At 72.3% G+C, this 55341-nt stretch carries 54 protein-coding genes and 3 tRNA genes (2 of these 57 cut by a window edge); 33 read left to right on the top strand and 24 right to left on the bottom strand.

Annotated elements, in window-relative coordinates; translation table 11 throughout:
- Together JOD51_RS16255 and JOD51_RS16250 are read right to left on the bottom strand one after the other, a co-directional pair.
- Positions 1-753, bottom strand: the 5' portion of a protein-coding gene (locus tag JOD51_RS16255) for an MDR family oxidoreductase (protein ID WP_204610386.1). It extends 225 nt beyond the left edge of the window; only the first 753 of its 978 coding nucleotides appear in the window; it begins with the start codon at positions 751-753; the stop codon falls past the left edge of the window.
- 70 nt (positions 754-823) lie between these two features.
- Entirely contained in the window at positions 824-1852 is a 1029-nt protein-coding gene (locus tag JOD51_RS16250) for a 6-phosphofructokinase (RefSeq protein WP_111075393.1), read from the bottom strand.
- A gap of 192 nt (positions 1853-2044) precedes the next feature.
- Between JOD51_RS16250 and JOD51_RS16245 the strand changes: the two genes are divergently transcribed.
- The 4 genes from JOD51_RS16245 to JOD51_RS16230 all read left to right on the top strand — a co-directional run bounded on the left by JOD51_RS16245 (position 2045) and on the right by JOD51_RS16230 (position 4628).
- Entirely contained in the window at positions 2045-2587 is a 543-nt protein-coding gene (locus tag JOD51_RS16245) for a hypothetical protein (RefSeq protein WP_204610384.1), read from the top strand.
- Between the two features lie 3 nt (positions 2588-2590).
- The gene (locus tag JOD51_RS16240; RefSeq protein ID WP_204610382.1) at positions 2591-2800 is read left to right on the top strand and encodes a hypothetical protein; all 210 of its coding nucleotides are present in this window, start codon (positions 2591-2593) and stop codon (positions 2798-2800) included.
- Between the two features lie 52 nt (positions 2801-2852).
- Positions 2853-3818 carry a DNA-3-methyladenine glycosylase family protein gene (locus JOD51_RS16235; protein WP_204610381.1) on the top strand — a complete coding sequence of 322 codons (966 nt, stop codon included), beginning with the start codon at positions 2853-2855 and terminating at the stop codon, positions 3816-3818.
- A gap of 252 nt (positions 3819-4070) precedes the next feature.
- Positions 4071-4628: a hypothetical protein gene (locus JOD51_RS16230; protein WP_239539902.1), complete on the top strand. Its 558-nt coding sequence runs from the start codon at positions 4071-4073 to the stop codon at positions 4626-4628.
- 39 nt (positions 4629-4667) lie between these two features.
- On the opposite strand, the gene JOD51_RS16225 is transcribed toward JOD51_RS16230, so the two are convergent.
- From JOD51_RS16225 to JOD51_RS16195, 7 genes are all read right to left on the bottom strand, one after another.
- Positions 4668-5531 (bottom strand): NAD-dependent epimerase/dehydratase family protein, encoded by an 864-nt coding sequence (locus JOD51_RS16225; protein ID WP_204610377.1) that lies wholly within the window; start codon positions 5529-5531, stop codon positions 4668-4670.
- A 24-nt stretch (positions 5532-5555) separates the two neighbouring features.
- The gene (locus JOD51_RS16220; protein ID WP_204610375.1) at positions 5556-6302 is read right to left on the bottom strand and encodes an SDR family NAD(P)-dependent oxidoreductase; all 747 of its coding nucleotides are present in this window, start codon (positions 6300-6302) and stop codon (positions 5556-5558) included.
- Positions 6302-7099 carry an SDR family NAD(P)-dependent oxidoreductase gene (locus JOD51_RS16215; protein WP_239539901.1) on the bottom strand — a complete coding sequence of 266 codons (798 nt, stop codon included), beginning with the start codon at positions 7097-7099 and terminating at the stop codon, positions 6302-6304. Before JOD51_RS16215 ends, JOD51_RS16220 begins: the two co-directional genes overlap by 1 nt.
- Entirely contained in the window at positions 7096-8445 is a 1350-nt protein-coding gene (locus tag JOD51_RS16210) for an MFS transporter (protein WP_204610373.1), read from the bottom strand. The genes JOD51_RS16215 and JOD51_RS16210 overlap by 4 nt, the downstream gene beginning before the upstream one ends.
- A gap of 91 nt (positions 8446-8536) precedes the next feature.
- Entirely contained in the window at positions 8537-9544 is a 1008-nt protein-coding gene (locus JOD51_RS16205) for an asparaginase (protein WP_204610371.1), read from the bottom strand.
- A gap of 20 nt (positions 9545-9564) precedes the next feature.
- A complete protein-coding gene (locus JOD51_RS16200) occupies positions 9565-9939 on the bottom strand; it encodes a hypothetical protein (RefSeq protein ID WP_204610369.1) in 375 nt (124 codons plus the stop codon).
- Positions 9939-10841, bottom strand: coding sequence for a polysaccharide deacetylase family protein (locus JOD51_RS16195; protein ID WP_204610367.1), 903 nt, complete (start codon positions 10839-10841; stop codon positions 9939-9941). The genes JOD51_RS16200 and JOD51_RS16195 overlap by 1 nt, the downstream gene beginning before the upstream one ends.
- Positions 10842-11035: 194 nt before the next feature.
- Between JOD51_RS16195 and JOD51_RS16190 the strand changes: the two genes are divergently transcribed.
- The 3 genes from JOD51_RS16190 (at position 11036) to JOD51_RS16180 (ending at position 13569) form a co-directional block, all read left to right on the top strand.
- Positions 11036-12085 (top strand): LacI family DNA-binding transcriptional regulator, encoded by a 1050-nt coding sequence (locus JOD51_RS16190; RefSeq protein WP_204610365.1) that lies wholly within the window; start codon positions 11036-11038, stop codon positions 12083-12085.
- 145 nt (positions 12086-12230) lie between these two features.
- On the top strand, positions 12231-13217 hold the full coding sequence (locus JOD51_RS17630) for a helix-turn-helix transcriptional regulator (protein WP_204610363.1): 987 nt from the start codon (positions 12231-12233) through the stop codon (positions 13215-13217).
- 136 nt (positions 13218-13353) lie between these two features.
- Positions 13354-13569: a hypothetical protein gene (locus tag JOD51_RS16180; RefSeq protein ID WP_204610361.1), complete on the top strand. Its 216-nt coding sequence runs from the start codon at positions 13354-13356 to the stop codon at positions 13567-13569.
- Here JOD51_RS16180 and JOD51_RS16175 read toward each other — a convergent pair.
- Entirely contained in the window at positions 13566-14231 is a 666-nt protein-coding gene (locus JOD51_RS16175) for a TetR family transcriptional regulator (RefSeq protein ID WP_204610359.1), read from the bottom strand. The two genes, JOD51_RS16180 and JOD51_RS16175, sit on opposite strands and share 4 nt — an antisense overlap.
- A 214-nt stretch (positions 14232-14445) precedes the next feature.
- Here JOD51_RS16175 and JOD51_RS17625 point away from each other — a divergent pair, with 214 nt between their 5' ends.
- The 5 genes from JOD51_RS17625 (at position 14446) to JOD51_RS16150 (ending at position 19066) form a co-directional block, all read left to right on the top strand.
- Entirely contained in the window at positions 14446-16104 is a 1659-nt protein-coding gene (locus tag JOD51_RS17625; protein WP_204610357.1) for a glycoside hydrolase domain-containing protein, read from the top strand.
- Positions 16105-16111: 7 nt separating this feature from the next.
- Positions 16112-16363, top strand: coding sequence for a hypothetical protein (locus JOD51_RS16165; RefSeq protein WP_204610355.1), 252 nt, complete (start codon positions 16112-16114; stop codon positions 16361-16363).
- Positions 16360-17013 carry a gamma subclass chorismate mutase AroQ gene (gene aroQ / locus JOD51_RS16160; RefSeq protein ID WP_204610353.1) on the top strand — a complete coding sequence of 218 codons (654 nt, stop codon included), beginning with the start codon at positions 16360-16362 and terminating at the stop codon, positions 17011-17013. Before JOD51_RS16165 ends, aroQ begins: the two co-directional genes overlap by 4 nt.
- A gap of 225 nt (positions 17014-17238) precedes the next feature.
- Positions 17239-18177, top strand: coding sequence for a helix-turn-helix transcriptional regulator (locus tag JOD51_RS16155; protein ID WP_204610346.1), 939 nt, complete (start codon positions 17239-17241; stop codon positions 18175-18177).
- Between the two features lie 415 nt (positions 18178-18592).
- Positions 18593-19066: a hypothetical protein gene (locus tag JOD51_RS16150; protein ID WP_204610344.1), complete on the top strand. Its 474-nt coding sequence runs from the start codon at positions 18593-18595 to the stop codon at positions 19064-19066.
- Between the two features lie 102 nt (positions 19067-19168).
- Here the strand turns inward: JOD51_RS16150 and JOD51_RS16145 are convergent, their stop codons facing one another.
- Positions 19169-20044, bottom strand: coding sequence for a DUF808 domain-containing protein (locus tag JOD51_RS16145; protein WP_204610342.1), 876 nt, complete (start codon positions 20042-20044; stop codon positions 19169-19171).
- Between the two features lie 151 nt (positions 20045-20195).
- Between JOD51_RS16145 and JOD51_RS16140 the strand changes: the two genes are divergently transcribed.
- The 5 genes from JOD51_RS16140 (at position 20196) to JOD51_RS16120 (ending at position 28620) form a co-directional block, all read left to right on the top strand.
- Positions 20196-20879 (top strand): YceI family protein, encoded by a 684-nt coding sequence (locus JOD51_RS16140; RefSeq protein ID WP_204610340.1) that lies wholly within the window; start codon positions 20196-20198, stop codon positions 20877-20879.
- A 2-nt stretch (positions 20880-20881) separates the two neighbouring features.
- Positions 20882-21391, top strand: a complete 510-nt coding sequence (locus JOD51_RS16135) for a sigma-70 family RNA polymerase sigma factor (protein WP_204610338.1) — start codon at positions 20882-20884, stop codon at positions 21389-21391.
- Positions 21388-22098: an anti-sigma factor family protein gene (locus tag JOD51_RS16130; protein WP_204610336.1), complete on the top strand. Its 711-nt coding sequence runs from the start codon at positions 21388-21390 to the stop codon at positions 22096-22098. Before JOD51_RS16135 ends, JOD51_RS16130 begins: the two co-directional genes overlap by 4 nt.
- A 34-nt stretch (positions 22099-22132) precedes the next feature.
- Positions 22133-23008 (top strand): serine hydrolase domain-containing protein, encoded by an 876-nt coding sequence (locus tag JOD51_RS16125; RefSeq protein WP_204610334.1) that lies wholly within the window; start codon positions 22133-22135, stop codon positions 23006-23008.
- Between the two features lie 110 nt (positions 23009-23118).
- Complete coding sequence (locus JOD51_RS16120) at positions 23119-28620, top strand: discoidin domain-containing protein (protein ID WP_204610333.1); 5502 nt, start codon at positions 23119-23121, stop codon at positions 28618-28620.
- A gap of 239 nt (positions 28621-28859) precedes the next feature.
- Here JOD51_RS16120 and JOD51_RS16115 read toward each other — a convergent pair whose 3' ends face one another.
- Both JOD51_RS16115 and JOD51_RS16110 read right to left on the bottom strand, forming a co-directional pair.
- Positions 28860-30023: a PP2C family protein-serine/threonine phosphatase gene (locus JOD51_RS16115; protein ID WP_204610331.1), complete on the bottom strand. Its 1164-nt coding sequence runs from the start codon at positions 30021-30023 to the stop codon at positions 28860-28862.
- Positions 30024-30085: 62 nt separating this feature from the next.
- The gene (locus tag JOD51_RS16110; RefSeq protein ID WP_204610329.1) at positions 30086-30571 is read right to left on the bottom strand and encodes a MarR family winged helix-turn-helix transcriptional regulator; all 486 of its coding nucleotides are present in this window, start codon (positions 30569-30571) and stop codon (positions 30086-30088) included.
- Positions 30572-30690: 119 nt separating this feature from the next.
- On the opposite strand from JOD51_RS16110, the gene JOD51_RS16105 reads away from it, so the two are divergent.
- Together JOD51_RS16105 and JOD51_RS16100 are read left to right on the top strand one after the other, a co-directional pair.
- Entirely contained in the window at positions 30691-34242 is a 3552-nt protein-coding gene (locus tag JOD51_RS16105; protein WP_204610327.1) for a proline dehydrogenase family protein, read from the top strand.
- A gap of 138 nt (positions 34243-34380) precedes the next feature.
- Complete coding sequence (locus JOD51_RS16100; protein WP_204610325.1) at positions 34381-34593, top strand: hypothetical protein; 213 nt, start codon at positions 34381-34383, stop codon at positions 34591-34593.
- A gap of 64 nt (positions 34594-34657) precedes the next feature.
- On the opposite strand, the gene JOD51_RS16095 is transcribed toward JOD51_RS16100, so the two are convergent.
- The 4 genes from JOD51_RS16095 to JOD51_RS16080 all read right to left on the bottom strand — a co-directional run bounded on the left by JOD51_RS16095 (position 34658) and on the right by JOD51_RS16080 (position 37642).
- Entirely contained in the window at positions 34658-35017 is a 360-nt protein-coding gene (locus JOD51_RS16095; protein WP_204610323.1) for a hypothetical protein, read from the bottom strand.
- Entirely contained in the window at positions 35014-36012 is a 999-nt protein-coding gene (locus JOD51_RS16090; RefSeq protein ID WP_204610321.1) for an SDR family oxidoreductase, read from the bottom strand. The genes JOD51_RS16095 and JOD51_RS16090 overlap by 4 nt, the downstream gene beginning before the upstream one ends.
- A 250-nt stretch (positions 36013-36262) precedes the next feature.
- Positions 36263-37048 (bottom strand): YqjF family protein, encoded by a 786-nt coding sequence (locus JOD51_RS16085; RefSeq protein WP_239539900.1) that lies wholly within the window; start codon positions 37046-37048, stop codon positions 36263-36265.
- 156 nt (positions 37049-37204) lie between these two features.
- On the bottom strand, positions 37205-37642 hold the full coding sequence (locus JOD51_RS16080; protein ID WP_111076413.1) for an Lrp/AsnC family transcriptional regulator: 438 nt from the start codon (positions 37640-37642) through the stop codon (positions 37205-37207).
- Between the two features lie 266 nt (positions 37643-37908).
- On the opposite strand from JOD51_RS16080, the gene ddaH reads away from it, so the two are divergent.
- Both ddaH and rocD read left to right on the top strand, forming a co-directional pair.
- Positions 37909-38799, top strand: coding sequence for a dimethylargininase (gene ddaH, locus JOD51_RS16075; RefSeq protein WP_343892394.1), 891 nt, complete (start codon positions 37909-37911; stop codon positions 38797-38799).
- Positions 38799-40022: an ornithine--oxo-acid transaminase gene (gene rocD, locus JOD51_RS16070; protein ID WP_204610319.1), complete on the top strand. Its 1224-nt coding sequence runs from the start codon at positions 38799-38801 to the stop codon at positions 40020-40022. Before ddaH ends, rocD begins: the two co-directional genes overlap by 1 nt.
- Before the next feature lie 216 nt (positions 40023-40238).
- On the opposite strand, the gene JOD51_RS16065 is transcribed toward rocD, so the two are convergent.
- The 3 genes from JOD51_RS16065 to JOD51_RS16055 are packed head-to-tail and all read right to left on the bottom strand — an operon-like array spanning position 40239 to position 41759.
- Positions 40239-41240 (bottom strand): SDR family oxidoreductase, encoded by a 1002-nt coding sequence (locus tag JOD51_RS16065; protein WP_204610317.1) that lies wholly within the window; start codon positions 41238-41240, stop codon positions 40239-40241.
- A gap of 59 nt (positions 41241-41299) precedes the next feature.
- Entirely contained in the window at positions 41300-41623 is a 324-nt protein-coding gene (locus JOD51_RS16060; RefSeq protein WP_204610315.1) for a hypothetical protein, read from the bottom strand.
- On the bottom strand, positions 41616-41759 hold the full coding sequence (locus JOD51_RS16055; protein WP_204610313.1) for a hypothetical protein: 144 nt from the start codon (positions 41757-41759) through the stop codon (positions 41616-41618). The genes JOD51_RS16060 and JOD51_RS16055 overlap by 8 nt, the downstream gene beginning before the upstream one ends.
- Before the next feature lie 298 nt (positions 41760-42057).
- Here JOD51_RS16055 and JOD51_RS16050 point away from each other — a divergent pair, with 298 nt between their 5' ends.
- Entirely contained in the window at positions 42058-43068 is a 1011-nt protein-coding gene (locus JOD51_RS16050) for an aldo/keto reductase family protein (RefSeq protein WP_204610311.1), read from the top strand.
- A gap of 180 nt (positions 43069-43248) precedes the next feature.
- Here the strand turns inward: JOD51_RS16050 and JOD51_RS16045 are convergent.
- The 3 genes from JOD51_RS16045 to JOD51_RS16035 form a co-directional block, all read right to left on the bottom strand.
- Positions 43249-43321 (bottom strand) — tRNA-Phe (locus JOD51_RS16045).
- 1 nt (position 43322) lies between these two features.
- Positions 43323-43399 (bottom strand) — tRNA-Asp (locus tag JOD51_RS16040).
- Between the two features lie 72 nt (positions 43400-43471).
- A tRNA-Glu gene (locus tag JOD51_RS16035) sits at positions 43472-43544 on the bottom strand.
- A gap of 281 nt (positions 43545-43825) precedes the next feature.
- Here JOD51_RS16035 and JOD51_RS16030 point away from each other — a divergent pair.
- Positions 43826-45154, top strand: coding sequence for a M23 family metallopeptidase (locus tag JOD51_RS16030; RefSeq protein ID WP_204610309.1), 1329 nt, complete (start codon positions 43826-43828; stop codon positions 45152-45154).
- A 31-nt stretch (positions 45155-45185) separates the two neighbouring features.
- Positions 45186-46631 carry a C40 family peptidase gene (locus JOD51_RS16025; RefSeq protein WP_204610307.1) on the top strand — a complete coding sequence of 482 codons (1446 nt, stop codon included), beginning with the start codon at positions 45186-45188 and terminating at the stop codon, positions 46629-46631.
- A 74-nt stretch (positions 46632-46705) separates the two neighbouring features.
- Here JOD51_RS16025 and JOD51_RS16020 read toward each other — a convergent pair whose 3' ends face one another.
- Positions 46706-47197 (bottom strand): inorganic diphosphatase, encoded by a 492-nt coding sequence (locus JOD51_RS16020; protein ID WP_204610305.1) that lies wholly within the window; start codon positions 47195-47197, stop codon positions 46706-46708.
- A 129-nt stretch (positions 47198-47326) separates the two neighbouring features.
- On the opposite strand from JOD51_RS16020, the gene tilS reads away from it, so the two are divergent.
- From tilS to JOD51_RS15975, 9 genes are all read left to right on the top strand, one after another.
- Positions 47327-48304 (top strand): tRNA lysidine(34) synthetase TilS, encoded by a 978-nt coding sequence (gene tilS / locus JOD51_RS16015; RefSeq protein WP_239540665.1) that lies wholly within the window; start codon positions 47327-47329, stop codon positions 48302-48304.
- 9 nt (positions 48305-48313) lie between these two features.
- Positions 48314-48865 (top strand): hypoxanthine phosphoribosyltransferase, encoded by a 552-nt coding sequence (gene hpt, locus JOD51_RS16010; protein WP_204610295.1) that lies wholly within the window; start codon positions 48314-48316, stop codon positions 48863-48865.
- A gap of 180 nt (positions 48866-49045) precedes the next feature.
- Positions 49046-51034, top strand: a complete 1989-nt coding sequence (gene ftsH, locus JOD51_RS16005) for an ATP-dependent zinc metalloprotease FtsH (protein ID WP_204610293.1) — start codon at positions 49046-49048, stop codon at positions 51032-51034.
- A 6-nt stretch (positions 51035-51040) separates the two neighbouring features.
- Positions 51041-52003: a dihydropteroate synthase gene (folP, locus tag JOD51_RS16000; protein WP_204610286.1), complete on the top strand. Its 963-nt coding sequence runs from the start codon at positions 51041-51043 to the stop codon at positions 52001-52003.
- The gene (folB, locus tag JOD51_RS15995; RefSeq protein WP_239539899.1) at positions 52000-52428 is read left to right on the top strand and encodes a dihydroneopterin aldolase; all 429 of its coding nucleotides are present in this window, start codon (positions 52000-52002) and stop codon (positions 52426-52428) included. Before folP ends, folB begins: the two co-directional genes overlap by 4 nt.
- Positions 52425-52955 (top strand): 2-amino-4-hydroxy-6-hydroxymethyldihydropteridine diphosphokinase, encoded by a 531-nt coding sequence (folK, locus tag JOD51_RS15990; protein ID WP_204610284.1) that lies wholly within the window; start codon positions 52425-52427, stop codon positions 52953-52955. Before folB ends, folK begins: the two co-directional genes overlap by 4 nt.
- Complete coding sequence (locus JOD51_RS15985) at positions 52952-53431, top strand: DUF3180 domain-containing protein (protein ID WP_204610282.1); 480 nt, start codon at positions 52952-52954, stop codon at positions 53429-53431. Before folK ends, JOD51_RS15985 begins: the two co-directional genes overlap by 4 nt.
- 67 nt (positions 53432-53498) lie before the next feature.
- Positions 53499-54077 carry a PH domain-containing protein gene (locus tag JOD51_RS15980; protein WP_204610280.1) on the top strand — a complete coding sequence of 193 codons (579 nt, stop codon included), beginning with the start codon at positions 53499-53501 and terminating at the stop codon, positions 54075-54077.
- A gap of 7 nt (positions 54078-54084) precedes the next feature.
- Positions 54085-55341, top strand: the 5' portion of a protein-coding gene (locus tag JOD51_RS15975; protein ID WP_204610271.1) for a PH domain-containing protein. It continues 540 nt past the right edge of the window; 1257 of the gene's 1797 nt are visible here — the first part of the coding sequence; the start codon lies at positions 54085-54087; the stop codon falls past the right edge of the window.

Raw genomic sequence — 55341 nt, 5'->3', positions numbered from 1 at the left:
CGTCGTCGACAGCGCGGTGTCCTGCGCGAGCCCGCACGCCGTGACCGCCCCGCCGTACCGGGTCGCCGCCAGGACGTTCGCCAGGGTGGTGCCCCCGACGCTGTCCACCGCGCCCGCCCAGACCGCCCGCTGCATCGGCTTGCCCGGCTCGGCGAACTGCGCCCGGTCGACGACGTCCGTCGCGCCGAGGGCCCGGAGCGAGTCGCCGTTCTCCGGCCGACCCGTCGAGGCCGTCACGCGGTACCCACGGGCCGCCAGCAGGGCGATCGCCACCGTGCCGACCCCGCCCGACGCACCGGTCACCAGGACCGGGCCGTCCTCCGGGGCGACCACGCGCTCGAGTGCCAGGACGCTGAGCATCGCGGTGAAGCCCGCCGTGCCGATCGCCGCCGCGAGGTCGTCGTCGAGGCCCTCCGGCAGGGTGACGAGCGCGTCCACCGGGACCACGCACTGCTCGGCCCACCCGCCGTGTCGGGACTCACCCGCGCCCGCGCCGGTGAGGACCACGCGCTCGCCGACGGCCACGTCCGGCACGTCCGGCCCGACCGCGGCGACGGTGCCGACCACGTCGATGCCGGGGACCAGCGGGTCGGTCCGCGCGACACCGGGGTCACCGGCGACGGCCAGGCCGTCCTTGTAGTTGACGCTCGACCGCGTGACGGCGACCAGGGCCTCCCGGGCACCGGGAGCGGGTAGGTCGACGTCGGTGACGGCGGGGGCGGTGGAACGGGACACGAGGACGGCGCGGGTCATGCGCGCGACGCTACCCCGGGCCTCCCGGCCGGGACGGCCCACCGGAAACGCGCCCACGCGCCCGCCGGTGTCAGCCGAACATGATGGCGGCCTCGTCGTACCGGTCCTGCGGCACGGTCTTCAGCTCGCCGAGCGCGTCCGCGAACGAGACGTGCACGATCTCGGTGCCCTTCAGCGCGACCATCCGGCCCCAGCGCTCCTCGACCACGGCGTCGATCGCCGCCAGCCCGAGCCGGGTCGACAGCACCCGGTCGTACGCCGTCGGCGTGCCACCCCGCTGGATGTGCCCGAGCGTCGTGGCGCGGGTCTCGATGCCGGTCATCTCCTCGATGAGCGGGGCGAGGCGCTCGCCGATCCCACCCAGCCGAGGGCGACCGAACGCGTCCAGACCGCGCTCCGTGTGGGCGGTGTCCTCGTGGTCGGGGACGAAGCCCTCGGCGACCACGACCAGCGGTGCGCGTCCGCGGTCGTAGGCGGCCTGCACCCACTCGCCGATCTGCGCCAGCGACGTCTTCTGCTCGGGGATGAGGATCGCGTGCGCACCCGCCGCCATGCCCGAGTGCAGGGCGATCCAGCCGACGTGGCGACCCATGACTTCGGCGACCATGCAGCGGGAGTGGGACTCGCCGGTGGTGCGCAGGCGGTCCATCGCCTCGGTCGCGATCGCCACCGCGGTGTCGAACCCGAACGTGTAGTCGGTGGCGCCCAGGTCGTTGTCGACCGTCTTCGGCACGCCGACGATCTGCAGGCCGGCATCGGTGAGGCGCTTCGCGGCCGCCAGGGTGCCCTCGCCACCGATCGCGACGACGGCGTCGATGCCGTGCCGCTCCAGCGTCTTCGTGATGTTCTCGACGCCGCCGTTCGGGCCCTCGAAGGGGTTCGTGCGGCTCGTGCCGAGGATCGTCCCGCCCTGCTTCGCGATGCCCTGGATGTCCTTCCGGCCGAGCGGCACGATGTCGCCCTCGACCACACCCCGCCAGCCGTCCCGGAAGCCGACGAACTCGTGGCCGTGGATGGCGATGCCCTTGAGCACGATGGCGCGGATGACCGCGTTGAGACCGGGGCAGTCGCCGCCGGAGGTGAGGATGCCGATGCGCATGGTGACTCCCGTGGTCGGGTCCGAAGGGACGTGCCCATCATCATGGCCGATGCAGGCCCGGTGTGGCCGTGCGTGACGGGATCGGCCCTGCGTTCGCCGCACTGTCGCATCGGCACGGTGCGGTCACTGAAATGTGTAGTCTTACCGGACGGTGGCCGCAACGACGCGGCCACTCGAGATCGGAGGACCACCATGACGTCGACACGAAGTGCGCTCCCGGGGCTCACCCTGACAGTGGCGCTGCTCGCCAGCGGGTTGGTAGGGGCTGCTCCGGCGGCCGCAGAACCGCTCGACCGTCCAGCCGCGCTGCCGCCCGGCGAGGCGCTGCCCGCGATCTCGCAGCACACGCTCGGCCGCGCCATCGACGAGGCCTACGCCGCGGGCGCGGTGACCGACGACGACATCGACGAGTCGGGTCGCCGCACCGTCACCGCTGATCTTGGTGACGGTCTAACGATCGTCCTCGCAGACGGCGTCCCGACCGAGCGGCTCGCGTTCGGGAGCGACGGACGCGGTGCCTACATCGCCTTCAACTCCTGGGACCAGAACGTCATCCTGGGTGGGACGGGAGCGATCCTCGTCACCGCGATCTGTGGACTCGGGCCGGCTGCCTGCATCATCGCGAACACGGCGGTCGTCCTGGGCGCTTCTTGGCTTGCCACCCACTCCAAGTGTCCGAGCCCCAAGAGTGTCCGTGTGTACCCGGTCACGAAGAAGCCCGGGCGGTGTGTCTGACGCATGAACAAGATCGGGAAGGTCTTCCGGAGTGTTCCGTTCGCGTCGGCGCTCGCGCTCGCCCTCGTCCTGATCGGCGCCACCGTCGCCACTGCGACGGCAGGAACGCCGAACCAGATCGTGGGAGCCGTGGTCCTGGGCCTGACCTCGGCCGGTGCCGGTAGCGCCCTCGGCGCGGTGATCCGTGCTCGACGCCGGCGGCCCCGGCGCTGAACCGACTGCTCCTCGGTCGGTGAGTGTCCGTGCCGGCACTTACCATCCCTGCATGCCCTCCGTCCGTCCCGTCGCCTCACCGGCGGGCCCTCCGGACGAGGCTGCAGTTCGCGTCGACACCGTGTACCGGCCGGGAGGCCCGGTGGACGTGGTCGCGACACTGCGGCCCCTGTCGCGCGGCTCCGGCGACCCGGCCCACCGGGTGGTCGGGTCCGACGTGTGGCTCGCGCTCCGCACCCCGGAGGGGCCGGCGTCGGTGCTCGTCCGACCCGTCGGCGACACCGTGGCGATCAGCGCGTGGGGCGACGGTGCGTCCTGGGCCGTGGCGCACGGGCCGGACCTGGTCGGACGCGGGGACGACTGGTCGGAGCTCGACGTGTCCGCGCATGCCCTCCTGGCGCACGCGCGACACCGCCAGCCGGGGTTACGGCTGCTCCGGACGAACACGGTCGTGGCGATGCTCGTCCCGGCGATCATGGAGCAGAAGGTGACCTCCCGACAGGCCTGGCGTGCGTGGCGGTACCTCGTGCAGCGCTTCGGCACGCCGGCTCCCGGGCCGGCTCCGGCGGGCATGGTCGTTCCGCCGGCCGCCGACACCTGGGCGCGGATCCCGAGTTGGGAGTGGCACAGGGCCGGCATCGAACCCGGACGCTCGGCGACGGTGATGCGGGTCGTGCAGGTCGCGCCCGCACTCGAACGGACGCTGGCCCTGGGCCGCGGCGGCGAACTGGTCGCCAGCCGACTGCAGTCGATCCCGGGCGTCGGACCGTGGACCGCCGCCGAGACGGCGCAGCGGGCCCACGGGGACCCGGACTCGCCGAGCGTCGGGGACTACCACGTGCCCGCACTCGTCGGGTGGGCGCTCACCGGCGGCCCGGTCGACGACGACGGGATGCTCGAGCTCCTCGAACCGTGGCGGGGGCACCGGGAGCGGGTCGTGCGGTTGATCGCGGGCTCGGGCTTCCGGAAGCCGACGTTCGGGCCGCGGATGACGATCCAGGACCACCGGGGGCACTGAGCTTCCGTCGGCGTTGCACGTCGGTTCGGGCCCGGGGTAACATTTCACCCGTAAGCCCCGTGTGGACCGCTGGTTTCGACCATGTCGCCGGGGCTCTGCTTTTTGTCTCGTGAAGGTGGGGATGTGTCGGACGTCTGGGTGGACGAGTGGCTCGGTACCGCGCGGTTCGCTCGGTACGTGGATGCGTGCTCTGGTGACCGGGCCAGGGCGCTGCAGTTGTACGAGTGGAACGTCCAAGCCGGCCAAGCACTCATGCACGACATCGCCCACTTCGAAGTCGCTCTCCGGAACGCGTACGACGCTGCCATCTCAGCGCGGTGGCGATCACGCACGCACTGGCTGCTCGACGCGGAGTCGCCGGCTGTCGTGCCGATCTGGCGCACGAAGACCGTGAAGGGCATGAAGCGTGGGGCTGACGTCAACACGCTCACCCGGAAGTCGGTCGACAGCGCGATCGCGCGCTGCGGCTCCGCGAAGGCGACGTCCGGCAAGGTGATCGCCGAGATGACCCTGGGTTTCTGGCGGCAGTTGACGACGAACGCGATGGAGAAGACGGTGTGGGTGCCGTACCTGCACCGAGCGTTCCCCCCGGGGACGCAACGGTCCGAGGTCGACCGTGCGATCGAGCGGGTCAACGCGCTCCGGAATCGCATCGCGCACCACGAGCCGATCTCGACACAGTCCGGGTCGGTGGATGCGGAGCAGGTCCACCGCGAGATGCTCGCCCTCCTCCGGGGCATCGCACCGCAAGTGCACGAGCACCTCACTGCCACGTCGACGGTCGCGATCGTCTTCGCTCGGCGTCCGTAGTCGCCGCTCCGTCGCGATCCGGAGCAGACGGCTCATCGGTCAGCGGTGGGACGCGCCCTCGCCGGCCAGCACTGCGCGGTAGCCCTCGCGGAACGTCGGGTACCGGAACGTGAAGCCCGTGGAGCGGAGCAGCGCGTTCGACAGCCGCTTGTCGCCGCCCGCCTGTCGGTCCGACGCCGGGCCGTGCTCCGGCGTCGGGACACCGAGCTCGTCCGCGAGGAACCGCAGCACGTCGTCGAGACGGACCGGCTCGTCGTCGGTGCCGAGGTACGTCGGCGCCGGGTCGTCCAGCGTCGCGAGGTGCACGATCGCGGAGGAGGCGTCGTCGCGGTGGATGCGGTTCGTGTGCGGCGACGACGCGTCGGCCGGAGCGAGTCGGGCGCTGCCGGAGCGCACCTGGTCGATCAGCCGTTCGCGTCCGGGGCCGTAGATGCCCGACAGCCGGAGCAGCACGGCGCCGGGAGCCCGTTCCCGGAGCAGCGCTTCGGCCTCGACCAGGACCCTCGCCGTCGGGGTGCCGCCGGCCGCCGGGGTGTCCTCGGTGACCTCGCTGCCGTCGGACACGTCGTAGACGGCGGTCGAGGACACCACGACGATCCGCGGGCGGGCCTCCGACCGGTCGATCCCGTCCAGCACGTTCCGCAGGCCGTCGACGTAGGTCGCGCGGTACTCGTCCGGGTCGCGGCTGCCCGCGGCCAGGGCGACGACGACGACCGCGGTGTCGGCGTCGATCTCGGGGACGTCGTGCCGGAGGTCGGTGCTCCGGCCCTCGATCGGCGCGGGCAGGAGTTCGGCGCGGCGCCGGAGCCCGACGACGCGGTACCCGAGGTCAGCGAAGCGGAGGGCGGCCTCGGTGCCGAGGTCGCCGCAGCCGGCGATGACGGCGGTCTGGTGTGCGGACATGTGTCGACCCTCCCACGGATGCGGTCACGGCATGACATCGCCGGAGTTCGGACCGAGCGTCTGCCCGGTGTAGAGGTCACCCGCCGGCGAGGACGCGAGCAGCAGCGCGGTCGGGGCGACCTCGGACGGCACGCCGAACCGCCCGATCGGCAGTTCGGCTGCCTTCTCGGCCCGCCACTCCGGCGTCATCCGGTCGGTCATAGGCGACACGATCGGACCGGGTGCGATCGCGTTGACGAGCACACCCCGCCCGCTCCACTCGATGGCGGCGCTCTTGGTCAGCGCGATGACGCCGGCCTTCGCCGCTGCGTAGTGCGCGACCTCCGACCCGCCCTTGATCGCCAGCTGCGAGGCGAGGTTGATGATGCGCCCGCCGCCGTCGCGGAGCATCCGGCGACCGACCGCGCGCATCATCAGGAACACCCCGGTGAGGTCGACGGCGACGATGCGGGTCCAGTCCGCCGTGGACAGGTCCTCGAGCGGGGACTGGGAGAGGACCCCGGCGGCGTTGACCAGGACGTCGATGCCGTCGAACTCCGCGTCGACCGTCGAGACCACCACCTCGACGTCCGCCTCGTCCGTGACGTCGAGGACGACGGTCCGGACGTCCAGCCGCCGGGCGACCGCCTCCAGACCGCCGAGGTCGCGGTCCGCGACGACGACCCGTGCACCCGCTGCGACGAAGGCCTCGACGATCGCGAGACCGATCCCGCTGGCACCGCCGGTGACGAGTGCGGTGGCTCCGGTGAGGTCGAACACGTCGCCCCGCATCAGTCGGCCATGAGGATGGTCAGCCCGCCGTCGACGACGAGTTCCTGTCCGGTGACGTAGCGCGCCTCGCGGCTGAGGAGGAAGCGGATCACCGCCGCCGCTTCGTCCGCGGACCCGACGCGACCCCACGGGATGCGTGCCCCGGCCGCCTGGAGGCCCGCCGCGCCGAGCGAGTTCTCCGCGTCCGTCGACTGCGGGGTCTCGATCAGGCCGGGGATGACGGTGTTCACCCGGATCCCCCGCGGTGCCAGCTCGGCCGCGGCGCTCCGGGCGAGCCCGATCACGGCCGCCTTGCACGCGGCGTAGTGGCTGTGTGCGACCCAGCCGTAGACGCCGCCCGCGATCGAGGAGACGGCCACCATCGACCCGCCGGGGCCGAGGTGGCGGGCACCCGCTCGGAGCGTGCGCATCACGCCGTTCAGGTCGACCTGCACCATGTCGTCCCAGGCGTCGTCGGTCATGGTGTGCAGCGGCTGCCGTCGGAGCACACCGGCACCGGCGACGACGTGGTCGACGCGGCCCCACCGGTCGAGCGCCGTCTGGAACACGGCGTCGACGTCCTCGGTGCGACGGACGTCGGCGGGGACCGTCAGTGCGCGACCCCCGGCGGCCTCGACGGCCGCGACGACGTGCGCGGGGTCGTGCGGGTCACCGGCGAACACCGGGATGACGATGTCGGCCCCGTGCTCGGCGAGCTGCACCGCGAGTGCTGCGCCGATGCCGCTCGCGGCTCCCGTGATGACGGCGACGCTCCCGGCGAACTCGGAGTACACGGCCTCCGACGTGGGCGCGCTCAATGCTCGATCACCGCCACGCGCTTGGTCGCCAGCATGATCAGCCCGGAGAGGACCATGCCGCCGGCACCGACGATGACCGCCGCCGGCCCGAGACCGACGTTGCCGGCGACGAGTGCGGTCAGCACGGCCGAACCGATGATCGATCCCGGCTGGCCCATGGCGGTGACGAACGCCGAACCGGTGGCGCGGCAGCTCGAGTCGAAGCACTCCGCCTGCAGGAACAGCAGGGAGGCGTAGGGGCCGAGCAGGAAGAACAGCGTCAGCATGTACGTGACCAGGACGTACCCGAAGTCGTCCGGGCCGAGGACGAACAGGGTCCAGCACACACCGGCGAGCAGCCAGCCGCCGACGATGGTGGTCTTGCGGCCGATGACGTCGCCGAGCCAACCGTGGAACAGGTACCCGGCTGCGCCGACGACGTTGGAGAGCACGATGATCAGCAGCGACATGCTCGTGTCGACGCCCTTCACGTCCTCGAGCATCGTGGTGCCGAGCACGCTCGTCGTGGTGATGCCGAAGTAGTTCACGATCCACGCGATCGAGAGCACGACGGTGTTGCGTGCGTAGCGCTTACCGAAGATCGCCCGCAGCGACGGCCGCTCGTCCTCGACGACCCCGAAGCGGGCCGCGATCCCGGCGGCCTCCTCGGTGCGACCGGACTTCCGCAGCTGCCGCAGGTAGGTGTTCAGGCGGTGCTGCGGGGTCTCCTTGATGCCCTTGCGCAGGAACAGCACGAACAGCGCGGGGACGGTGGCGACGAGGAACGCGATCCGCCACGAGTCCGGTCCGAACAGCCCGTTGATGCCGGCGATGAACGCGGCGGCGAGGAGGGCGCCGATCGGCCACCCGGTCTGGACGAGACTGTAGAAGAAGCCGCGGCGCTTCCGGATGCCCTCGATCTCGGTGAGCGCGAAGACCTCGTTGAGGTAGGTGGAGTTGACCGACTGCTCCGCCATGCCGAACCCGCTCAGCGCGCGGAAACCGACGAGCGAGGCGACTCCGGTCGACGCCGCCGTCAGCAGTGACGACAGTGCCGCGCCTCCGATCGTGATCATCATGCCGCGTCGACGGCCGAGCCGGTCGACGAACAGTCCGACCAGGATGACGACGACGAAGACCCCGACGCTGACGAGGGTGTTCGCCAGCAGCGCGGTCTGCTGGTTCCACCCGAAGTCCTCGGCGATCCGTGGCAGGAGCGTGCCGAACATGATGAAGTCGTAGACGGCGAGGGTCCAGGCGAAGAAGGCCAGGGTGGCGCCGCGCTTGGTCTCGGCGGCGCCGATGGCCGGGAACGTCCCGGTGTCGAGCTGGACGTCCTCCGGCTCGCGGATGGTCGTGGTGGACATGGTCTTCCTCTCGATGCTGCGGTGCTGGCGGATCGGGTGGGCCGTGCGTGGTGGAGCGTCGGTGGATGCGTCGGCGGATCAGGAACGCGGATCAGGGACGGCGCTGCGGGGAGGAGCTCCGGCCGCGTGCGAGGAACTCCGCGTGCACCCGGTCCGGCGGGGCGTCGACGGCGAGCAGGACGGCGAGCAGGAGGCGCGACTTGAGCCCGTCGAGGCGCCCGGCGGGGACGAGCCCCGCGTCGAGCAGGTCGATCTCGCCGCCGGGGAAGCCGTAGGTCGCCGCGAGCGTCGACCCGGCGCCGGTCCGTGACGCCATGACGACGGGCATCCGCCGGGCGAGCCGGTGGACGGCGTCGAGGGTGCGTTCGGCCACGTGCCCGCCGCCGAACCCCTCGACGACGGCGCCGCGGTAGCCGAGGTCCCCGAGCGCGTCGAGGACACGTCCGTCGTCGTCGAGGCTGACGCGGTGCAGGGCGACCGGTGGCAGCGGTGCGACGTGGTCGGTGAGGGCGGGCACCCGGTGTGCGGGCGCGTGGAAGACGGGCAGCCCCTCCGTGACCCAGCCGAGCGGCCCGGTGCCGGGGGAGGTGAACGCCCCGGTCGAGGACGTGTGCGTCTTGCGGACCGTGGCGGCGGCGTGGACCTCGTCGTCGAGCACGACGAGCACCCCGCGCCCCCGTGCGCCCGGGTCGACGGCCACGCGCACCGCTGCCAGCAGGTTGGCCGGGCCGTCCGCGCCGGGAGCGGAAGCGTGGCGCATGGCGCCGGTGACCACGAGCGGTTCCGGGCGGTCCCAGCCCAGGTCGAGCAGGTACGCGGTCTCCTCGATCGTGTCGGTGCCCTGCGAGACGACGACGCCGGACGCGCCGGCCTCGACCGCTCGCCGTGCGGCTCCGAGTGCGCCCTGGACGTCGTCGAAGCCGAGGGACGGCGAGGGGACGAGGTCGAGCTGGTGGGCATCGACGTGTGCGGTCTCCGCGATCGCGGGCACGCCGGTGAGCAGGTCGTGCGCGTCGAGTCGTGGGACCGCACCGGACCGGTGTGCGGGGTCCGTCGTGGCGACGCTCGCGATGGTCCCGCCGAGAGCGAGGTAGGTCACGGTCGGGAGGGTCGTCACGGTCACTGCGCCGGCTCCCGCCGTCGTGCCACCGCGGACGCGAGGCTCCGGTACGCCCAGTCCGGGTCGCCGCCGGGCCGGGAGGCGCGGAGCCGGTCCGCCACGACGGTCCAGTCGGGCGTCCGCGCGCCGACCCGGTCGACCGCGTCGAGGACGCCGTCGGCGCCCTGCGCGAGGACACCCTGACCGGTCGGACCGACGACGAGGACCCGGACGGTCCCGGGCGCCTCGCGGACCCGGATGTGGTCCGGCGCGAACAGGCGTGATCCCCAGGAGACCAGCGCCAGTTGCGCTCGCTTGCGTGCTGCCGGAGAGTCCTCGACCTCGCGGGCGTCCGCGTCGCGCGTGCCGCCGGCGCTGCCGCATGCGCCGCACATCAGTACTCGCGCGGACGTTCGGGCCGGCCGAAGGGGAACCGGACGCGGAAGTCGTCGGCGATCTCGTTCATGGTGACGAAGCGCACGCCCTCGTGTCCGCCGATGTACTCGATGAGTCGTTCGATCATGAGCAGCACCTGGGGCCGCCCGGACACGTCGGGGTGGATCGTGATCGGGAACACGGCGTAGTCGAGCTCGCGGTACACCCAGTCGAACTGGTCCTTCCACATCTGCTCGACGTCGCGGGGGTTGACGAAGCCGTGGCTGTTCGGGCTCGACTTGATGAACATCATCGGCGGGAGGTCGTCGACGTACCAGTTCGCGGCGATCTCGACGAGGTCGATCTCGTGTCCGTGCACGAGCGGCGTCATCCAGGTGTGCGGGTCCTGGGCGTAGTCGATCGGCGTCCACGAGTCGCCGACGATTGAGTAGTAGGGGACGAAGTCCTTGTGCTGCTGGCTGTGGTCGTAGCTGAACCCGAACTTCGCCAGCAGGGTCGGCGTGTAGGCGCTCAGCTCCCACCAGGGGGCGACGTAGCCGGTCGGTTGTGTGCCGGTGAGCCGGGTGATGAGCTCCACCGAGCGCTCCATGACGGCGTCCTCCTGCGCCTCCGACATCGCGACCGGGTTCTCGTGGCTGTACCCGTGGGCGCCGATCTCGTGGCCGGCGTCGAACAGGGCCTGGCACTGCTCGGGGAAGGTCTCGAGCGAGTGGCCGGGGATGAACCAGGTCGCCTTGATGTCGGCGCGGTCGAACACGCGCTGGAGCCGTGGCACGCCGGTCCGGCCGGCGTAGATCCCACGCTGGATGTCCGAGGGTGAGTCGGCCCCGCCGTAGGAACCGAGCCAGCCGGCGACGGCGTCGATGTCGACACCGAAGGACACGAAGATCTCTTTCACCATGGGGCACCGTCTCTCGTCTGCTCTGCAAGATGTGCAATCGATTGCAACTTCTGAGAGCGTGCCACCCGACTGTTTCGCTCACCGTCTGTCGATGTAACGAACGTGTTTCGCCCGATCGGCGATCGGGACGGTCAGCACCCGTGCAACCGTTCGCTGCCCCTCGGGCCCGACGATGTGTCACGTAGGCTGAGCGGATGGGCAGCGCGGACGACCAGGGCGGGCAGGAGCCCCCGGGGCGTCGCGGCGAGGTCAACCTCCAGGCGATCGCCGGGCGCGCAGGGGTGCACGTCTCGACCGCGTCACGAGTGCTGCGGCAGACGGAGCCGGCCCGGGGGTGGAGTGCTCCGGCCCAGCGGGTGATCGCCGCCGCAGCGGAGCTGGGGTACCGACCCAACCGGCTCGCCTCGTCACTGCGCACCCGGCGGTCGAACACCATCGGCGTCGTCATGCCGCGGCTCGGCGACACCGTCATCGCGTCGATCTGTCAGGCCGTGGAGTCCGCCGCCCGTGCCGCCGGCTACCAGCTGCTGCTCACGACACCGCCGGACGAGATGGGCGCGCAACTCGAAGCCGTCGACTTCCTGCTCTCCCGCCGGGTCGACGGTCTCATCGTCAGCTCACTGCACCTGTCGTCGCAGATCCCGCGGCTGACGAACCTGTCCGTGCCGATCATCGCGACGAACCGGCACCCCGGCGACTGGCTGCCGGCGGTGGTCGCCGACGACGTCGAGGGCGGCCGTCTCGCGACCGAGCACCTGCTCGCGCTGGGACACCGCCGCATCGGCGTGGTGGCGGGCCCCCGGCACGCCAGCACCGCGGTGGAACGGGTGGCCGGCTTCCGTCTGGCGCACGAGCAGCGTGACCTCCCGGTCGACGAGGCACTCGTCGTCCACACCGACTTCGAGGTCGAGGGCGGCGTGGTCGGTGCACACACCCTGCTCTCGCTCGCCGACCCTCCCACCGCCGTCTTCGCGGTCAACGACACGGCGGCCATCGGCGTGATGGGTGCCGCTCGCCAGCGCGGCATGCGCGTCCCCGACGACCTGTCGATCGTCGGGTACAACGACATCGCCGTGGTCGCGCAGCTGCCCACGCCGCTCACGACCGTGCACTCCCCGCGGGCGACGATGGGTGCCGTGGCGGTGGAACGGCTGCTCGCCGCGATCGGGGGCGGGGAACCGGACGGTGCGGTGCTCCCGGTGTCGCTCGTGGTGCGTTCCTCGACGGCGGCCCCGCTGCGCTGAGAACGACGTATGCTCACGATGAGGCTGCACTGATCGTCGACGCGGCCCCGGTCCGGAACGTGCCACGCAGTCGAACATCGATGCACGCCTGAGGGGCATGATGGCCACCGTCGACGACGGACCTCTGCACCAACCGACGATCGGGGTGCAGCCTGCGTGGCGCGAGGTCCGGATCGAGGCAGCCGGTTCGACTCCCGACGCCGCGGTGGCCGAACTGAGCGGCTTGTACTCCGGACACGACTGGGCAGCCACGACCACCGATCGGGCGTTCACGTACCGCTACAGCGCGGTGGGGGACAGCGACGTGACGCTGCGACGGGCGCAGCTCTCCGGCGCGGTCACGGGTGCGGTCCCGCCGACGGACGAATACATCGTGCAGTGGTTGACCGCCGGGGAGGGCATCCCCGACGTGCTGCAGGACCGTGTCCCGATGGTCCTGGACATCCCGATGCTGCTCCCGACGGCCCGCGAGTTCGTCTTCGAGTACGCCGACCACGACCAGCGCCTCGTGCACATGTCCCGTCGTCTGGTGCACGAGGTCGCGGACGAGCTCTTCCACACCGGCCCGGTCAGCGATCTCGGCATCAACCACCTCCACCCGCTCGACCCCGCAGCGGTCACGCGGTGGCGCAGCAGTCTGCACCAGCTCTCCCGCGAGCTCCGGGACGGTCCCAGCGGGGGCGGCGACGGAGACGGCGACGGACGTGGCGGCCTGGTCAGGTCCGCCCTGTCGCGGGCGGTCGTCGTCGCGTTCCTGCGGATGTACCCGCCGCATGCGGTCGCGTTGCCCGCCTCGGTGTTCCTGCCCCGGCGCGAGCGGCTCCGTGCCGCGGTCGAGTACATCCACGAGCACATCACCGAACCGCTGCGGGTCGCCGACATCGCAGCCGCAGCCGGCTTCAGCGTGCGCGCCACCCAGGAGGCCTTCCAGCTCTCGATCGGTCGGTCACCGCTCCACTACCTGCAACACGTCCGCCTGCAGCGGGTCCGACAGGACCTCCAGCACGCCGACCCGGACACCTCGAGCGTCCGTGAGGTCGCCCAGCGCTGGGGGTTCGACCACCTCGGACGGTTCTCGGCCGCCTACCGCGTGGCGTTCGGCGAGTACCCACGCACCACGCTCCGACGGTGACGAGCCGCGGACCGGGCAGGATCCCGCCCGCCGGGTGACCGCACGCACGTCCGGTTGTCCGGGCACACATGTAGCGGGCCTACCGTCAGGGTCGGTTGTCGGTCCCGGTGAGCGGCGCAACAGGAAGTCGGCGCTCGTGGACCGTATGCAGGCCATCACATGGCGGAACGACGCGGGTGGGCACTGGACCGCCCGCCGCGACGGAGTCGTCGTCGGCACGATCGACCAGGGCCAGGGGTACGAGTTGCACTCCACGGACGGAACGGTCCGCGGATCCCACAACTCGCTCGGCAACGCCCAGGCACAGCTCGACGCCTGGGCCGCGTGGGGGACCGGGCCGCAGGGCTCCTAGGGGACGATCTGCGCCGATCCGAGTGCCGGGTCCACCGGATCCGCCACCGTGATCGGCACGACGCGGCGCACGACCTCGGCCGCGTCGGCGATCCCGAGCCCGGTGAAGAGCGCCGACCAGAGGTCCCGGAGCTGCTGCTCGGTGGCTTCCACGGTGCGGGAGTTCGCCCGGGTCCGCAGGACGCCGAACGTCGACGAGACGACCAGGTCGGCGGCGCGGGCGGCTTCCGGGTCGTCGACCTCCAGTCCTCGCGCGATCGCGAAGTGCTCCAGCGTGTAGCCCCGCCAGGTGAAGGCCCGAGGGAGCGGCTGCCCGGCCTCGCCGAGCTCCTGGCTGATCCGGATCGCCCCGGCGGCGACCGGGCAGCGGAGCGCGTCGAGGCACGCCGACAGCAGCATCGTCACCAGGTTCGCGAGGCCGGGGGGCTCGGTGGTCCGGGCCTCCATCTCGAGCCAGCGTGCCTGCTGCTGCTCGACGACGGCGGCGGCGAGGTCGAGCTTCGACGGGAACAGGTGGTACCCGACGGCCGACTTCGGGCGGTTCATCGCCGCGGCGACGCTCGCGAACGAGGTGCCGTCGTAGCCGTGCTCGGCGAACTCGGAGGCGGCTGCCTCGACGATCTGCTGGCGTGTGCGGGCCTTCGCGGCCTGGCGCTGGTTCATGCTGCTCCTCGCCCGACGATCCCGGGTGGTCCGTGCCGCTCGATACTACGAGCCCGGTACCACTGTCGCAGGTCAGGGCCGACTGAGCAGTTCATCAGACGATCGTCTGGTGGAACTCGGCACTTTCCCGTCTTCGGACGCCAGGTTGTCACCCACCTCAGTTGCAGCGTCGCGCCCGCGCGCCCTGCGGCTCCGTCGACCTGGAAGGCACACCGTGCAGATCTCCCGCCGCACTGCGCTCCTCGGCCTCGCCGCCTCCGTCCCGATCGCCTCGGCCGTCATGGCCGCCCCCGCCGAAGCGGCCACGACCGCAGCCACGACCGCGACGTCGGGGGCGACCACCCCGGCCGATCCCGGCGTCCTCGCCGTCCAGAAGTGGCTCAACAAGACCTTCGGTCACGTCGCCGGCTGGGTGCAGGTCACCGAGGACGGCCAGACCGGAGCCGGCACCGCGACCGGACTCGCGCAGGCCACCCAGTCCCTGCTCGGCATCACGCCCGTCGTGCCCGCGGTCGGACCGGCCACCAAGCGGGGCCTCGAGCAGCACGGCGACGTCGGGCACGAGGTCGGCCCGGACGCGACGACCTGGCGGCGACTGGCCCAGGCCGGACTCGTCTGCAAGGGCTTCTCGACCGTGACGACGACGGGCGACTGGGACGCCGCCACGGTGTCCGCGGTGCAGGAGCTCCGCACGGACCTCGGGGTCGCACTGGGCGTCCCGACCCTGTCGCCGCACCTGTTCGGCGCCCTGCTGACCACCGACCCGATCCGGCTGTCCTCGACCGGGTCGCCGACGATCCGGGCCGTGCAGCAGTACCTCAACCGCACCTACGCCGAGGTGGACGGCGGGGCCTACGGCAGCACGAGCGGTGTCATCGACCCGAGCACCGCGTCGGCCGCGACCCGGGCGATCCAGATCGCGTCCGGCTCGTCATCGGTCGACGGGGTGTGGGGACCCGGCACCGCCTCCGGGCTGCGTGCCGCGTCGGCCAGCGTCGTCGGTGTCGGGGCGAGCGGGCCGTGGGTCCAGCTGGTGACGGCGCTGCTCGTGCTCAACGGCGAACGGGTCCCGTTCGACGACGTCTTCTCGGCGGCGGACGCCGAGGTGGTCCGTGCGTTCCAGCAGTTCCAGGCGTTCCCGGCCGCCGAGCAGACCGGCACGTGCGACTTCGGCACGTGGGCGGCGCTCGCCGCGAGCTGTGGCGACGCCGACCGTGCGACGACCGGTGCCGACATGGCCACGAAGCTCGACGCCTCGCGGGCCACGGCACTGGCGGCCGCCGACGTCCGGGTCGTCGGACGCTACCTGACGAACTCGCAGGCCTCCGGCGCCCGTGACAAGGCGCTGACGACCGCCGAGCTGCGGGCGATCGGGACGGCCGGGATCGGGCTCTGGCCGATCTTCGAAGAGGGCGGCGACGAGGCGTCCTGGTTCACCTTCGCGCAGGGCGTCATCGACGCGCACCGCGCCCAGGACGCCGCGGCCGACCTCGGGATCCCGAAGCAGACGACGCTCTACTTCGCGGTGGACCTCGATGCCAGCACGGCCCAGATCGACGACGCGGTGCTGCCGTACTTCCGGGGCGTGGCCACGGGCCTCCGGGACCGCGGGAGCATCTACAAGGCCGGCGTCTACGGCTCCCGCGCCACCTGCGCCGCCGTCAGCCACGCCGGCCTCGCGCACTTCTCGTTCGTCGGCGGACTGTCCACCGGCTGGACCGGCAACCAGCTCCAGCCGCTGCCGTCGAACTGGTCGTTCAACCAGATCCAGGCACGCACGATCGGCACCGGCGGCGCGGCCACCGAGACCGACGCCGTCGTGGTGTCCGGTCGGGACCCCGGTGTGCCGGCCGCGCACCTGGCTGCATGCTGACGTCGCCATGACGACCCCGCCGGCCCAGCTCCCACCGGGCGACGTCCCGCCCGCCGACACGGTGCAGTCGTCCACGGTGCCGCACCAGGTCCTCTACGTCTTCGCCGACTTCCAGGAGATGGTCCGGGTCGACTGCTGGTGCAGCCACGACGGTGACCACGTCGACGCCTACCCGTTCCACCAAGAGATCATCCGTCCGCTCATCGACACCATCGTCCGGCGCGTCCGCCGCCGCCCCAGGAGAGGCCAGAACCCATGAACAGCACCATGCAGCCCACCCGCCGCAGCCGCACCCAGCGCGCTGTCGTCGTCGTGCTGGCCGTCGCCCTGGTGGCGTCGACGGGCGTCCTCGCGGTGCTCGCCGCGTCACCCGCCAGCGCGGCCACGACGACGTCGGAGCCGGCCGCGACGACCGCTCCGGGCCAGGACGACGGCACGCACCTCGACGCGGTCGGCGCCCTCGTGCTCCGCCGCCTGCTGCTCGCCGACCCGGTGGCGCAGTCGAAGTGGCTGAGCGGCAAGCCGATCGCCGACCCGGTGCGCGAGCAGGCGGTCGTCGACGAGGCCGTGTCCCTCGCCCGACAGGAGGGCGTCGACCCGGACCTCGTCACCCGCGTGGTCCGGTCGCAGATCTCGGCGAGCAAGGTCGTGCAGCGCGGCCTCATCACCTCGTGGACGCACGACCCGGCCTCGGCCCCGACCACCGCTCCGGACCTGGCGACGATCCGTCCGCAGCTCGACGCGATCGACACCGACCTGGTCGCGGCGATCGGTGCCGCCCAGGCGACCGCGCACGACCCGCGCTGCGCCCACCTCGTGGTCGCGGAGCGCAAGCGTCTGTCCGCGGGGCTCGACTCGCTGCACCGCAAGGGCGTCCGTGACGCCCTCTCCGGGTTCTGCACCGCCTGACGGGCGTACGACGCGGGGCGGTGACGAGCCGGGCCTCCCGTCCGTCGTCGTGACGGACGGGAGGCCCGGCTCGCGTCGTGCGCGTCAGCCCGCGTCGGCCCCTGCACCGCCTGTCGAGGCGGAGCACCGCCTGTCGAGGCGGAGCACCGCCTGTCGAGGCGGAGCCGGCCCCGCCGTCGTGCCGATGACCGGCGCAGGCGGCGTCGGCGTGGTAGACCCCTCCACATGAGCAGTCCTTCGTTCCTCGACGTGGAGACGACGAACGCCGACGAACTCACCGAGGCGATCAGCGCGGGGTTCGGGTACCGCGTCGCCGCGTCCTCGCGCACCGTCGCCCACCGCCAGCACGTCATCGTCGGGAACCCCGTCACGATCGCGGACCTGCAGTGGGACGCCGAGGTGCGCGTCGCGTTCGAGGCCACCGACGAGGTGGTGTTCGTGGAGGTCCACTCGGGCGCCTACGCGTTCAACCCCTGGGGCTGCGACGAGGTCATCGGCGAGGGCGGCGCGTTCGTGACGCCGCCCGACCAGGCGCTCGAGTTCGTCATCGACCACGCCGTCGCCTCGACCTGCTCGTTCTCGGCGCAGCTGCTCCGCCGGGTCGCCCGCGAGGTCTGGGACGACGACGGGGTCCGCCTGGCGGAGGGGACCGTGCGGCCGGTCGACGCCGCGCGGCACTGGCTCTGGCGTCGGACCGTGCAGGAGTACCGCCAGCAGGTGCTCGAGACGCCCGACGTCTACGGCAACGAGCTCCTCCGTGCCGAGGCGTCCCGGTTCGTCGTCGTGAGCGCGATCTCGGCGTTCGGGCTGGTCACCGAACCACGGCGTGAGGCGTCGGTGAGTGCGGCCGTCCGCCGCGCGACCGCCTGGGTCGACGAGCACCGGCGCGAGCCGATCACCGTGCAGGACATCGCCGCTGCCGCACGGCTCTCGCCGCGCGGGCTCTCGCTCGCCTTCCGTCGTGAGCGCGGGCAGACGCCGATGGAGTACGTCCGGCTGGCGCGGGTCGACGGAGCCCGCGCGGACCTGCTCGCCGGCGACCCGACGCGGGGTGACACCGTCGCGGGCATCGCGGCCGACTGGGGGTTCAGCAACGCCGGGCGCTTCACGGCGCTCTACCGCCGGACCTACGGCGAGGCCCCGCGCCGGACGCTGATGGGCTGAACCGGCGCCCGATCGACCGCCACCGCCCGGTGGGTGCCGAGGGCGGAGGATGGTGAGGCCCCCGCCCTCGCTTCCCAGGACCCTGATCCGGCCCCTGGGATGCCCTCATTGTGCCAGCGGGACGCCGTTCGTGCAGGGGGTTCGCGCTCCGGGAGGACCGTTCCCGGGCCCGGCGTGCCGTCGGCGGCCAGGTGCTGCCGACAGCGTCACGCCACGGCCGATACCGGGCCGGTCGAGCATCCGGTCTCGATCCGGCAACGTTCCGCCGACGGTGCCCACCGGCCGGGTCCGGACGCCGGCCTGCTCGGTAGCGTTCACCGCGGTGGCCGTCCACGACGATCCGCCGTCACGACGATCAGCTGTCACCACGATCAGTCGGACGGGCCCCGGCCACGTCGACGAGGGGACCCCGACCATGCACCGCTGGACCGCTCTGCTCGCCGCGGTCGGTGTGCTGGCCCTCGTCGGGTGCTCGCAGGAACCGGTCGACCCGGCCGCGATCGACCGGTGGAGTGTCTCGAGCGCCGCCGCGGTCGAGCACGACGACGACGTGCTCGCGGTGCTCAGCGCCGAGGTCGGTGCCGGGAAGACCGAGGAACTCGAGCGTGGGTCGGTCGCGACGTCCTTCGCGGCGCCCGCGGAGATCGCATCGCTGGAGTTCTCGTGCTTCGGGGACGGGACCATGGCGACCGAGGTCGAAATCGAGTCCCACGGCTCGACGGTGACGTACGGTGCCGAACCGATGCAGTGTGGCGGACGGCCGCAGCGCCTCCGGGTCCCGGCGAAGTGGCGGCACGAGGTCGACCGCGTGGGGTTCGGCGGACGCGACAGCACGGCCGACAGTGCCTGGCAGCTGACCGTCCGCGGCTCCGGCGGCGCAGCCGACTGACGACCGGCCGCGCCGGAGCGACCCGCCGCGCCGGAGCGACCCGCCGCGCCGGAGCGGCCGGCCGAGACCGCGGGTCCGGGTGGCGCACGGCCGCGTGCACCCTCAGTGCGTGCGGCCCCGCAGGCGTCCGATCCCCAGGACGATGCCGACGACGACCATCCCGAGCACGAGGCCCGCGACGGCCGAGATCGCCGTGTCCACGATCCACGTCACGACGGGTCCGGCACCCTCGACCGCCACCTCGACGTGGTGCAGCAGCTCGTACGGCCCGGCCCAGAACGTCTCCGCCAGGTTCGCGATCACCAGGTGTCCGCCGACCCAGAGCATCGCGACCGTGCCGACGATGCTGATCACGCGGAACACGGCCGGCATCGCGCGGACGATCCGGGCGCCGGCGCGACGGGTGCGGCGGACCGGGTTCTTCATCATCTGCAGGCCGATGTCGTCGATCTTCACCAGCAGTGCGACGGCGCCGTAGACCAGCAGGGTCATGCCGAGGCCGATCACCGCGAGCGCACCGAGCGTCTGCCAGAAGCCCAGGTCGGTGTCCAGGCTGGCGAGCCCGATGAGCATGATCTCGGTGCTCAGGATCAGGTCGGTGCGGATCGCGCCGAACACCAGCTTCGGTTCGCTCGCGGCGTCCTCCGTGGCGGTCTCGTGGTGCACGCCGAACCACTCGGTGACCTTCTCGGCCCCCTCGAAGCACAGGTAGGTGCCGCCGATGACGAGCAGCCACGGCAGCACCCAGGGCGCGAACGCCGACAGCAGCAGCGCCAGCGGGATGATGATGACGAACTTGTTGAACAGGCTGCCGAGGGCGATCCGGCCGACCACCGGCAGTTCGCGTGCGGGCGCGAGCCCCTGCACGTACTGCGGGGTGACGGCGGCGTCGTCGATGACCACGCCCGCGGTCTTCGCGCTGGCCTTGAGCGCTGCGCTGAGGATGTCGTCCACGACGGCGAGCAGTCCGACTGACATGGGTGGTCTCCTCGAGCGTCCGTGCGGTGTCCGGGCAGCGTCGGGGCAGGCTGTCCGGCCGCTCAGGCTAGTGGCCCCCAGGTGAGCGTTCCCGATGAGCCGACCGATCCGTGAACGATCCCGTCGCCGGTCTCGTGTCCTGGGTATGGGAATGCGAACTCGTACCAAGGTCATCATCGGCATCGCGGCGGGCGTCGTCGTCATCGGAGGGGTCGGCGTCGTCGTCGGTCCCCGCCTCTACGCGGACGCCGTCAACGGTTCCGCCGCCGCCGCACCGTCGCTCTCGCCGGCCGCCGCGGGCAAGCTCGACGCCGCCTCCGCCGACGGCACGTGGAAGTCCGGCTCCGGTTCCTACGCCGGGTACCGGGTGCACGAGGTCCTGCAGGGGCAGGATGTCACCGTGGTCGGACGGACGAAGCAGGTGGAGGGCACGGCGACCGTCGCCGACGGCAAGCTGTCCGACGCCACCGTCACCGTCCAGGTCGGCAAGATCAGCACGCCGGAAGCCGCGCGCGACGCCTACTTCCGTGACAAGGCCCTGCAGACCGACAAGTTCCCGACCGCGACGTTCCGCGTCACGAAGCCGGTCGACGTCTCGGGCGCCCTCGGTGGCTCGACCCAGAGCGTCACCCTGAGCGGCGACCTCACCATGCACGGCGTCACGAAGTCCGTGAGCGCGGACGCGCAGGTCGCCGTCGGCAAGGACGGCGACGTCCAGGTCGCCGGCAAGGTCCCGGTCACGTTCCAGGACTACGGCGTCACGGCACCGTCGCTCGGCTTCGTCACGGTGGACCCGAAGGGCTCGGTCGAGTTCTCGCTCGACCTCGCGAAGTGACGATGGCCGCATCGGGACCGGACGAGCTGCTCGGCGCGCTCTACCGCGAGCACGGCGACGCACTGCTCCGGTACGTGCGGCACCTCACCCGCGACGCCGGCCACGTCGAGGACATCGTCCAGGAGACGATGGTCCGCGCCTGGCAGCGGCCCACCGTGCTGGAACGCGAACCGGACGCCGCCCGCGCCTGGCTGTTCACGGTGGCCCGCAACCTGGTGGTCGACGACGCCCGGTCCGCCCGGAACCGCCGCGAGCACGGCACCGACCAACCGGTCGACCGGATCGAGGCGGACCGGACGGACGCGGTCCTCGACCGCATCGTCGTGGCCGACGCCCTGGCGTCGTTGTCGTCGGAGCACCGCCGGGTGGTCGTCGACGCGTACTGGCTCGGGCACACCGTGCCGGAGATCGCCCGGCGACACGACCTCCCCGAGGGCACCGTGAAGTCACGGTTGCACTACGGGCTCCGAGCACTGCGGCTCGCCCTGCAGGAGAGAGGCGTCACCCGATGAGCGACGACCGCTACGCCGAGTGGGACGCGGCCTACGTCCTCGGGTCGCTGCCGCCCGCCGAACGCCTGGACTACGAGCGCCACCTGGAGCACTGCGACGCCTGTCGCTCGGCCGTCGCCGAGCTGGCGGGTCTGCCGGGGCTGCTGGGGCGCCTCCCGGCCGACGCCGCGGTGGAGATCGCGGAACCGGACGGGAGGCCCGTCACCGGCCACGAGAGCACCCTCGCCTCGGTCGCGCACCGCGTCCGTCGGCGTCGGCGTCGCCGACGTGTGCACGTCTCGGTCAGCGCCGGCTTCGCCGTCGTCGTCGCCGTGGTCGCGGGGCTGGGCGTCGGCCTGCGCGCCGACGCACCGGGCACCGAGGCGGCCGCGCCGACCGTGTCGACCGGCGCGTCCGCGGACCGGTACGCGCTGACCGGCAAGTCCGGGTTCGACGTCGACCTGGCGGTGCGCAACGAGGCCTGGGGCACCCGGTTCGACTGGGGCTGCTCCTACGGCGGACGTGACTGGTCCGCCGACGGCTCGGTGATGTACGACCTGGTCGTCGTCCGCACCGACGGCTCCGCCGAACGGATCGCGTCGTGGACGGCGTCCGGCCGGGAGGCCCACGGACTGTCCGCCACCACCGACGTGCCCCGCGCCGACATCGCGAGCGTCGAGGTCCGGCTGCGGGGGGAGACGGGGACGCTGGCGCGGACCGACCTCTGACCCGGACCGACCTCTGACGCGCCAGGATGGTCCGGTGACACGCGCGCAGACCGTCCGGGACGCCGTCGTCGACGAGGTCGCCCGCACCGGCTTCGTCGCCCACGGCCTGCACGTGCGCATCGGTGACGACGTCGCGGAACACCACTGGGTACCCGACGTCCGCCGGGACGTGCAGTCCGTCGCGAAGGGCGTCTGCGTCCTGGCGGTCGGCGTCGCGGCGGACGACGGGCTGGTCGACCTCGACGAACCGGTGTCGACGCTCCTGCCCGGCTGGACGTTCGGCGACGGGGCCGGAGCGATCACGCTCCGGCACCTGCTCAGCATGACGAGCGGCATCGACCTGCCGTGGACCCCGACCCTGCTGACCGACTGGCCGGACCTGGCCGTCGAGTTCCTCGGCCGACCGTCCCGCGGACGCGTGTTCCAGTACGCGAACGCCAGCACCTACACGGCGATGCGCGTGCTCGAGACCCGGGTCGGTGACGTCGGCCGGTTCGTGCAGGACCGGCTGCTCACCCCGCTCGGCATCGCGGACACCGAGTGGGAGCGCTGCCCGCTCGGCTTCGTCGCGGCCGGGGGCGGACTGTGGCTCGACACCGCCGAACTCGCGCGCCTCGGCCGGTTCGTCCGCGACCGCGGCCAGGTCGGTGGGCAGCAGCTCGTCGCTCCCGGGTGGGTCGACGCGCTGCACGCCGACTGGGTCGTCGCGGGGGTGAACCCCGCCTACGAACGGTACGCGCTCGCCGGGTGGGACGGGCCCGCGCAGCTGTGGCGGCTGCACGGTGCGTACGGGCAGATGCTGCTGTTCGACGAGGCCCGGAGCGCCGTGGTGAGCGTCACGGCGGACGACCACGCCGGAGCGGACGCGGTGGCGGCGTTCGTGGCGGCGGCGATCGCCGCGGACGCCTGAGCCCCCGCTGTCGCCCCCGCCGACGCGCCCCCGAACTGGGGTCGTGAATCCGGCTCAGGTCCGCACTTCCGCCGACTGACGGCTGCCGACCCCGTCAGTACGGTCGTTCCGTGCCACGACGCCACGCGGAACGACCGCGCAGAAGCAGCTCCTCGCCCCGCTCCACCGCGACGTCCGGGGTCCTCGTGATCGCGGCGGTCATCGCGCTCACCGGACCCGCGACCGCTGCGCATGCCGCTGACCGGCCGGCCGGGTCGTCGAGGACCGCGCAGTCGACCCCGGCGGCGCGGCCGGCCAGCACCGCGCTGCCGAGCCCGGCCGCGGTCCCGGCTCTGCCCGCCGACGGCACCCGGGTCGGCTCCGGGTCGTTCGCACCCACCCCGCCCGCGACGATCAGCGACAGCGCCGACGTGCAGAAGACGGTGGACCAGCACCTGTACGTCGACCCGTCGCAGGCGGGGAAGCCGGTGCCGACCAACCAGTGGTGGACCGACCTGCTCGTGAGCAAGTACTCCGGCGACATGTGGGCGTACCCGTTCGTCTCCTCGAACAGCCAGGACGGCACGAAGCTGACCTCCCCGACCAGGTGGAACGACGACGGCACCGCGATGCAGCTGGAGTCCCCGGTGACGGTGAGCGGCACGGTGACGCCGGAGGCCGACCCCTCGGACGAGCTCATCGCGGACTTCGAGCAGGGCGTGCCCGACGGGTGGACGAGCACCGGCACGGCCTTCAGCCGGGCGACCGGGACCCCGTCGGGGCAGAGCCAGGTGTCGGGATGGCTCGGCAACGGCTACCTGACCTCGTGGGGCACCACCGCCGGCGCCACCGCCGGCGACGGTGCCACGGGCACCCTGACGTCGGGGTCGTTCACGATCGACCACCGGCACCTGGCGTTCACCATCGCCGGAGGCGAGCACGCCGACCAGGAGGCCGTGCAGCTCGTCGTCGGCGGACAGGTCGTCGCCTCCGCCACCGGCACGAACAGCGAGCAGTTCCGCTGGGTCGACTGGGACGTCAGCACGTGGGCGGGCCAGCAGGCGCAGCTCCGGGTCGTCGACTCGTTGCCCGCCGGCTGGGCGCACGTGATGGTCGACCAGGTGCTGCTGACGGACGAGCCGGACGGGGTCGCGCAGCGGTTCTCCACGGCGTTCTCCGCGACCGAGGCGGACGCGCTCCGCTGGGGTGACTGGAACGTCAGCTGGCGGATGCCGCAGGCCGGGTCGGGCGGCCAGTACATGGACGTCACCAGCGTGCAGGGCAACCCCTACGAGTGGTTCGAGTACCACGGCATGACCCCGCGCCTGACGGTGCAGGCGGGCGCGACGATCACCGACGGCGCCGGGGAGCCGATCGTCTTCCCGTTCACGGGTGACCGGTTCGAGATCCGGCAGGGCGACCACGTCTACGGCGTGCACGCACCGGACGAGACCACCTTCACGCGGAGCGGCACCGCGATCGACGCCGCCGCGGGGACCCGGTACCTCGTGCTGAGTGCGGTGCCGACGACCGGTCTGAGCCTCGACGACCTGCAGCAGTACGCGTTCGCCGTGCCACGGAACACCACGATGGACTACTCGTACGACCCCGCGGAGGGGCAGGTCGAGCAGCAGTGGTCCGTGCAGACGGACGCGCTGCAGGGCTCGAACCACGACACCGTGCAGGGCTGGCTGCAGCACCAGTACGCGGAGTCGACGAACGACCTGCGCTTCACCGGAGCCACCTACGCCACCCCGCGCGGCACCATGAAGACCACGATCGGTCACGACGGCTGGACCCTCGACTACGCCTTCACCGGCCTCACCCCCACCGGTGCGCCGCCGCAGGGGCAGGACGAACGGGACGTGCTCCGGAAGTACCTGTCCGACTACGCCAAGAAGACCACGTACGGCGGCGACACCTACTGGGGCGGCAAGGACCTCCAGCAGCTCGCCGAGTACATGACGGTGGCGCAGCAGATCGGTGACACCGCCGCCGAGCAGCAGCTGCAGGCCACGCTCACGACGGCCCTGACCGACTGGTACACCTACTCGACGGGGGAGAGCGAGCACTTTTTCGCGATGTACCCGACGTGGAAGGCCCTGATCGGCTTCGGCGACTCGTACGGGTCCGCACAGTTCAACGACAACCACTTCCACTACGGGTACTTCGCCGTCGCGACGGCGCTCCTCGGGGCGGTCGATCCCGACTGGGCGAAGCGGTACGAGGGCATGGCCACCCTGGTGACGAAGCAGTACGCCGACTGGGACCGCGACGACGACCGGTTCCCGCACCTGCGCACCTTCGGCGTGTGGGAGGGGCACTCGAACGCCGGTGGGTTCTCGTCCCCGGGCGGCAACAACCAGGAGTCGTCGTCCGAGGCGATCCAGTCCGAAGCGGGCCTGTTCCTGCTCGGCACCGTCCTCGGGAACGAGGAGATGCAGGCCACCGGCGCGATGGAGTACGTCACCGAACGCGCCGCGGTCCGCGACTACTACCAGAACGCACACGGCAACCCGGCGTCGAAGGCGTACGACGGCAACGGCGCGTTCCCGGACGCGTACCAGCACGGCCAGGCGGGCATCCTGTTCGACTCCGGCCAGGCCGAGGCCACCTACTTCTCCGGCGACCCGGCGTGGATCTACGGCATCCAGTGGATGCCGACCGCTCCCTGGTTCGACTACTTCGGCTGGGACCCGGACTTCTCGAAGGCGATCATGCGGCAGATGATGCAGGCACGTCCGGAGGTCGTCGGGCAGGACGGCGTCGCAGGCGGCAACGCCGCGCACATCCAGATGCTCACCAAGAAGTGGTGGGGCGTCGGGACCTACGGCAACGACGCGATCTCGCAGGACCGGGACGCCGCCATCGGTGAGCTCGAGGACGCGATCCGTGCCGCCGAGCGGAACCACCCCGGCTTCGTCACGGCGAAGACGGCCGCCAACCCGCTCTACGACCAGGCGACCGGCACGCTCGTCGTCAGCACCGACGCGGACGGCGAGGTCGTCTTCCCGGCGGAGTACTGGACACCGACCACCCTGCCCGCGTCCCTCGTGCCCGCGGAGCTCGACGGGCCGACCGCGGACCGGCAGCCGAAGGACTGGCCGACACAGTCGCCGCTCCTGTCGTACCTGTCCACGGACTACACGGCGGACAAGTCGACGATCGACCGGCTGTACTCGGTCGATCTGACCCACTACACGCCGGGCACCGACACCGCCCACGCAGCCGCCGTGTTCAGCGACATGGGGGACGCACTCGGCAACGTCGTGCTCGGCTTCCTCGCGCAGTACGACCCGGACACGTACCTCGACATCCACCAGGCGCTCTGGGCGGCGGAGGACCCGGCGGTCACCGGCCAGTCGATGGCCGGACTGGTCTACCACCAGGCCGTGTCGAACCGCACGGTGGGCACCGAGGTCACCGACCGGCACACCTCCGATCCGCTCAGCCAGGTGTTCCGCGCGGCCGACGGCACCTACTCGTACGTGCTCGACAACACCGACGACGTCCAGCACACCCACGACGTGTACGACGGCCAGCGGGTGATCGGCCAGATCGCCGTCCCCGCGCACACGCAGATCACCTCCCACCTCGACGCCCACCTGGCGGAGATCGTCGTCGGCACGACGGGGAGCCCGACGACGCTCGTCCCCGGCTCCACGACGCGGTTCACGGCCACCGGGTACGACCAGTACGGCGCGACCATGCCGCTCGACGGACTGACCTGGGACGCCAGCACCGGCAGGATCGCGGCCGACGGCACGTACGAGGCCACGGAGCGCGCCGCCAGTGCCACGCTCACCGCCGCGGTCGGGTCGGTCCGTGACACGTACCGGTTCCGGGTCGCGTCGGCTCCCGAGCTCACGTCGATCGCGGTGACGCCCGGGTTCGAGCAGCTGGTGGTCGGCACACCGGCCGAGTTCGCGGCCGCCGGCCACGACCAGTACGGCGACCCGATCGACCTGTCGGGTCCGGTCACCTGGGCCACGACCCTGCCGGGAGGCACGGTGGACGCCGGCAGCGTCCGTGCGGCCGGCAGCGGGGCCGGGTACGTCACCGCCACGAGCGGCGGGGTGGAGGGCAGCGCCGTGGTCTCGGCGGTCGCCACCGTCCCCGACCAGGCGCTCCACGCCACCGCCGTCGCGACCTCGAGCGACGGGGGGAACACGCCGGGCAAGGCGCTCGACGGCGACCCGGCGACCCGGTGGGAGAGCGCGCACGGGCAGGACGCCGTCGACTACACCGTCGACCTCGGCCGTCCGACCGACGTCACCGACGTCGACATCACGTGGGAGGGCGCCGCCGCGGCGGAGTACGACCTGCAGGTGGCCGACTCCGCCGACGGCCCCTGGCACACCGTGCGGGACGTGACGAAGACGACGGCCGCAGCCGACCACGTCGCCGTCGGCACCACCGCCCGGTTCGTGCGGATGCACGGCATCGACCGGCTCACGCAGTACGGCTACTCGATCTGGTCCTTCGCGGTGCACGGCACCCCGTCGGCCTCGGTGATCACCCCGTCGACGGTGCTGGTCGGACCGCGTGCCACGCGCCTCCCGGCAGGCGGCAGCACCACGGTGACCGCGTACGCGTTCGACGCGGACGGCAACGGCGGACCGGTGACGGCAGCCGCCGACACCGACGGTGCAGCGGCGTGGACGATCGACGGCGGCGGCACGATCGCCGGCGACGGCACGGTCACGGCCGCTGCGGCCGCCGGCGTCACCGCCACCGTGCACGCCGTCGTCGGTGGGGCGTCCGGGCAGGCGACGGTCACGACCGTCGCGAACGGGGCGTTCGGCGACCCCGACCCCGGGACGGCGCCTGGCGACGGCGGACACGCGCCACGGGACATCGCGGTCGGCAAGCCGGTGACGACGTCCTCCGACGAGCGCGGCGACCTGTCCGGTGATCACGCGGTCGACGGCAGCCGGACCACCCGGTGGGCGAGCCGGGCCGCGGACGACCAGTGGATCGCGGTCGACCTGGGCGCCGTGGTCCCCGTCGACCGGGTCGTCCTCGACTGGGAGGCGGCGTACGCGGACCGCTACCAGGTGCAGGTGCGCGCCACGACCGACGAGGACTGGCAGACCGTCGCCACCGAGGCGCACGGCACGGGCGGCACCGCGACCCACGAGCTGGACGCGGTGCGGGCGCGGTACGTGCGGATGCTCGGTGTCGAGCGGCACACCTCCTACGGCTACTCGCTCTGGGCGTTCCGGGTGGACTCGACCGAGGGTGCGCCGACCCCCGACCTGGCGCGGAACGCCCCGACGACCTCGTCGACCGACGAGACGGCCGGTGTCGCCGCGCCGAACGCCACGGACGGGGACCCGGGCTCCCGCTGGGCGAGCGGCCACACCGACGACCAGTGGCTCGACGTCGACCTCGGCTCGGCCGAACCCCTGCACCGGGCGACCCTGCGGTGGGAGGACGCGTCCGGGTCCGCCTACCGGATCGAGGCGCGGAACGGTCCCGACGACGCGTGGACCACACTCGCGACCGTCGACGACGGCGACGGCGGGACGGACGTGGTCGACCTGTCCGGGACCTGGCGGCACGTCCGGTTCCAGGGCGTGCACCGGGCCACCGGGTACGGGTACTCGCTCTACGCGTTCGAGGTGCGCTGACCCGGGCGGCGACGACGAACGCGTTCCGCGGACAGTCCGGGGGCTGGTCGAGGACATCCACCGCGCCTGTCAGCTGCGCGGGGCATGCTGACGCCAGTTCGATGTACCTGTTCGGGTCAGGAGCACGGGCGACGGTGCTGGTGCCTGGACCACAGGTACCAGCACCTGTACGTCCGGGGTCGTGCGGGACGGGGTCGTGCCCGACGAGTCCGTGCCCGCCGGGTCCGTGTCCGCCGCGGTCAGGCGGCGTCGCGTGCCAGGACCAGCACGGTCACGTCGTCCTCCGCGTGCTCGGCGGCACGCAGTCGGACCGTCTCGAGGAACGCGGACGTGCTCGGCGCCCGGCGCAACGTCCGCCCGATGTCCGTCAGCGTGTCGATCGTGCCGTCGCCCAGGTCCAGTGCGCCGTCACTCGCCACGAGCAGCGCATCACCCGGCTCGAGCACCAGGGACCCCGGGCGGAACGGGACCCCCTGCGGGTGCAGACCGAGCGGCAGGTCCCGCGACCGGCGGATCTCCGACGTGCCGTCCGCGTGCAGGTGCACGACGAGTCCGTGCCCGGCGTCCACGAAGTCGAGCCGCCCGGTGCTCGGCGTCAGGCGCGAGTGGAACAGCGTCGCGAACGCCGAGGCCCGACCGAGGTCCTCGGTCATCCGTGGTGCGACGGCGGCGACGGCGGCCACCGGCGTCAGGTCCTCGTGCTGCCGGAGCGCTGCCCGGAGCCCGGCGGCCAGCAGCGCGGCGGGCTGCTCCTTGCCCATGATGTCCGCGAGCGTGACGGTCACGGCGTCGTCGGCGACCGTCCAGTCGTGGACGTCACCGCTCAGGTCGCCGTACGGCACGCTGAGCCCGGTGAGCGTCCAGCCGGGGACGTGCACGGGCGGTGGGGTCAGGGCCTCGACGACCTCGAGCAGCCGGTCGTGCTGCAGCCCCTTCGCCAGGGCCTGCTCGGTCCAGCGGCCGAGGTCGATCAGCGCGGCCTCGTCCTGCGGGCTGAACTCCCGCGGCCGGACGTCCATCAGGCACAGGCTGCCGATCGTCAGCTCGCCCGGCATGGTCAGGGGGACGCCGGCGTAGAAGCGGATGCCACGGCTGGTCACCCCGGGCAGGTGCACGGTGCGCGGGTCGTCGAGCGTGTCCCGCACGACCGTCGGACCGGGGCGCTGGACGGTGAGCTGGCAGAACGACCACTCGACCGGCCCGGACGTCGGCTCGCCGGCGATGTTCTGCGTCAGGGTGTGCAGCAGGGTGTCGTCGAGCAGGTTGATGTACGACAGCGGGACGTCGAAGACCTCGCGGGCGATGCGGACGATCCGGTCGAAGCGTTCGGACGGTGCGAGTCCGACGACGTCGAGCGCGGCGACGAGTGCCGCACGTGCGGATCGTGAGCCGTCGGTGTCCATCTGGCCTCCCCCGCACAGTCGGTCCCGGGCATCCTCCCACGACGGGTACCGCGACGCTCAGGTCATGCGTCCCCGTGGACGACGTCCGTGCCGGTGTCGACCGGGCCGAGTGCGTCGAGGACCCGGTGCGAGACGGCCCGCAGCGTGTCCGCGTCACCGGCCACGGGCCTCCAGAACAGCTGTTCCAGCGCGGCGGTGTGTGCCCGGATGCCGGCGAGCACCGCGCGGCGACCGTCCGGGGTCATCACGATCCAGCTGCCGCGGCCGTCGGTGGGGCAGTCGGCACGCGCGACCAGCCCCCGGGAGACCATGCGGGTGACCTGGTGGCTGACGCGCGACTTCTCCCAGCCGATGCCCGCGGCCATGTCGCGGACGCGCAGCCGGTGCTCGGGGTCGCGGTGCAGGCCGATGAGGATCTCGAACTCGGGGATGGAGATCCCGGCGTCCCGCTGCACCGCGACGTCGAGCGCCCGGTCCAGCCCGCGCCAGACGTCGTGGAACGCGTCCCACGTGGCCCAGTCGTGGCCGTCAGCGCCGTGCTCCACCATCCGGCCAGCGTATCCGTGAGGACAGCTCGTCGGGGGTGCGGTCATCCGTTCGGCTGACTCCTGGACGGCACACGGGCGCCTCCGAGGAGACGTCGGGGGAGCGGCCTACGATCGAGACCATGCCGCCCGCCCGCCTCCAGGACTGCACCGACGACGCATCCGCCCTCGTCGGGCGTTGGCTGGAGTCCTCTCGCGGGGTCAAGCCCGACGCCCGGGCCGCCCGGCTCGCCGAGGTCCTGCGCGACGAGCGCGGTCTCGACTTCGCACGCGGGTTCGTCGACAAGGTGATCCGGCCGGACGACCCGAAGGTCGCGGCCCGCAACCTCGAGAAGGCCAGCCGCGACGTGCCGGACTTCCTCGCCTGGTACCTGCGCGGTGCCGTGACCGTCGGCGGCGGCTTCGCCACGATGGCACCGTGGGCGGTCATCCCGTCCGCGCGCCGGGTCCTCCGCCGCCTCGCCGGACACCTGGTCGTCGACGCCCCGCCGGCCCGACTCGGTGCAGCGCTCGGCAAGGTCGCCCGCCCGGGTACCCGGATCGACGTGCTGCCCCTCGGCCCGACCGTGTTCGGACCGGCCGAGAGCGACCGCCGACTGGCGTGGATCACCGACCTGGTCGGCCGCGATGACGTGCCGGCCGTGTCCTTCGCGGTGGCGGACGTCGTTCCGCCCACCGCACCCTGGGCGCTCGAGGACGCCACCGCGCAGGCGGTCGACCGGCTCGCCCCGGTGTTCCACGCCGCCGACGCCGGCGGCAGCACGGTCACGCTGCTCGTCGACGGCCCGGACGACCTGGACCTGACCGTCGCCGTCCTCCGCACCCTGCTCGACCAGGACGCGTTCGCCCACACGACCGCGGGCATCACGCTGCCGGCGTCGCTGCCGGACAGCCTCGGCGTCCTGGCGGCCCTCACCGAGTGGGCCACCGCGCGACGGTTCCGCGGCGGCGCACCCATCCGGGTCCGGCTCGTCGACGGCGCCCACCTGGCCGAGGAGCGCGCCGACGCCCTCGTGCACGGTCGCCCGTCGGCCCTCTTCGCCAGCCGCACGCAGATCGACGCGGCACTCCTCCGTCTGCTCGACGCCGCACTCACGCCGGAGCACACCGACGCGGTCCGGATCGCGCTCGCCGGGCTGGACCCCGTCCTGCTCGCGGCGGCCCGCGTGCTCGCCGAGGGCCGCGGGGTGACCGACGCGCTCGAGGTCGAGATGCTCCTGGGCACGACCGGCACCGTGCTCGACGCCGTGCGCGCCGACGTCGGCACGGTCACCCTGCTCACCCCGGTGGTGCACCCGGACGAGTTCGACGCGGCGATCCCGTACCTCGCCCGCCGGCTGCGCGAGGGTGCGGCGGCGACCCCGGCCGCGGCGGACGACGACGCCCGGGCCGACGCCGTCCAGCGTGCGCACACCCGACTGGCCGCCGCCGTCGCCGCGCTCGACGGGCCCGCCCCGACCACCCTCCGTCCCCAGGACCGCCGGGTGCCGCTCGGCGCCCCGGCGATCCGACCCGTGCACCCACCCGCCGTCGACACCGACGCCGGGGTCGACGCCAACCGGCAGTGGGCCGCCGACCTGCTCCGCCGCGTCCCCCGCTCACAGCTCGGCACCGCCACCATCCGCGGCGCCCGGGTCACCGACCGGCCCCGTCTCGAACGCACCATCGCCCGCACCGCGCAGGCCGGCGTCAACTGGGGACGGCAGGACCCGCAGGACCGCGCCGAACTGCTGGACCTCGTCGCGCACGAGCTCGAGACCCGCCGCGCCGACCTGGTCGAGGTCGTCGTGGCCGAGACCGCGATGACCCTGACCGAGGCGGACCGCCAGGTCAGCGGTGCCGTCGACGCCGCCCACCACGCCGCCGACCGGGCACGGCACCTGGTCGACGTCACGGCAGCCACCTTCGTGCCACCGCGCCTGACGGTCGTCGTCGCGCCGTGGAACTCCCCGCTGACGACCCCGGCCGACGGGGTGCTCTCGGCGCTCGCCGCCGGCAGCGGGGTCGTCCTCAAGCCCTCGCCGCTCGCCAAGCGCTCGGGCGCGGTGCTCGCCGACGTGTTCTGGAACGCCGGGGTCCCGCACTCGATGCTCCAGCTCGTCGACCTCGACGTCAGCGAGCTCGGCCGTGACCTGGTCGCCCACCCCGCCGTCGACCGGGTCCTGCTCACCGGGTCGCCCGACACCGCCCGCTCGTTCCGCTGGTGGCGTGCCGGGCTGCCGCTCCTCGCCGACACCGGTGCGGTCTCGGCGGCCGTCGTCACCGCCGCGGCCGACGTCGACCAGGCCGTCCGCGACGTCGTCGCCTCGGCGTTCACCCAGTCCGGGCAGGCCGCCGCCGCGATCTCGCTCGTGGTGCTCGTCGGCTCGGTCGGCGAGGACGGTGTCGACAGCCGGTTCCTCCGCCAGCTCGCCGACGCCACCCGTGCGCTCCGGGCCGCCTGGCCCACCGACCCCGCCGCGCAGGTCGGCCCGCTCGTCGTCGAGCCCACCGGTGCAGCACGTGCCGCCCTGACCGAGCTCGCCCCGGGGGAGTCCTGGCTCGTCGAACCCCGCATGCTCGACGAGTCCGGTCGGCTCTGGTCGCCGGGCGTCCGCGTCGGCGTCCGCCCCGGCAGCGCCGCCACCCACCCGGAGGCCGGCGTCCCGGTCCTCGGGGTCGTGCACGTCGAGACGCTCGAGCAGGCGATCGCGATCCAGAACGGCGGCGACCACGGCCTGGTCGAGGCACTGCACACGCTCGACGTCGACGAGGTCGCGCTCTGGACCGACCGGGTCGACGCCGGCACCCTCGTGGTGAACCGTGCGACGACCGACACCACCGTCGTCCGACAGCCCGCCGGCGGCTGGGGCAGTTCGTCGGTCGGACCCGGCGCCAAGCGCGGCGGCCCCGACTCGGTCGCGATGCTCGGCCACTGGGAGCCCGTGCCCCGCACCGTGCACAAGAGCATCCAGCTGCACGGTCTGCCGCCGCGGATCACCGCCCTGATCGAGGCCTCCCGCAGCGGACTGTCCTTCGAGGAGTTCGACCAGGTCCGGGCCGGAGCCATCAGCGACGCCCAGGCCCGCGAGGAGCGCTTCGGACGGTCCCGCGACACCGCGGACCTCGGCGTCGAACGGAACGTCCTGCGGTACCGACCGCAGTCCGTCGTGGTCCGCCAGTCCGAAGGAGTCAGCACGGGCGACCTCATCCGCACCCTCGCCACCGCGACCGCCGCCCGCGCCCACGTCCTGCTGAGCACCGCCCGCGCGCTGCCCGGCCCCCTGACGCAGCTGCTCGCGAGCGGCCGGTCCCCGCTCGACGTCGTCGACCACCTGGTCGAGACCGACGACGAGTTCCTCGCCCGAGCGGCGTCCGGTGCCCTCCTGCGAGAACAGTGGTCCGGTGGCACCGCCGAACCGCAGGACGCCATCGACATGGTGCTGTCGCAGGGCTTCGAGCCCCGACCGCACAGCGCCTTCGGCGGCCCGGGCTCCCGGATCCGGCTGCTCGGCGGCGATCCCCTCGCGCTCGAGGAGGCGCTCGGCGCGGGCATCGACACCGCCATCCACGACGCCCCCGTCGTCGAGGCCGGCGTCGTCGAGATGGCGCACTACCTCCGGGAGCAGACGGTGGTCGTCACCGCGCACCGACACGGGGACCTGGACCCCGAGTTCGCCCGCCTGCGGCTCTGACGCCGGGCCGGCGTGCCGGACGGGAGGCCCGACCCGAGTCCGGTGCGCGGCAGACGTGATGCGGGCCTCCCGTCCGTTCTCCGCACCACCTGGGGTGCACCCGTGAGGCGACCCGGTGCGCGGCGTAGCGTTCCGGACATGAGTGCAGCAGAGCGTGACAACGGGGTCCAGTCCGAGCCGGTCATGGACGGTGCGACCGACGCGACCAACGAGGAGAAGCTGCACGGTCTCGTGGAGCAGGTCCAGCACGACCACGGGGACGAGGGTGCCGGCGTGATGGCCGACCACCTGCGTGACCGTCTCGAGGAGACCGGTGTCGAGGCCGAGGACCCGGCCTCCGAGGTCGAGTAGCAGCAGCGCGACGAACGCCCCCGCCGACCGTCAGGTCAGCGGGGGCGTTCGGCGTCCGTGCGGTTCAGCGCTTGCCGCTCCGGCCCCGGCCGACCAGGGCGACCTCGAGCACGGTGAGGAGCGTCGCGATCCAGAACTGCCGGACGGCGAACCGGCGCGACTGCCGGTCGAACAGGGCCAGCGGCACCATCGTGACGCCGTGGGTGGCGTCGACCAGGGCGCTCACCGTGTGGGCGTCCGCCGTCCCCGCGCGGAGCACGAGGCCGGCCTGGGTGAGCTGGCGCACGCCGAGGACCCGCGCCAGCACGGCCGGACGGCCGAGTGCGCGTCGGGACCCGAGCAGGTGGGCGACCCCGATGCCGGCGCGCAGGAGTTCGACGGCCAGTGCCCGCTGCTGCCGGCCGCTGCGACCCGCGCCGCTCATCGACGGCGTCCGGCAGCCGTGGCGACCGCGAGTCCGGCGACCCCGAGGACCGCGCCGATGATCCCGTTGCCGAGTCGACGGTGCTCCACCCACCAGGTCTGCGGCGACCACTCGTGGGACTGCTCGTCGAACGCACCGTGCGCGCCGTGGTCCCCGGGGACCGGCTCGTACAGGTTGACGCCGATCTCCTCGCCGTCCTTCTCCGGGATCTGCTGCCCGCCGACCAGGGTCTTCGCGGCGTACCAGTCCGCGAACCGGCCGCTGATCCGGTTGCCGAGGATCGTGTACACCGTGGACTCACCGACCCAGGTCCGACGGCGGGGGTGCTCCGCGGTGGCCGCGATCGCGCGGGCGCCGACCTCGGGCTGGTAGATCGGCGCGACGGGCTGCGCGTGGTGGGGGAGCGTCGACTTCACCCAGCCGAACTGGATCGTGTTGAGCGCAGGCATGTCGACCCGACTGATCCGGACCTTGCTGCCCTGCTCGATGAGCTCCGAGACGACCGACTCGGTGAACCCGACGATGGCGTGCTTCGACCCGCAGTAGGCGCCCTGCAGCGGGATGCCCCGCGAGCCCAGCGCCGAACCGACCTGGATCACGTGCCCGGAGTCCCGCGACACCATGCGCGACAGTGCTGCACGCGTGCCGTTCACGACCCCGAGGTAGTCGACCTGCGTCGCGCGCTCGAAGTCCTCCGGCGCGGTGTCGAGGAACCTGCCGAACACCCCGACCATGACGCCGTTCACCCACAGGTCGATCGGGCCGAGCTCGGCCTCGACCCGGTCGGCGGCGTCCTCCACGGCCTGGCGGTCGGAGACGTCCGCGACGAGGGCCAGGCCACGGCGGCCGGCAGCCTCGACCTCGGCGACGGCCGCGTGCACGCCGTCCGCACCGCGCGCCAGGACGGCCACGTCCCAGCCGCGGGCCGCCAGTTCCCGGACCGTCGCCCGTCCGAGTCCAGCCGAACCACCGGTCACCACAGCCACACGAGTCATGCACCCCTTCTACGCGGTGCGCGCGGCGCTGCGGTCAGCCGGCGTCCCCCGGCCGCGCGGCGCTGCGCGCCGCTGCGCGCCGCCGCGCGCCGCCGCGCGCCGCCGCGCGGGGGCCGGCCGGGGCCGAGCCTCGGCTGGGCGGACAGTTCGCGGCGTCCAGCGGCCGCAGAGTGTCCCCAGGGCCGAGCCTCGGCGCCCGCCGGCCGACCCGCCGCCGGCCGCCCGCCGGCCGCCCGCCGGCCGGGCGCCGTCAGGCGCGCGGGCCCGCGAAGCGCGTCACGACACCGGGCGAGTACAGGACCGAGTCCGGCTCGAGCTCCGTCAGCGCCAGGGGCAGCCCCGCGGCCCCGATCAGGTCGTCCCGCAGTCGCGTCAGGGACGCCCGGTGCACCACCCACGAGTCGTGCTCGTTCGGCCACCACGAGGTCCGACCGGCCCGCCCCACGTGCATGCCCCACCGTGCGGTGAGGAACGACTCGAGCGGGGTCGGCTCCGTGATCGGTTCGCCGACCTCGACCTCGAGCACCGACCGCAGGCGAGACCCGTGCCGGTGCACGGCGTAGGCCATCCGGTCACCGTGCTGCCGACGGGCGACCCGTGCCCAGTGGTACGGCGTGCCGGTGACGACCCGGGCTGCTGCGGCGGGCAGGAACTTCCCCGCGTCGAGCGACAGGAACACCACCCCGCGCCGTCCGGTGTCGTCACGCGTGTAGACGCGGACGTTGACCTCGAGGAAGTCGCCGACGCTGCCGGTCCGGCCGAGCGGGCCGAACGGCGGGAACCGGGTGTCCTCGAAGCTGAACGCGATGAGGCCCACCCACGTGGTCGTGCCGTCGTCGCTGCCGTCCGGCGCCATCGTGTCGGGCCGGGTCCCCGACGGCAACAGCGGCGCCACCGCGGACACGTCCACCCGCCAGTGCACGAAGACGACGTCGCGCCAGGCCTGTTCGATCCAGGGCCGCCCCGGCAGGGCGGGCGCGGTGGGCGTCACGGCCTGGAGGCTCGGAGCACTCCCGTCGGGCATCGTCGCGGTCATCAGGTGGTCCCGTCCGTCGTCGTGGTCCGGTCCATCGTGCCCTGCCCCGCTGTGCCCCGCCTTCCGCTCCCGCAAAACGCAACCCCGGCGGCTGCGCGCATTGCGATACCGCTGCGAGACGACGCCCACGTTGCGTTTCGCGGAAGGGGAGGGGGATCAGTCGGAGCCGCGGCTGACGAGCTTCGACAGGACGATCGCCGAGCGGGTGTGGTCGACCTGCGGGGCGAGGCGGACGCGGTCCAGTGCCTCCTCGAGCGCGGGCAGGTCGCGCGACCGCATGTGCACGACGGCGTCGGCGCTGCCGGTGACCGTGCCGGCGTCGACGACCTCGGGCACGGCGTCGAGCAGGGTGCGCAGTTCGTCGGGGGAGACGGTGCCGCGGCAGTACAGCTCGACCCACGCCTCGGTGCCGCGGTCGTCGACGGCCGGGTCGACCTTGATCGTGAAGCCCTGGATCACGCCGTCGGCGACGAGCCGGTCGACGCGGCGCTTCACGGCCGAGGCGGAGAGCCCGACGACCGAGCCGATGTCGCCGTAGCCCGCGCGGGCGTTCTCCCGCAGCTGGTCGAGGATGCGGTGGTCGAGCGAATCCATTGTGCTGATCCTACGCGTGGTCGTTGCGAGCAGACACCGACCGACGCAGGAAACGTGCGTGGCGAGCCGTGCCCCGGACGGCTCTCCTGTGCGAGGAACGCTGCAGGCGTCGGTGCTTGTGTCGGTGCTGTTCCGCCCGGCGCTGGTGTGGTTGACTCTCGATCAGGCGTCGACCTGGTCCGCCTCCCGCGAGTGAGCCTGCATCTCGTGGGGGCTCTCACCGTGGTGGTTCCTGGCAGGCTCGGGCCCCGGTCCTGGAGGACCTCGTGTCGAACACCGCACCCCAGCCCACCACCGCCCTGCAGCGCACGGCCACCCACCGCACCGTCCTGATGTGCAAGCCGACCCACTACACGGTCAGCTACCGGATCAACCCCTGGATGCACCCGGAGGAGCCGACCGACACCGCGAAGGCCGTCGCGCAGTGGCAGAGCCTCGTCGACGTGTACGAGCGGCTCGGCTTCGCGATCCACCAGATCGACCCGATCGAGGGCCTGCCGGACATGGTCTACGCGGCCAACGGCGGCTTCGTCCTCGACGGTGTCGCGTACGGCGCCAAGTTCCAGTACCCGGAGCGTCAGCCCGAGGGCCCGGCGTACATGGACTGGTTCCGTCAGGCCGGCCTGAGCGTCGCCGAGCCCGAGGAGACGAACGAGGGCGAGGGCGACTTCCTGCTCATCGGCGACACCATCTACGCCGGCACCGGGTTCCGCTCGGACAGCACCTCGCACGAGGAGCTCGCCCGCGTCTACGGCCGCGAGGTCGTCACCCTGAACCTCGTCAACCCGAGCTTCTACCACCTGGACACCGCCATCGCGGCCCTCGACCCGGTGCCCGACGCCGAGGGCAAGTCGAACATCGCGTACCTCGAGAGCGCCTTCGACGAGCCGTCCCTGGCCATCCTCCGCGAGCGCTTCCCGGACGCGATCATCGCGACCGAGGAGGACGCCGCCATCCTCGGCCTGAACTCGTACTCCGACGGCTACAACGTCGTGATCGCCGCACGTGCCACCACGTTCGCCGAGCAGCTGCGCGAGAAGGGCTACAACCCGATCGGCGTCGACCTGTCCGAGCTGCTCCTCGGTGGTGGCGGCGTGAAGTGCTGCACGCTCGACCTGCACCCGATCGGCACCGGCACCTCCGTGGCGCGCTCCTGATGGCCGGCGCGCTCGGCGTGAACACGGCCGCGGCGCTCGCCGTGGAGGACCGTGCCCTCGCCCACAACTACAGCCCGCTCCCGGTGGTCATCGCCTCCGGCCACGGTGCGACCGTCACCGACGTCGACGGCCGCACCTACCTGGACGGACTCGCCGCCTACTCGGCGGTCAACTTCGGACACGGCAACCCGCGCCTCCTGACCGCGGCCCGCGACCAGCTCGACCGCGTGACCCTGACGAGCCGGGCGTTCGTCAACGACCGCCTCGGCCCGTTCGCGACCGGACTGACCGAGCTCACCGGCACCGAGATGATGCTGCCGATGAACACCGGCGCCGAGGCCGTGGAGTCCGCGATCAAGGTCGCCCGCGCCTGGGGCTACCGCGTCAAGGGCGTCCCCGCCGGACAGGCGACGGTCATCGTGGCGAGCGGGAACTTCCACGGCCGCACGACGACGATCATCTCGTTCTCGGACGACCCCGACGCGCGCAACGACTTCGGGCCGTACACGCCCGGGTTCCGCACCGTGCCGTACGGCGACGCGGCGGCACTCCGGGAGGCGATGGACGACACCGTCGTGGCCGTCCTGCTCGAGCCGATCCAGGGCGAGGGCGGCGTCGTCATCCCGCCGGCCGACTACCTGCCGGCGGTCCGCGAGGTCTGCGACGAGTTCGGCGCACTGTTCATCGCCGACGAGATCCAGTCCGGCCTCGGGCGCACCGGCCACACCCTGGCGGTGTCGCGCGTCGGCGTCCGGCCCGACCTCATCACGCTCGGCAAGGCTCTCGGCGGCGGCATCGTGCCGGTGTCCGCCGTGGTCGGTCGCGCCGACGTGCTCGGGGTCCTGCGTCCCGGTGAGCACGGCTCGACCTTCGGCGGCAACCCGCTCGCCGCGGCCGTCGGGTCCGAGGTCGTCGCGATGCTCGCCGAGGGCACGTTCCAGCAGCGGGCACTCGAGGGCGAACCGGTCCTCCGCGGGTTCCTCGACGAACTCATCGGCCACGGCGTCGTCGCGCACCGGGTCGCCGGACTCTGGGCCGGGATCGACATCGACCCCGCGCTCGGCACCGGCAAGCAGGTCGCGAAGGAGCTCGCCGCGCGCGGGCTGCTCGTCAAGGACACGCACGGGTCGACGATCCGCTTCGCGCCGCCGCTCGTCGTCACCGACGAGGAGATCGCCACCGCGATGCAGGCCCTCGGCGCGGTCCTCCGCGACCTGGCGTAGGGCGCGCCGGCCGGCCGCCGGCCGCGCCGGCCGGCCGTGGGCCGCGCGGCGCGAGCCGCCTGCGCACAACAGGAACCGGCCCGAACCACGGACTCCCGTGGTTCGGGCCGGTTCCTGTTGTGCCCCTCCCGATGGCGCCGCGCGGCGGCCCGGGGCGAGGGGCGGACGGGAGGCTCGTGGCGGGCCCGCCCCGCGCCTCCCGTCCGACAGGTGGCGCTAGAGGCGACCCGGCGCGTACGCCTCGGCGAGCCGGTCCATCAGGGCGTCCTTCTCCTCGTCGACGACCTGCGCCTCCGGGTGTGCGTCGTACCAGGCGACCAGTTCGCGGGCCCCCTCGCGGAACGAGGTGCGTGCCGCCCAACCCGGCACCAGCGTCCGCACCTTGCTGTTGTCGAACACCATGCTGTTCGCCTTGTCGCCGACCACGCCCGCGCCCCACTCCGGGTCCGCGGCCGCGATCGCGTCCGCCGGCACGTGCACGATCTGCGGTTCCGGGGCGCCCGCGGCGGCCGCGACCTCCTGGTGGATGCGGTCCCACGTCGGCGACTCCTGGCCGGTGATGTGGAACGCCTCGCCGATCGCCTCGGCCCGGTCGAGCACCCCGACGAACGCGACCGCGAAGTCCCGCGCGTGCGTGAGCGTCCACAGCGAGGTCCCGTCGCCCGGCACGACCACCGGCCTGCCCGCCCGCATCCGCGCGACGACCGTCCACCCGCCGTCGAACGGCAGCAGCGTCTCGTCGTAGGTGTGCGACGGCCGGATGATCGTCATCGGGAAGTCGTCCTGCCGGTACGCGGCGACGAGCAGGTCCTCGCACGCGATCTTGTCCCGCGAGTACTGCCAGTACGGGTTCTTCAACGGCGTCGACTCGGTCACCGGCAGGTGCGTCGGCGGGGTCTGGTAGGCCGACGCCGAGCTGATGAACACGTACTGGCGGGTCCTGCCGGTGAAGAAGTCGACGTCGGCCTGCACCTGGTCGGGGGTGAACGCGACGAAGTCGATGACCACGTCGAACGTGCGGTCGCCGATTGCCGCCGCCAGCGCCTCCCGGTCCGACACGTCGGCCTGGAGGCGCGTCACCGCATCCGGCAACGCCCGCTTCTCCGTCGTGCCCCGGTTGAGCACCGCGACTTCGAAGCCCTGGTCCACCGCCTCGCGCACGCAGGCGGCGCTGATGATGCCGCTCCCGCCGATGAACAGCACGCTGGATCCGGTCATGGATGCTCCCTTGCTCCCGGCGGTGCGTCCGCGCACCGCGCCTCTTGCGATCCTGCACCTCACGGGCTGGGGCGGCCGTCGAGCAGGGCCGGCAGAGAAGTCGTCGCGGACGCCCACTCCGCGGCCACCGGGCTGATCCATCCGAGCAGCTCGATCGCGTAGTCGTGGTCCCGACGCAGGTCTCGCTGGTGGATCGGTTCGTGGTGTGCTGCTCGGTTGCGTACGTAGTGGAGTTGCTGCAACCGGAGCTTCACCTCCTTCCCGCGAGTTCGCAGTTCGGCGGGACCGTGCGGGAATGCCCGATGCAGCCCCGGTACCCAGAGCGACGTGTGGTAGCGGGATTCGACGAGGTACCGCCAGAACCCGAAGGTGAGTTCAGCCACGACTCGACCACGCCTCCAGCTCTCGGTCGAGCGCGTTCCGACAGACCACTTCCACCATGCCGGTGAGCTCCATCACGCTGGCAGCGGTCCGCATGTTCCACTCGTACAACCGGAGTGCGCCTCTGGTCGAGCTCATGGAGCGCTCGTAGGAGGACAACCGAGCGCGAGTGATCAGCTCCGTCAGTGCGCATCGTTCCTCTGTCGGCGCGCAATCTCCCATGGTCGTTCCTCTCCGTGTACAATCTCCTTCGAAGACCCCGGAACGATCCCTGGCCACAGCCACATCGCCGGGGTTTCGTCTTGGTCGGACGCGGTCTGATACATCAGAGTATCGTCATGCTCGATCGCTCGGGGGCTGAGGCAGTGCGAGCGGTCGGGGGACTACCGTCACGGGCGTGCCGCATCGACGCGGCCACGACAGGAGTGACAGACACATGGAGTACCGCTACCTCGGCAACTCGGGCCTCAAGGTCTCCGAGATCACCTACGGCAACTGGCTCACCCACGCCTCCCAGGTCGAGAACGACGCGGCGATCGCCTGCGTCCGGGCAGCGCTCGACGTCGGCATCTCGACGTTCGACACCGCCGACGTGTACGCGAACACCGGCGCCGAGACCGTCCTCGGCGAAGCCCTCAAGGGGGAGCGTCGCCAGTCGCTCGAGATCGCCACGAAGGTCTTCGGGCCGACCGGTCCCAAGGGTCACAACGACACCGGGCTCTCGCGGAAGCACATCCTCGAGTCGATCGACGGCTCGCTCGGCCGCCTGCAGACCGACTACGTCGACCTGTACCAGGCGCACCGTTTCGACCACGAGACCCCGCTCGAAGAGACCATGCAGGCGTTCGCCGACGTGGTCCGTGCGGGCAAGGTCCTGTACGTCGGCGTCTCGGAGTGGACCGCCGACCAGCTCCGTGCCGGTGCGGCACTGGCGAAGGACCTCGGCTTCCAGCTCATCTCGAACCAGCCGCAGTACTCCGCGCTCTGGCGGGTCATCGAAGAGGAGGTCGTCCCCACCTCGAAGGAACTCGGCATCTCGCAGATCGTCTGGTCCCCGATCGCCCAGGGTGTCCTGACCGGCAAGTACCAGCCCGGTCAGCCGCTGCCCGAGGGGTCCCGCGCGACCGACGACAAGGGCGGCGCGAAGATGATCTCCCGCTTCATGAACGACGAGGTGCTGTCCGCCGTGCAGGAGCTCAAGCCGGTCGCGGACGAGCTCAGCCTGTCGATGGCGCAGCTCGCCGTCGCGTGGGTGCTGCAGAACGAGAACGTGGCATCGGCCATCATCGGTGCCTCGCGTCCGGAGCAGGTGCACGACAACGCCGGCGCTGCCGGGGTGCGGATCCCGGCCGAGCTGATGTCCCGCATCGACGACGCCCTCGGTGCCGTCGTCGAGCGTGACCCGGCGAAGACGAACGACAGCAGCCCGAAGACCCGCGAGGCGTAGGCGGTCCTGCTCGGCCGGGACGAGCCTCCCGGCCGGCTGGCACGGCCACCGGAACACCGGTGTTCGTTTGAAACACACCCGCAGTGCGCGGTGTCACCGACGAACACCGGTGTTCTGCGGAGGCCGAACCCGCCCACCAACGCAAAAGAGCCCCTCACCGAAGTGAGGGGCTCTTCACCGTGGCTGGACGCGGCGTCGATCCGCGGACCTTTCGATTTTCAGTCGAACGCTCTACCAACTGAGCTACCCAGCCGTGGCGACCCTGACGGGACTTGAACCCGCGACCTCCGCCGTGACAGGGCGGCACGCTAACCAACTGCGCTACAGGGCCATGTGGAATTACTTGTGGTGCTGATCGTGCTTCGGTCTCGTGCTGTTCTGCTTGCTGTCCCCCGATGAGGAGTGACCCCAACGGGATTCGAACCCGTGCTGCCGCCGTGAAAGGGCGGTGTCCTAGGCCACTAAACGATGGGGCCGCAAGCAGTGCATCGCGCTACCGATGGACAAGCATACGGACGGTCGGCCCTCTTGCCAAATCGAGCCCGCCGAACGGTCCGCCCCGGCGTGTCGCGCGACCTCGACGGACCCTCAGGGAGTCGCCGGAGCGGGCTCCCGAGGGGTGGCCCGGCCCGGTGCGAGCATCGATGCTGACCTCTCACCCTCGAACGGGGTGTTCCTGGGCTGACCCATGTTGTTACTGTTACGTCTGTTGACAGTGTGACGTGCGCCACGCCGGACTGTGACGAAAACGAGACTCATGTCGACTCCCTCCCTCCTCCCCGCTCGCCCCCGCCGCCGCTTCCTGGCCGCCGGGGTCGCCGTCGTGCTCGCCGCCGGGGCCCTCGTCGCCCTCGTGCCGTCGGGTGCCGCATCAGCTGCCAGCTACCCGAGCTGGGACGACGTGCAGGCCGCCAAGCAGTCGCAGTCCGCCCAGGCCGCCAAGGTGACCGAGATCAAGGGCCTCATCGCGCAGCTGCAGTCGCAGTCCGCCGCGAAGGAGAAGGCAGCCGCAGCAGCCGGTACCGCGTACCAGACGGCGCAGACGGACTACGACCGCAAGGCCCTCGAGCAGCGGAAGCTCCAGTCGCAGGCGGACGACGCCGAGAAGACCGCCGCCGCGTCCGAGGCACAGGCCGGCCAGCTCGCCGCCCAGCTCGGCCGCTCCAGCTCCGAGGACGTCACCACGGACCTCCTCACCAAGCCCTCCGCCTCGGGCGACCTGCTCTACGAGCTCGGCGCGATGTCGAAGCTGTCCGAGCAGGCCGACGGCATCTACTCCGAGGCGAGCCAGGACCGCGGGACCGCCCAGGCCCTGGCCGACAAGTCGAAGACCGCCGAGGACGCCCTGGGCAAGCTCGCCGCCCAGGCCCAGGTGAAGATGCGCGCCGCGCAGAGCGCAGCCGACCAGGCGCAGGCCGCCGTGTCCGCCCAGGCCGACAACCAGGACCGTCTGGAGGCGCAGCTCGACCTCCTGACGTCGAAGACGAAGACGACCGAGGCCCAGTACGAGAAGGGCGTCCAGGTCGAGAAGGCACGCCAGGCACGTCTCGCTCGCGAGCGCGCCGCCGCAGCGGCGGCCGCAGCGGCAGCTGCCGCACGTGCGCTCCCGCCGGCAGCGACCGCGGGTGTCCCGGCAGCCGGTGGTGGCGGGGCCTCGGGTGGTGGCGCCGCGAACGCGTCCGGCTGGGTCCGCCCGGCCGCCGGCTTCCAGTCGAGCCCCTACGGCCTCCGCGTCGACCCGTACACGCACGTCTACACACTGCACGCCGGCGTGGACCTCGCCCCCGCCTGCTACTCGCCGATCTACGCCGCAGCGTCCGGCACCGTGACCTTCGCGGGCAACGGCGGCGGCTACGGCAACGAGGTCATCATCGACAACGGTGGCGGCATCTCGACGGCCTACGGGCACATCGTCGACGGCGGCATCATGGTCTCCGTCGGTCAGCACGTCACCGCCGGACAGCAGATCGCCCAGGTCGGTTCCACCGGCTGGTCGACGGGTTGCCACCTGCACTTCGAGACCCGGGTGAACGGCGCCGCCGTCGATCCCGTCCCCTTCATGGCAGCGCGGGGGATCTCGGTTTGAGCACGAGCACTGCCAGGAGGCACTGACCCGAATGAAGAAGCCCGCACGTTCCCTCGTCTGCGGTCTCGCCACCGTCTCGATGCTCAGTCTCGGGCTCTCGCTCGCGGTGGCGGTCCCGGCGCAGGCGGCTCCGTCCGCTCCCTCGTGGAAGGACGTGCAGGCGGCCAAGGACGACCAGGCCGCGAAGCAGCGGACGGTGGACGCCCTGACGGCACGCATGTCGAGCCTCCAGTCCGCCGTCGACCGCACCGGGGCCACCGTGCAGGAAGCCGGACAGGCGTACTCGCTCGCGGCGTCGCAGCAGCAGGAGGCGAAGGACACCCTCGACGGGCTGACCGGGCAGGCGAAGCGCGCGAAGGCCGCGGCGAAGCAGTCCGCCGGCCAGGTCGCCGCCCTCGTCGTCGAGCTCTCGCGCTCCGGCGGTGGCGACCTGTCCACCTCGATGCTCGTCGACTCCCGTGACGCGAAGGACCTGCTCTACCAGGTCGGCACGATGACGCACCTGTCCGAGCGCTCCGCGACCGTGCTCGACAAGGCGCAGTCGGACCAGCGCACCGTGGACGCCCTCGCCGCGCAGCAGCGCCAGGCGACGAACGCCCTCACCGCCGCGACCGCCAAGACGAAGGACGCGCTCGGCAGTGCGAACGACGTGGCTGCGAACGCGCAGTCCGCGCTGGCGTCCGGGCAGGCGAAGCAGGACGAGGTCCTCAAGCAGCTCGCGTTCATCAAGGGCACCTCGGTCGCGACCGAGCAGGCGTACTGGTCCGCGCAGCAGGCGAAGCAGGCCGAGATCCAGCTCGCGGCGCAGGCCAAGCGGGACGCGGCTCGTCCCTCGTCGGCCGGCGACGGTGGCGCGACCGCTGGCGGCGACTCCGGCGGGTCCACGAACGACGACCCGCCCGCCTCGAACCCCGTCGCGTCCAAGCCGTCGAACTCCGCGCCGTCGGGGAACCCCGCCGCAGCGCCGAAGCCGTCCGCCCCGAAGCCCGCGGCCCCGCAGCCGGTCGCCCCGGCACCGAAGCCGTCGACGCCGAAGCCCGCCCCGGCACCGGCACCCGCTCCGGCCCCGGTCGTCAGCAGCCCGTCGAAGGCCGCCGGCGCGATCGGCTACGCCCGCGCGCAGATCGGCAAGCCGTACCAGTTCGGCGGTGAGGGTCCGATCGCCTACGACTGCTCCGGCCTGGTGAAGATGGCCTACTCGAGTCAGGGCGTCGCGACCGGTGCCCACAACGTCGTCTCGCAGTACTACTACTTCCAGAGCGTCGGCCGGCTCGTCCCGATGTCGCAGCGCCAGCCCGGCGACATCCTCTTCTTCTCGAACAACGGCGCCCCGTCCGGCGGCTTCCACGACGCGATCTACACCGGTGGCGGAACGATGGTCGAGGCAGCGAACGTCCGTGTCGGCGTCGTCGAACGTGCCATCTGGTCGCCCGGACAGCTCCTGCCCTACGTCGGTCGCCCGAGCGGCTCCATGTAGCGCACAGGCACACGCAGAACGGCCCGGCCCCCGCGAGGGGACCGGGCCGTTCTGCGTGTGTCAGCAGACGAGCGTCAGTGACCGCCGGGCACGTACGCGGCCTGGCCGGCCGTGACGATGGCCTCGGCCTCGGCGGCGTCGCCCCAGCCCTCGGCCTTGACCCACTTGTTCGGCTCGAGGTCCTTGTAGCGCTCGAAGAAGTGCGCGATCTCGGCCTTCGTCTGGTCGTCCACGTCCGAGATGTCCTGGATGTGGGTCCAGCGCGGGTCCTTCGCCGGGACGACGAGGACCTTGGCGTCGACGCCGGCCTCGTCGCTCATCTTGAACACGCCGACGGGGCGGACCTTGACGCCCACGCCGGGGAAGGTCGGGTACTCCAGGAGCAGCAGCGCGTCGACGGGGTCACCGTCGTCGGCCAGGGTCTTCTCGAAGAAGCCGTAGTCCGTCGGGTAGACGAACGAGGTGAAGAGCACGCGGTCCAGGTACACGCGACCGGTCTCGTGGTCGACCTCGTACTTGTTGCGGCTGCCCTTGGGGATCTCGACGACGACGTCGTACGCGGCCATGTGCACTCCTTGTTTCCTCAGGTGGTGGTCTGTCGGCCGTCGGGACGGCCCGGCTAACGTTACCGGGTGAACACCGAGCGTCCCCGGCTGGACCCCGCCGTCGCCGCCGTCCGTCTGGCGGTCCGCACCATGCTCGCCCGCGCGCTCGACGAGCAGGTCGTCGGCCCGGGCAACCTCGTCCTCGTCGCGCTGAGCGGCGGGGCCGACTCGCTGGCCCTCGCGGCCGCGACCGCGTTCGAGGCGCCGAAGCAGGGCCTGCGCGCCGGCGCGGTCATCGTCGACCACGCGCTCCAGGCGGGCTCCGAGGCGGTCGCGGCACGGGCCTCCCGCCAGGCCGCCGAGCTGGGCCTGGCGCCCGTCGTCGTGGACCGCGTCGACGTCGGCACCGCCGGTGGGCCGGAGGCCGCCGCCCGGGAGGCCCGCTACGCCTCCGTCACGGCGGTCGCGGCCGCCGAGTGGTCACCCCTCGTGCTCCTCGGGCACACGCTCGACGACCAGGCCGAGACGGTCCTGCTCGGGCTGCTCCGCGGGAGCGGACCGGACAGCCTGACGGGCATGGCGTCCCTGGTCCGGCCGGACCGGCCGGGGCCGTCCCTGGGGCGGCCGATGCTCGCGCTCCGGCGCGCGACGACGCGGCAGGCGTGCGCTGCCTCCGGGCTCGTGCCGTGGGACGACCCGCAGAACGACGACCCGGCGTACACACGGGTCCGGGTGCGGAACGCGCTGATGCCGGTCCTGGAACGCGAACTCGGACCCGGGGTGCCGGAGGCGCTGGCCCGGACCGCCGACCAGCTCCGCGAGGACTCCGCGGCCCTCGACCACTTCGCGGAGGAGATGGCGGAGGACCTCGCCGAGCACTCCGAGGCCGGCATCTCGCTGTCCGTACCGCAGCTGGCCGCGAACCCGCCGGCGCTCCGGCAGCGACTGGTCCGACTGGCGGTCGAGAGCGAGTTCGGGGTGACGCTGTCCCGGCAGCAGACGCTCGAGGTGTGCCGACTCGTCACCGACTGGCGGGGGCAGGGGCCGATCGACCTGCCGGGTGTCCGGGCGTCGCGGACGGGCGAACGGGTGTCCTTCGCCGCCAGGGAGCCGCACGCGGGCGGTTAGGCTGGAGCGGTGGAACTCTCCGACGTGCAGGCCGACCTCTCCGAAGTGCTCTTCACCCCCGAGCAGATCGACGACAAGATCGCCGAACTCGCCGCGGCGGTGGACCGGGACTACGTCGGGCGGGACCCGCTCCTGGTCGGCGTGCTGAAGGGCGCGGTCATGGTGATGGCCGACTTCTCCCGGCACCTGAAGATACAGGCGCGGATGGACTGGATGGCGGTGTCGTCCTACGGCTCCGGCACGAAGTCGTCCGGCGTGGTGCGGATCCTGAAGGACCTCGACACCGACCTGCACGACCGCGACGTCATCATCGTCGAGGACATCATCGACTCCGGGCTGACGCTGTCCTGGCTCAAGCAGAACCTGCAGTCCCGCGGGGCCGCGAGCGTCGAGATCGTCGCCCTGCTGCGCAAGCCCGAGGCCGCCAAGGTGGAGGTCGACGTCAAGTACGCCGGCTTCGAGATCCCGGACGCGTTCGTCGTCGGGTTCGGCCTGGACTACGACGAGCGCTACCGCAACCTGCGCGGCATCGGTGTCCTCGCGCCGCACGTCTACTCCTGACCCGTCGGGGCCGGCGTCGGCCCTGACCGACGGCGAGGGGCGTCGTCCACCGGGCGTTGCTCGTGATCTGTGGAGTTCGCCCGCAGAGGACACCCATTCTCGCCACAGAGTCACGGCCGTATGCTGAGCGGCACGCACTTCAGGCAGCAGAAAGGTGTCGGGCCGTCGGGCCCGGATCACATGGACTTCAAGCGCATCCTCCGCGGGCCGTACATCTGGATACTGCTCGCAGTCGTGGGGATCTTCATCGGATGGACGTTCATCGCCCAGTCCGGTACCCAGGAGATCTCCACCCAGAAGGGTCTCGAGCAGCTCTCGGACGGCAAGGTCTCATCGGCCGTCGTCAACTCCACCGAGCAGCGCGTCGACCTGACCCTCCGCAACGACGGCGGGACCGAGCAGTTCTACTACTCGACCCCCCGTGGCACCGAGGTCGTCGAGGCGGTCTCGCAGGCCGACCTGCCCAAGGGCTACAACGACCACGTCCAGCAGTCGAACGTCCTCGTGTCGCTCCTGCTGACGCTGCTGCCGTTCCTGCTCATCGGCGCCCTGTTCTGGTTCCTGCTCTCGAGCGCCCAGGGCGGCGGCTCGAAGGTCATGCAGTTCGGCAAGTCCAAGGCCAAGATGAACAACAAGGAGAACCCGCAGGTCTCCTTCGCCGACGTCGCCGGTGCGGACGAGGCCATCGAGGAACTGCACGAGATCAAGGAGTTCCTCAAGGAGCCCGCGAAGTTCCAGGCCGTCGGTGCCCGGATCCCGAAGGGCGTGCTCCTGTACGGCCCTCCCGGAACCGGCAAGACCCTGCTCGCCCGCGCTGTCGCGGGTGAAGCCGGCGTGCCGTTCTACTCGATCTCCGGTTCGGACTTCGTCGAGATGTTCGTCGGTGTCGGTGCCAGCCGTGTCCGCGACCTCTTCGACCAGGCGAAGCAGAACTCGCCCGCCATCGTCTTCATCGACGAGATCGACGCCGTGGGTCGTCACCGCGGTGCCGGTATCGGCGGCGGCAACGACGAGCGCGAGCAGACGCTGAACCAGCTCCTCGTCGAGATGGACGGCTTCGACGGCAAGACGAACGTCATCCTGATCGCCGCGACGAACCGTCCCGACGTGCTCGACCCCGCGCTGCTCCGCCCGGGCCGCTTCGACCGGCAGATCGGCGTCGACGCGCCGGGCCTGCAGGGTCGCAAGCAGATCCTCGAGGTGCACGCGAAGGGCAAGCCGCTCGCCGCGAGCGTCGACCTCGAGCTCCTGGCCCGCAAGACGCCGGGCTTCACCGGCGCCGACCTGGCCAACGTCCTGAACGAGGCCGCGCTGCTGACCGCCCGGTCGAACGCGCAGCTCATCGACAACCGCGCCCTGGACGAGGCCGTCGACCGCGTGATGGCCGGCCCGCAGCGTCGGACCCGGATCATGTCCGACCAGGAACGCCTCATCACCGCGTACCACGAGGGTGGTCACGCCCTGGCGGCCGCCGCGATGCGCCACACCGACCCGGTGACGAAGATCACGATCCTGCCGCGTGGCCGTGCCCTCGGGTACACGATGGTGCTGCCGCTCGAGGACAAGTACTCCGTCACGCGCAACGAACTGCTCGACCAGCTGGCGTACGCCATGGGTGGCCGTGTCGCCGAGGAGATCGTGTTCCACGACCCGACCACGGGAGCGTCGAACGACATCGAGAAGGCCACCGCCACCGCCCGCAAGATGGTCACCGAGTACGGCATGAGCCAGGCCGTCGGGTCCGTCAAGCTCGGCTCCGGGTCGAGCGAGCCGTTCGTCGGCCGCGACATGAGCGGCGGCACCGGTCGCGACTACTCGGAGAACATCGCCGAGACCGTCGACGCCGAGACCCGTGCACTGCTCGAGGCCGCGCACGACGAGGCCTACCAGGTCCTCAACGCCAACCGCGACATCCTCGACCGCCTGGCCGGCGAGCTCCTCGAGAAGGAGACGCTCGACGCCCCGGAGCTCGTGGAGATCTTCAAGGACGTCCGGAAGCTGCCCGAGCGCCCGCAGTGGCTCTCGAGCGACAAGCGTCCGGTGAGCGACCTGCCGGCGATCGAGGTGCCGGGCAAGGCCGCCGCCATCGCCGAGGAGCCGGTCGGGATCGACGCCTCCAAGCCGCGTCGTCACCGCCCGTTCGGCAACCCCGGTATCGCCCCCGCGTAGGCCGGCATGACCGACCTGCCGACGAGACGGTCGCGTCGGCTCGCCGAGGTGAGCCGGGCCCGCGAAGCAGCAGCAGCGCCGGCGACGGTCGCGATCGACGTCCGAGCACCCGCACCGGTGCCGGAGGTCGTGACCGGCCGTCGCCGCGGTCGCTCCACCCCCGAGGGCACCCGCGTGATGGGGATCCTCAACGTCACACCGGACTCGTTCAGCGACGGCGGCCTGCACCTGGCCGTCGACGCGGCGCTCGCGCACGCCCGGCACCTCGTCGCGGCCGGTGCCGACCTGGTCGACGTCGGCGGGGAGTCCACCCGGCCCGGCGCCGAGCGCGTCCCCGTGGACGTCGAGCAGCAGCGGGTCCTGCCGGTCGTGCAGCAGCTGGCGTCCGAGGGGATCGCGGTGAGCGTCGACACGATGAACGCCAGCACCGCGGAACGTGCGGTCGACCTCGGCGCCGTGATCGTCAACGACGTCTCGGGTGGGCTCGTCGACCCGGACATGTCGCGCGTCGTCGCCGAGACCGGTGTGGGCTTCGTCGTCATGCACTGGCGCGGCCACAGCGACCGGATGTACCGCAACGCCGAGTACACCCACGCGGTCGACGAGGTCCGGCGCGAGGTCGAACTCCGGGTCGCGGAGCTCATCGTCCTCGGGGTGCGGCAGGAGCAGGTCGTCATCGACCCGGGCCTGGGCTTCGCCAAGCGGGGACAGCAGAACTGGGAGATCCTGGCGGGCTACGAACGCTTCGCCTCGATCGGCCTGCCCGTCCTGGTCGCCGCCTCGCGGAAGCGGTTCCTGGACGGCGTGGGCAGCACGGCCGGGGCACCCCCGGTCGAACGAGACCTGGCCACGGCGGCGATCAGCCTGCTCGCGGCCGAACGCGGCGCATGGGGCGTCCGCGTGCACGACCCGGCGCCGACCCGCGCCGTACTCGACGTCTGGGACGCCTGGAGGGCAGCTCGATCATGAGGGACACCATCCGCCTCGTCGGAGTCCGCGCACGCGGCCACCACGGGGTCTTCGACCACGAACGCGCCGACGGACAGGACTTCGTCGTCGACGTGGCCGTCGAGGTCGACGCGACCGCCGCCTCCGACTCGGACGACCTGGCCGAGACCGTGCACTACGGGGTGCTCGCCGAGCAGGTCGTCGCCGAGATCGAACGCGACCCGGTGGACCTCATCGAGACCCTGGCCGAGCGGATCGCCGCCGCCGTCCTGACGCACCGGGCCGCGCTGGCGACCGAGGTCACGGTGCACAAGCCGCAGGCGCCGATCACGGTGCCGTTCACCGACGTGTCGATCACCATCCGACGCGAGTCCCCGGTGCACCCCGACGACCAGGTGGCCGACGACGCACCCGACGAGAGCGGTCCGCTCGAGGAAGAAGAGTGACGCGCGCCGTCATCGCCCTCGGCGCGAACCTCGGTGACCGGGGGAGCACCCTCCGCGCCGCTGCGGCCGCCGTCGCCGCGCTGCCCGGGGTCCGGCCGGTGGCGTCGAGCCGCGAGGTCGAGTCCGTCGCCCTGACCCTGGACGGCCTGGACACGACGAAGCCGCGCTACCGGAACGGCGTCGTGGTCGTCGAGACCGACCTGGAGCCGCAGCAGCTGCTCGACGCCCTGCACGGCATCGAGGACGAGCACGGTCGCACCCGCGAGGTCCGCTGGGGCGACCGGACGCTCGACCTCGACGTGATCGCCGTCGACGACCGCCGCATCGACACCGCGACGCTGACCGTCCCGCACCCGCGGGCCCACGAGCGGGCGTTCGTGCTCGCGCCCTGGGCGGACGCCGACCCGGAGGCGGTGCTGCCGGGCCACGGGTCCGTCACCACCCTGCTCCAGGCGTTGGGCGACGACACGGAGCGGGTCGACGAACCCCGACTGTTCGAGGCCGCCGAGCCGGAGTCGACCCCGTGAAGCCGACCCGGGCCTCCACCCTGATCGGCGTCGCGGTCGTCGCCGCGGTCGCCGGGTTCGCCGTCGACACCGCCCTGACCGCCCGGCAGTCCCCGACCCTGTTGATGTCGGTGCCGCTTGGTCTGACGCTGGTGTTCATCGGCGTCGCCCTGCTGTTCATGGCCTCGCCGATCCGCCGGCAGACCCGCGGTCGGAACGACGGACGCCGGGTCGACCCGATGTACGCGACCCGGGTGGTGTTCCTCGCGAAGGCGTCGAGCATCTGCGGGGCGCTGTTCGGTGCGTTCGCCCTCGGGCTGCTCGTGTACCTGCTGTCCCGGTCCGTCCTGCCTTCGCTAGGCTCGACCCTGCCGAACGCGGTGGCGTTCGGCGGCGGGATCGTGCTGACCGTGTGCGCCCTCGTCGCCGAGCGGATGTGCATCGCGCCGCCCCCGGACGAGGACGACCACGACGGGCGGGGCACCACCACGGCGTGACCGGCCCGGTCGGTCGACGAGGACCGAGCAGCGCAGACCAACCGAGCAGCGCAGACCAGGAGACCCGATGCCGCCCCAACTGGACGAACCCGGCCGGATCGACAGCACGCCCGCCGACGGCGGACCCGCCGGCCGCCGGCTCGACGAGCCGGGTCTCGGCCTGCACGGCGTCACGTGGACGCGGGTCTCGGCGAAGCTCGTCTGGACCGACCTGATCGCGACGATCGTCATCGGCGGCGTCGTCACCGCGGGCCTGGTGCTCATCGGTGTCGCGAGCGGGGGAACGGGCGGCACGGCAGGGCTCGTCTGGTTCGTCATCGCCGCGGTCGTCGCCGCCATCACGATCACCACGGCAGCGCTCACCCCGCGCCGGATCCGGTCGATCGGGTACGCGCTCCGCGACGACGACCTGGTGCTCCGCCGCGGACTGATGTGGCAGCGCTTCACCGCCGTGCCGTACGGCCGCCTGCAGCTCGTCGACGTGAACCGGGGCCCGCTCGACCGGGTGCTCGGCATGAGCGAGCTGAAGTTCGTGACCGCGGCCGCCTCCTCGAACATCCGCATCCCCGGCATCCCCGCCAGCACGGCCGACGAGCTGCGCGACCGACTCGTCGAGCTCGCCGAGTCCCGTCGCGCCGGACTGTAGGCCGCACGTGTCGTTCCGACCGGACGCCTCGATGCCCGCACCGCCGCGGAAGGGCGACGCCGCCGCGGCCGCGCCCCTGACCGACGGCGAGTGGCACCGGCTGCACCCGCTGACGCCGCTGCTCAAGGGCGGCATCTTCCTCGTGGTGATCCTGGGCTACGTCATCAACAACCTCCGCGACCAGATCGTCGAGGTGTTCATCCCGGGCGAGGGCGGTCCGCAGGAAGAGGGCGACCCGGTCCGCTACGTGTACGAGCACGGCGTCGTCGGCTGGGTGCTGCTCGGCATCACGGTGCTGCTCCTGGTGCTGATCGGCCTGTTCTACCTGTCCTGGCGGATGCACGAGTTCCGCGTCACGGGCGAGATCGTCGAGGTCCGTTCGGGCGTCGTCTTCCGCACGCACCGCAAGGCCCGGCTCGACCGCATCCAGGGCATCAACATCTCGCGGCCGCTGATCCCGCGGCTGTTCGGCACCGCCAAGCTCGAGGTCGCGCAGGCCGGCAACGACGCCAACGTGCAGCTCGCCTACCTCGGTGCGAAGGCCGCGGACGACCTGCGGCAGCGCATCCTGGTGCTCGCCTCGGGCGCGAAGGAGACCGACCGCCCCCGGTACGCCGGTGCGAGCGGCGGGGTCCTGCAGGGCCGGGTCGACGAGTTCCTGGCACCCGAGCTCGACCCCGAGGCCGTGCACGCCACTCGGGTCGTCCGTGTCCACCCGGGCCGGCTGATCGGGTCGATGCTGCTCTCCGGCACGACCGTCGTGATCCTGCTGCTCGTCGTCGCGATCGTCGTCAGCATCAGCCTGACCGGCCAGTACTTCCTGCTCGTCTCGCTGTTCCCGGCCGTCATCGGCGCCGGCGGCTACTACGTCCGCAAGTTCTCGAAGTCGCTCCGGTACACGATCGCCGACACCCGCGACGGCATCCGGATCGGCTTCGGCCTGTTCTCGACGTCGAACGAGACGCTGCCGCCCGGCCGCATCCACGCCGTGAGCGTCGCGCAGCCGCTGCTCTGGCGTCCGTTCGGCTGGTGGGACATCCGCATCAACCGGGCGACGAACGCCGGCAACGGTGCGTCCCGGAACCAGCAGGTCTCGTCCATCGTGCTGCCGGTCGGCACCGCGGCCGAGGTCCGGCAGGTCCTCGAGATCATCCTGCCCGAGCTCGTCGGCTCCGCCGTCGTCGGGCCGGCGGCGTCCTTGGCCCGGATGCGCGAGGGCTCCGCCGAGGCCGTCGGCGTGGTCGACGACAGCCTGACCACGAGC

Source organism: Curtobacterium herbarum, assembly GCF_016907335.1.
GTDB classification, from domain to species: domain Bacteria; phylum Actinomycetota; class Actinomycetes; order Actinomycetales; family Microbacteriaceae; genus Curtobacterium; species Curtobacterium herbarum.
Note: the sequence above shows the minus strand (reverse complement) of the source record. Positions and strands in the feature narration are given on the sequence as shown.

What these genes read in the sequence shown, in the direction of transcription:
- JOD51_RS16020 (WP_204610305.1), bottom strand. Translation starts at nt 47,197, where the DNA reads ATGGCCGCGTACGACGTCGTCGTCGAGATCCCCAAGGGCAGCCGCAAC.
- tilS (WP_239540665.1), top strand. Translation starts at nt 47,327, where the DNA reads ATGCTCGCCCGCGCGCTCGACGAGCAGGTCGTCGGCCCGGGCAACCTC.
- folB (WP_239539899.1), top strand. Translation starts at nt 52,000, where the DNA reads ATGAGGGACACCATCCGCCTCGTCGGAGTCCGCGCACGCGGCCACCAC.
- JOD51_RS16090 (WP_204610321.1), bottom strand. Translation starts at nt 36,012, where the DNA reads ATGACTCGTGTGGCTGTGGTGACCGGTGGTTCGGCTGGACTCGGACGG.
- JOD51_RS16025 (WP_204610307.1), top strand. Translation starts at nt 45,186, where the DNA reads ATGAAGAAGCCCGCACGTTCCCTCGTCTGCGGTCTCGCCACCGTCTCG.
- JOD51_RS16110 (WP_204610329.1), bottom strand. Translation starts at nt 30,571, where the DNA reads ATGGTGGAGCACGGCGCTGACGGCCACGACTGGGCCACGTGGGACGCG.
- JOD51_RS16195 (WP_204610367.1), bottom strand. Translation starts at nt 10,841, where the DNA reads ATGGTGAAAGAGATCTTCGTGTCCTTCGGTGTCGACATCGACGCCGTC.
- JOD51_RS16130 (WP_204610336.1), top strand. Translation starts at nt 21,388, where the DNA reads ATGAGCGACGACCGCTACGCCGAGTGGGACGCGGCCTACGTCCTCGGG.
- JOD51_RS16175 (WP_204610359.1), bottom strand. Translation starts at nt 14,231, where the DNA reads ATGAACCAGCGCCAGGCCGCGAAGGCCCGCACACGCCAGCAGATCGTC.
- folP (WP_204610286.1), top strand. Translation starts at nt 51,041, where the DNA reads ATGACCGACCTGCCGACGAGACGGTCGCGTCGGCTCGCCGAGGTGAGC.
- JOD51_RS16115 (WP_204610331.1), bottom strand. Translation starts at nt 30,023, where the DNA reads ATGGACACCGACGGCTCACGATCCGCACGTGCGGCACTCGTCGCCGCG.
- JOD51_RS16220 (WP_204610375.1), bottom strand. Translation starts at nt 6,302, where the DNA reads ATGCGGGGCGACGTGTTCGACCTCACCGGAGCCACCGCACTCGTCACC.
- rocD (WP_204610319.1), top strand. Translation starts at nt 38,799, where the DNA reads ATGGCCGGCGCGCTCGGCGTGAACACGGCCGCGGCGCTCGCCGTGGAG.
- JOD51_RS16080 (WP_111076413.1), bottom strand. Translation starts at nt 37,642, where the DNA reads ATGGATTCGCTCGACCACCGCATCCTCGACCAGCTGCGGGAGAACGCC.
- JOD51_RS16210 (WP_204610373.1), bottom strand. Translation starts at nt 8,445, where the DNA reads ATGTCCACCACGACCATCCGCGAGCCGGAGGACGTCCAGCTCGACACC.
- JOD51_RS16230 (WP_239539902.1), top strand. Translation starts at nt 4,071, where the DNA reads ATGCACGACATCGCCCACTTCGAAGTCGCTCTCCGGAACGCGTACGAC.
- JOD51_RS16190 (WP_204610365.1), top strand. Translation starts at nt 11,036, where the DNA reads ATGGGCAGCGCGGACGACCAGGGCGGGCAGGAGCCCCCGGGGCGTCGC.
- JOD51_RS16050 (WP_204610311.1), top strand. Translation starts at nt 42,058, where the DNA reads ATGGAGTACCGCTACCTCGGCAACTCGGGCCTCAAGGTCTCCGAGATC.
- JOD51_RS16100 (WP_204610325.1), top strand. Translation starts at nt 34,381, where the DNA reads ATGAGTGCAGCAGAGCGTGACAACGGGGTCCAGTCCGAGCCGGTCATG.
- JOD51_RS16095 (WP_204610323.1), bottom strand. Translation starts at nt 35,017, where the DNA reads ATGAGCGGCGCGGGTCGCAGCGGCCGGCAGCAGCGGGCACTGGCCGTC.
- JOD51_RS16200 (WP_204610369.1), bottom strand. Translation starts at nt 9,939, where the DNA reads ATGTGCGGCGCATGCGGCAGCGCCGGCGGCACGCGCGACGCGGACGCC.
- aroQ (WP_204610353.1), top strand. Translation starts at nt 16,360, where the DNA reads ATGAACAGCACCATGCAGCCCACCCGCCGCAGCCGCACCCAGCGCGCT.
- JOD51_RS16030 (WP_204610309.1), top strand. Translation starts at nt 43,826, where the DNA reads ATGTCGACTCCCTCCCTCCTCCCCGCTCGCCCCCGCCGCCGCTTCCTG.
- JOD51_RS16055 (WP_204610313.1), bottom strand. Translation starts at nt 41,759, where the DNA reads ATGAGCTCGACCAGAGGCGCACTCCGGTTGTACGAGTGGAACATGCGG.
- JOD51_RS16065 (WP_204610317.1), bottom strand. Translation starts at nt 41,240, where the DNA reads ATGACCGGATCCAGCGTGCTGTTCATCGGCGGGAGCGGCATCATCAGC.
- JOD51_RS16150 (WP_204610344.1), top strand. Translation starts at nt 18,593, where the DNA reads ATGCACCGCTGGACCGCTCTGCTCGCCGCGGTCGGTGTGCTGGCCCTC.
- JOD51_RS16135 (WP_204610338.1), top strand. Translation starts at nt 20,882, where the DNA reads ATGGCCGCATCGGGACCGGACGAGCTGCTCGGCGCGCTCTACCGCGAG.
- ftsH (WP_204610293.1), top strand. Translation starts at nt 49,046, where the DNA reads ATGGACTTCAAGCGCATCCTCCGCGGGCCGTACATCTGGATACTGCTC.
- JOD51_RS16105 (WP_204610327.1), top strand. Translation starts at nt 30,691, where the DNA reads ATGCCGCCCGCCCGCCTCCAGGACTGCACCGACGACGCATCCGCCCTC.
- JOD51_RS16155 (WP_204610346.1), top strand. Translation starts at nt 17,239, where the DNA reads ATGAGCAGTCCTTCGTTCCTCGACGTGGAGACGACGAACGCCGACGAA.
- JOD51_RS16250 (WP_111075393.1), bottom strand. Translation starts at nt 1,852, where the DNA reads ATGCGCATCGGCATCCTCACCTCCGGCGGCGACTGCCCCGGTCTCAAC.
- JOD51_RS16140 (WP_204610340.1), top strand. Translation starts at nt 20,196, where the DNA reads ATGCGAACTCGTACCAAGGTCATCATCGGCATCGCGGCGGGCGTCGTC.
- JOD51_RS16145 (WP_204610342.1), bottom strand. Translation starts at nt 20,044, where the DNA reads ATGTCAGTCGGACTGCTCGCCGTCGTGGACGACATCCTCAGCGCAGCG.
- JOD51_RS16085 (WP_239539900.1), bottom strand. Translation starts at nt 37,048, where the DNA reads ATGACCGCGACGATGCCCGACGGGAGTGCTCCGAGCCTCCAGGCCGTG.
- JOD51_RS16245 (WP_204610384.1), top strand. Translation starts at nt 2,045, where the DNA reads ATGACGTCGACACGAAGTGCGCTCCCGGGGCTCACCCTGACAGTGGCG.
- JOD51_RS15980 (WP_204610280.1), top strand. Translation starts at nt 53,499, where the DNA reads ATGCCGCCCCAACTGGACGAACCCGGCCGGATCGACAGCACGCCCGCC.
- JOD51_RS16165 (WP_204610355.1), top strand. Translation starts at nt 16,112, where the DNA reads ATGACGACCCCGCCGGCCCAGCTCCCACCGGGCGACGTCCCGCCCGCC.
- JOD51_RS16235 (WP_204610381.1), top strand. Translation starts at nt 2,853, where the DNA reads ATGCCCTCCGTCCGTCCCGTCGCCTCACCGGCGGGCCCTCCGGACGAG.
- JOD51_RS16240 (WP_204610382.1), top strand. Translation starts at nt 2,591, where the DNA reads ATGAACAAGATCGGGAAGGTCTTCCGGAGTGTTCCGTTCGCGTCGGCG.
- JOD51_RS16225 (WP_204610377.1), bottom strand. Translation starts at nt 5,531, where the DNA reads ATGTCCGCACACCAGACCGCCGTCATCGCCGGCTGCGGCGACCTCGGC.